This is a genomic window from Rhizobium sp. R693 (genome assembly GCF_002211315.1).
Taxonomy (GTDB): Bacteria; Pseudomonadota; Alphaproteobacteria; order Rhizobiales; family Rhizobiaceae; genus Rhizobium.
In genome coordinates this window covers 110,468-167,039 of sequence record NZ_LOKY01000003.1, presented here as the reverse complement: position 1 = coordinate 167,039, position 56,572 = coordinate 110,468, and the positions used below count along the sequence as shown (strand labels likewise).

At 59.0% G+C, this 56,572-nt stretch carries 57 protein-coding genes and 1 tRNA gene (2 of these 58 cut by a window edge); 17 read left to right on the top strand and 41 right to left on the bottom strand.

Annotated elements, in window-relative coordinates; genetic code table 11:
* From lpdA to eno, 8 genes are all read right to left on the bottom strand, one after another.
* Window positions 1-227: the 5' portion of a dihydrolipoyl dehydrogenase gene (gene lpdA / locus ATY79_RS04940; RefSeq protein WP_088703147.1), read on the bottom strand. The gene continues 1,219 nt to the left of window position 1, outside the view; 227 of the gene's 1,446 nt are visible here — the first part of the coding sequence; the start codon lies at window positions 225-227; the stop codon falls past the left edge of the window.
* Window positions 228-242: 15 nt separating this feature from the next.
* On the bottom strand, window positions 243-824 hold the full coding sequence (locus ATY79_RS04935; RefSeq protein ID WP_088703146.1) for a GNAT family N-acetyltransferase: 582 nt from the start codon (window positions 822-824) through the stop codon (window positions 243-245).
* A 2-nt stretch (window positions 825-826) separates the two neighbouring features.
* Complete coding sequence (locus tag ATY79_RS04930) at window positions 827-1,468, bottom strand: SGNH/GDSL hydrolase family protein (protein ID WP_088694912.1); 642 nt, start codon at window positions 1,466-1,468, stop codon at window positions 827-829.
* Window positions 1,469-1,487: 19 nt separating this feature from the next.
* Complete coding sequence (locus tag ATY79_RS04925; RefSeq protein WP_088703145.1) at window positions 1,488-2,834, bottom strand: pyruvate dehydrogenase complex dihydrolipoamide acetyltransferase; 1,347 nt, start codon at window positions 2,832-2,834, stop codon at window positions 1,488-1,490.
* Window positions 2,835-2,852: 18 nt separating this feature from the next.
* Window positions 2,853-4,226 carry a pyruvate dehydrogenase complex E1 component subunit beta gene (locus tag ATY79_RS04920; protein WP_088694910.1) on the bottom strand — a complete coding sequence of 458 codons (1,374 nt, stop codon included), beginning with the start codon at window positions 4,224-4,226 and terminating at the stop codon, window positions 2,853-2,855.
* Window positions 4,227-4,243: 17 nt separating this feature from the next.
* Window positions 4,244-5,290 (bottom strand): pyruvate dehydrogenase (acetyl-transferring) E1 component subunit alpha, encoded by a 1,047-nt coding sequence (gene pdhA / locus ATY79_RS04915; RefSeq protein ID WP_088694909.1) that lies wholly within the window; start codon window positions 5,288-5,290, stop codon window positions 4,244-4,246.
* 146 nt (window positions 5,291-5,436) lie between these two features.
* Window positions 5,437-5,757 carry a septum formation initiator family protein gene (locus ATY79_RS04910; RefSeq protein WP_037127727.1) on the bottom strand — a complete coding sequence of 107 codons (321 nt, stop codon included), beginning with the start codon at window positions 5,755-5,757 and terminating at the stop codon, window positions 5,437-5,439.
* A gap of 141 nt (window positions 5,758-5,898) precedes the next feature.
* Window positions 5,899-7,173 carry a phosphopyruvate hydratase gene (gene eno, locus ATY79_RS04905; protein ID WP_028748139.1) on the bottom strand — a complete coding sequence of 425 codons (1,275 nt, stop codon included), beginning with the start codon at window positions 7,171-7,173 and terminating at the stop codon, window positions 5,899-5,901.
* 443 nt (window positions 7,174-7,616) lie between these two features.
* Between eno and ATY79_RS04900 the strand changes: the two genes are divergently transcribed.
* Window positions 7,617-9,461 (top strand): methyl-accepting chemotaxis protein, encoded by a 1,845-nt coding sequence (locus ATY79_RS04900; RefSeq protein ID WP_088694908.1) that lies wholly within the window; start codon window positions 7,617-7,619, stop codon window positions 9,459-9,461.
* Window positions 9,462-9,485: 24 nt separating this feature from the next.
* On the opposite strand, the gene kdsA is transcribed toward ATY79_RS04900, so the two are convergent.
* Entirely contained in the window at window positions 9,486-10,331 is an 846-nt protein-coding gene (gene kdsA / locus ATY79_RS04895) for a 3-deoxy-8-phosphooctulonate synthase (RefSeq protein ID WP_088694907.1), read from the bottom strand.
* Complete coding sequence (locus ATY79_RS04890) at window positions 10,328-11,212, bottom strand: VOC family protein (protein ID WP_088694906.1); 885 nt, start codon at window positions 11,210-11,212, stop codon at window positions 10,328-10,330. Before ATY79_RS04890 ends, kdsA begins: the two co-directional genes overlap by 4 nt.
* A 199-nt stretch (window positions 11,213-11,411) precedes the next feature.
* On the opposite strand from ATY79_RS04890, the gene lexA reads away from it, so the two are divergent.
* Window positions 11,412-12,128 (top strand): transcriptional repressor LexA, encoded by a 717-nt coding sequence (gene lexA / locus ATY79_RS04885; protein ID WP_088694905.1) that lies wholly within the window; start codon window positions 11,412-11,414, stop codon window positions 12,126-12,128.
* Here the strand turns inward: lexA and ATY79_RS31275 are convergent.
* Complete coding sequence (locus ATY79_RS31275) at window positions 12,109-12,402, bottom strand: hypothetical protein (protein WP_245306926.1); 294 nt, start codon at window positions 12,400-12,402, stop codon at window positions 12,109-12,111. The two genes, lexA and ATY79_RS31275, sit on opposite strands and share 20 nt — an antisense overlap.
* Before the next feature lie 190 nt (window positions 12,403-12,592).
* Entirely contained in the window at window positions 12,593-13,261 is a 669-nt protein-coding gene (locus ATY79_RS31270; RefSeq protein WP_245312313.1) for a ComEC/Rec2 family competence protein, read from the bottom strand.
* 1,066 nt (window positions 13,262-14,327) lie between these two features.
* Between ATY79_RS31270 and gltA the strand changes: the two genes are divergently transcribed.
* Window positions 14,328-15,617 carry a citrate synthase gene (gene gltA, locus ATY79_RS04875; RefSeq protein WP_088694904.1) on the top strand — a complete coding sequence of 430 codons (1,290 nt, stop codon included), beginning with the start codon at window positions 14,328-14,330 and terminating at the stop codon, window positions 15,615-15,617.
* Window positions 15,618-15,645: 28 nt separating this feature from the next.
* Here gltA and lpxB read toward each other — a convergent pair whose 3' ends face one another.
* From lpxB to ATY79_RS04800, 15 genes are all read right to left on the bottom strand, one after another.
* Complete coding sequence (gene lpxB / locus ATY79_RS04870; protein ID WP_088694969.1) at window positions 15,646-16,827, bottom strand: lipid-A-disaccharide synthase; 1,182 nt, start codon at window positions 16,825-16,827, stop codon at window positions 15,646-15,648.
* Window positions 16,824-17,705 (bottom strand): LpxI family protein, encoded by an 882-nt coding sequence (locus ATY79_RS04865; RefSeq protein ID WP_189637258.1) that lies wholly within the window; start codon window positions 17,703-17,705, stop codon window positions 16,824-16,826. Before ATY79_RS04865 ends, lpxB begins: the two co-directional genes overlap by 4 nt.
* A gap of 3 nt (window positions 17,706-17,708) precedes the next feature.
* A complete protein-coding gene (gene lpxA / locus ATY79_RS04860; RefSeq protein ID WP_088694902.1) occupies window positions 17,709-18,527 on the bottom strand; it encodes an acyl-ACP--UDP-N-acetylglucosamine O-acyltransferase in 819 nt (272 codons plus the stop codon).
* Entirely contained in the window at window positions 18,524-18,991 is a 468-nt protein-coding gene (fabZ, locus tag ATY79_RS04855; protein WP_088694901.1) for a 3-hydroxyacyl-ACP dehydratase FabZ, read from the bottom strand. The genes lpxA and fabZ overlap by 4 nt, the downstream gene beginning before the upstream one ends.
* Window positions 18,984-20,045 (bottom strand): UDP-3-O-(3-hydroxymyristoyl)glucosamine N-acyltransferase, encoded by a 1,062-nt coding sequence (gene lpxD / locus ATY79_RS04850; protein WP_088694900.1) that lies wholly within the window; start codon window positions 20,043-20,045, stop codon window positions 18,984-18,986. Before lpxD ends, fabZ begins: the two co-directional genes overlap by 8 nt.
* Window positions 20,046-20,095: 50 nt before the next feature.
* A complete protein-coding gene (bamA, locus tag ATY79_RS04845; RefSeq protein ID WP_088694968.1) occupies window positions 20,096-22,432 on the bottom strand; it encodes an outer membrane protein assembly factor BamA in 2,337 nt (778 codons plus the stop codon).
* A 195-nt stretch (window positions 22,433-22,627) separates the two neighbouring features.
* The gene (rseP, locus tag ATY79_RS04840; RefSeq protein ID WP_088694899.1) at window positions 22,628-23,761 is read right to left on the bottom strand and encodes an RIP metalloprotease RseP; all 1,134 of its coding nucleotides are present in this window, start codon (window positions 23,759-23,761) and stop codon (window positions 22,628-22,630) included.
* A gap of 28 nt (window positions 23,762-23,789) precedes the next feature.
* A complete protein-coding gene (locus ATY79_RS04835; RefSeq protein WP_088694898.1) occupies window positions 23,790-24,623 on the bottom strand; it encodes a phosphatidate cytidylyltransferase in 834 nt (277 codons plus the stop codon).
* Window positions 24,623-25,369: an isoprenyl transferase gene (locus ATY79_RS04830; protein WP_088694897.1), complete on the bottom strand. Its 747-nt coding sequence runs from the start codon at window positions 25,367-25,369 to the stop codon at window positions 24,623-24,625. Before ATY79_RS04830 ends, ATY79_RS04835 begins: the two co-directional genes overlap by 1 nt.
* A gap of 43 nt (window positions 25,370-25,412) precedes the next feature.
* The gene (gene frr, locus ATY79_RS04825; RefSeq protein ID WP_007790369.1) at window positions 25,413-25,973 is read right to left on the bottom strand and encodes a ribosome recycling factor; all 561 of its coding nucleotides are present in this window, start codon (window positions 25,971-25,973) and stop codon (window positions 25,413-25,415) included.
* Between the two features lie 51 nt (window positions 25,974-26,024).
* Entirely contained in the window at window positions 26,025-26,747 is a 723-nt protein-coding gene (pyrH, locus tag ATY79_RS04820) for a UMP kinase (RefSeq protein ID WP_088694896.1), read from the bottom strand.
* A 93-nt stretch (window positions 26,748-26,840) separates the two neighbouring features.
* A complete protein-coding gene (tsf, locus tag ATY79_RS04815; protein ID WP_088694895.1) occupies window positions 26,841-27,767 on the bottom strand; it encodes a translation elongation factor Ts in 927 nt (308 codons plus the stop codon).
* A 244-nt stretch (window positions 27,768-28,011) separates the two neighbouring features.
* A complete protein-coding gene (gene rpsB, locus ATY79_RS04810; protein ID WP_088694894.1) occupies window positions 28,012-28,779 on the bottom strand; it encodes a 30S ribosomal protein S2 in 768 nt (255 codons plus the stop codon).
* A gap of 228 nt (window positions 28,780-29,007) precedes the next feature.
* Window positions 29,008-29,724 (bottom strand): pentapeptide repeat-containing protein, encoded by a 717-nt coding sequence (locus ATY79_RS04805; protein WP_189637257.1) that lies wholly within the window; start codon window positions 29,722-29,724, stop codon window positions 29,008-29,010.
* Window positions 29,725-29,843: 119 nt separating this feature from the next.
* Window positions 29,844-30,680: a cell envelope integrity EipB family protein gene (locus ATY79_RS04800; RefSeq protein WP_088694893.1), complete on the bottom strand. Its 837-nt coding sequence runs from the start codon at window positions 30,678-30,680 to the stop codon at window positions 29,844-29,846.
* 137 nt (window positions 30,681-30,817) lie between these two features.
* Here ATY79_RS04800 and ATY79_RS04795 point away from each other — a divergent pair, with 137 nt between their 5' ends.
* The 4 genes from ATY79_RS04795 (at window position 30,818) to ATY79_RS04780 (ending at window position 33,746) form a co-directional block, all read left to right on the top strand.
* The gene (locus ATY79_RS04795) at window positions 30,818-31,279 is read left to right on the top strand and encodes a RidA family protein (protein WP_088694892.1); all 462 of its coding nucleotides are present in this window, start codon (window positions 30,818-30,820) and stop codon (window positions 31,277-31,279) included.
* Window positions 31,279-31,998, top strand: coding sequence for a glycerophosphodiester phosphodiesterase (locus tag ATY79_RS04790; RefSeq protein WP_088694891.1), 720 nt, complete (start codon window positions 31,279-31,281; stop codon window positions 31,996-31,998). The genes ATY79_RS04795 and ATY79_RS04790 overlap by 1 nt, the downstream gene beginning before the upstream one ends.
* 78 nt (window positions 31,999-32,076) lie before the next feature.
* Window positions 32,077-33,267 (top strand): GNAT family N-acetyltransferase, encoded by a 1,191-nt coding sequence (locus ATY79_RS04785; protein WP_088694890.1) that lies wholly within the window; start codon window positions 32,077-32,079, stop codon window positions 33,265-33,267.
* Window positions 33,268-33,320: 53 nt separating this feature from the next.
* A complete protein-coding gene (locus ATY79_RS04780; RefSeq protein ID WP_088694889.1) occupies window positions 33,321-33,746 on the top strand; it encodes an HIT family protein in 426 nt (141 codons plus the stop codon).
* On the opposite strand, the gene ATY79_RS04775 is transcribed toward ATY79_RS04780, so the two are convergent.
* The 8 genes from ATY79_RS04775 to ATY79_RS04740 form a co-directional block, all read right to left on the bottom strand.
* Entirely contained in the window at window positions 33,747-34,691 is a 945-nt protein-coding gene (locus ATY79_RS04775) for a phosphatase PAP2 family protein (RefSeq protein WP_088694888.1), read from the bottom strand. It abuts the gene before it with no gap.
* 110 nt (window positions 34,692-34,801) lie between these two features.
* Window positions 34,802-37,303, bottom strand: a complete 2,502-nt coding sequence (gene clpA / locus ATY79_RS04770; protein ID WP_088694887.1) for an ATP-dependent Clp protease ATP-binding subunit ClpA — start codon at window positions 37,301-37,303, stop codon at window positions 34,802-34,804.
* Between the two features lie 10 nt (window positions 37,304-37,313).
* Complete coding sequence (gene clpS / locus ATY79_RS04765) at window positions 37,314-37,667, bottom strand: ATP-dependent Clp protease adapter ClpS (protein WP_008526939.1); 354 nt, start codon at window positions 37,665-37,667, stop codon at window positions 37,314-37,316.
* A 260-nt stretch (window positions 37,668-37,927) separates the two neighbouring features.
* Window positions 37,928-38,299 carry a phasin family protein gene (locus tag ATY79_RS04760; RefSeq protein WP_088694966.1) on the bottom strand — a complete coding sequence of 124 codons (372 nt, stop codon included), beginning with the start codon at window positions 38,297-38,299 and terminating at the stop codon, window positions 37,928-37,930.
* A 231-nt stretch (window positions 38,300-38,530) separates the two neighbouring features.
* Window positions 38,531-38,935 (bottom strand): DUF3597 domain-containing protein, encoded by a 405-nt coding sequence (locus tag ATY79_RS04755; protein ID WP_088694886.1) that lies wholly within the window; start codon window positions 38,933-38,935, stop codon window positions 38,531-38,533.
* Window positions 38,936-39,188: 253 nt separating this feature from the next.
* Entirely contained in the window at window positions 39,189-39,392 is a 204-nt protein-coding gene (locus ATY79_RS04750) for a DUF3126 family protein (RefSeq protein WP_007532353.1), read from the bottom strand.
* A 127-nt stretch (window positions 39,393-39,519) separates the two neighbouring features.
* Window positions 39,520-40,353 (bottom strand): serine O-acetyltransferase, encoded by an 834-nt coding sequence (gene cysE, locus ATY79_RS04745; protein ID WP_088694885.1) that lies wholly within the window; start codon window positions 40,351-40,353, stop codon window positions 39,520-39,522.
* Between the two features lie 116 nt (window positions 40,354-40,469).
* A complete protein-coding gene (locus ATY79_RS04740) occupies window positions 40,470-41,255 on the bottom strand; it encodes an alpha/beta hydrolase (protein ID WP_088694884.1) in 786 nt (261 codons plus the stop codon).
* Between the two features lie 155 nt (window positions 41,256-41,410).
* Here ATY79_RS04740 and ATY79_RS04735 point away from each other — a divergent pair, with 155 nt between their 5' ends.
* Both ATY79_RS04735 and ATY79_RS04730 read left to right on the top strand, forming a co-directional pair.
* Entirely contained in the window at window positions 41,411-41,656 is a 246-nt protein-coding gene (locus ATY79_RS04735; RefSeq protein ID WP_007790335.1) for a zinc-finger domain-containing protein, read from the top strand.
* 25 nt (window positions 41,657-41,681) lie between these two features.
* Window positions 41,682-42,833, top strand: a complete 1,152-nt coding sequence (locus tag ATY79_RS04730) for an FAD-dependent monooxygenase (RefSeq protein ID WP_088694883.1) — start codon at window positions 41,682-41,684, stop codon at window positions 42,831-42,833.
* On the opposite strand, the gene ATY79_RS04725 is transcribed toward ATY79_RS04730, so the two are convergent.
* Complete coding sequence (locus tag ATY79_RS04725) at window positions 42,834-44,024, bottom strand: cystathionine beta-lyase (RefSeq protein WP_088694882.1); 1,191 nt, start codon at window positions 44,022-44,024, stop codon at window positions 42,834-42,836.
* A gap of 368 nt (window positions 44,025-44,392) precedes the next feature.
* Between ATY79_RS04725 and ATY79_RS04715 the strand changes: the two genes are divergently transcribed.
* The 4 genes from ATY79_RS04715 (at window position 44,393) to ATY79_RS04700 (ending at window position 48,663) form a co-directional block, all read left to right on the top strand.
* Complete coding sequence (locus tag ATY79_RS04715) at window positions 44,393-45,418, top strand: amino acid ABC transporter substrate-binding protein (protein WP_088694880.1); 1,026 nt, start codon at window positions 44,393-44,395, stop codon at window positions 45,416-45,418.
* Window positions 45,419-45,513: 95 nt separating this feature from the next.
* Window positions 45,514-46,716: an amino acid ABC transporter permease gene (locus tag ATY79_RS04710; protein ID WP_088694879.1), complete on the top strand. Its 1,203-nt coding sequence runs from the start codon at window positions 45,514-45,516 to the stop codon at window positions 46,714-46,716.
* A gap of 1 nt (window position 46,717) precedes the next feature.
* On the top strand, window positions 46,718-47,872 hold the full coding sequence (locus ATY79_RS04705; RefSeq protein ID WP_088694878.1) for an amino acid ABC transporter permease: 1,155 nt from the start codon (window positions 46,718-46,720) through the stop codon (window positions 47,870-47,872).
* Window positions 47,873-47,892: 20 nt separating this feature from the next.
* Window positions 47,893-48,663 carry an amino acid ABC transporter ATP-binding protein gene (locus ATY79_RS04700; protein WP_088694877.1) on the top strand — a complete coding sequence of 257 codons (771 nt, stop codon included), beginning with the start codon at window positions 47,893-47,895 and terminating at the stop codon, window positions 48,661-48,663.
* Between the two features lie 155 nt (window positions 48,664-48,818).
* Here ATY79_RS04700 and ATY79_RS04695 read toward each other — a convergent pair whose 3' ends face one another.
* Entirely contained in the window at window positions 48,819-49,253 is a 435-nt protein-coding gene (locus ATY79_RS04695; protein WP_088694876.1) for a hypothetical protein, read from the bottom strand.
* Between the two features lie 229 nt (window positions 49,254-49,482).
* On the opposite strand from ATY79_RS04695, the gene ATY79_RS04690 reads away from it, so the two are divergent.
* From ATY79_RS04690 to ATY79_RS04680, 3 genes are all read left to right on the top strand, one after another.
* Window positions 49,483-50,544: a class I SAM-dependent methyltransferase gene (locus ATY79_RS04690; protein ID WP_088703144.1), complete on the top strand. Its 1,062-nt coding sequence runs from the start codon at window positions 49,483-49,485 to the stop codon at window positions 50,542-50,544.
* A gap of 238 nt (window positions 50,545-50,782) precedes the next feature.
* Window positions 50,783-50,857, top strand: a tRNA-Glu gene (locus ATY79_RS04685).
* A gap of 257 nt (window positions 50,858-51,114) precedes the next feature.
* Window positions 51,115-51,615 (top strand): hypothetical protein, encoded by a 501-nt coding sequence (locus ATY79_RS04680; protein ID WP_141105693.1) that lies wholly within the window; start codon window positions 51,115-51,117, stop codon window positions 51,613-51,615.
* Between the two features lie 74 nt (window positions 51,616-51,689).
* Here ATY79_RS04680 and recJ read toward each other — a convergent pair whose 3' ends face one another.
* From recJ to ATY79_RS04665, 3 genes are all read right to left on the bottom strand, one after another.
* The gene (gene recJ / locus ATY79_RS04675) at window positions 51,690-53,492 is read right to left on the bottom strand and encodes a single-stranded-DNA-specific exonuclease RecJ (RefSeq protein WP_088703142.1); all 1,803 of its coding nucleotides are present in this window, start codon (window positions 53,490-53,492) and stop codon (window positions 51,690-51,692) included.
* 184 nt (window positions 53,493-53,676) lie between these two features.
* Window positions 53,677-54,999, bottom strand: a complete 1,323-nt coding sequence (locus ATY79_RS04670) for a homoserine dehydrogenase (RefSeq protein WP_088694871.1) — start codon at window positions 54,997-54,999, stop codon at window positions 53,677-53,679.
* 64 nt (window positions 55,000-55,063) lie between these two features.
* Window positions 55,064-56,281 (bottom strand): LL-diaminopimelate aminotransferase, encoded by a 1,218-nt coding sequence (locus ATY79_RS04665; protein ID WP_007532313.1) that lies wholly within the window; start codon window positions 56,279-56,281, stop codon window positions 55,064-55,066.
* 27 nt (window positions 56,282-56,308) lie between these two features.
* Between ATY79_RS04665 and ATY79_RS30380 the strand changes: the two genes are divergently transcribed.
* Window positions 56,309-56,509 (top strand): hypothetical protein, encoded by a 201-nt coding sequence (locus ATY79_RS30380; protein WP_141105589.1) that lies wholly within the window; start codon window positions 56,309-56,311, stop codon window positions 56,507-56,509.
* On the opposite strand, the gene ATY79_RS04660 is transcribed toward ATY79_RS30380, so the two are convergent.
* Window positions 56,506-56,572: the end of a hypothetical protein gene (locus tag ATY79_RS04660; RefSeq protein ID WP_088694870.1), read on the bottom strand. The gene runs 350 nt beyond the window's last position; only the last 67 of its 417 coding nucleotides appear in the window; the start codon falls outside the window, past its right edge; the stop codon is at window positions 56,506-56,508. The two genes, ATY79_RS30380 and ATY79_RS04660, sit on opposite strands and share 4 nt — an antisense overlap.

Sequence of the window (56,572 nt, the reverse complement as noted above, 5' to 3'; positions counted from 1 at the left end):
TTGCCCTCGAGCACGAGGCCGTAGTCCTTGGCGTGATTGGCGTGGTCGAGAATTTCGGCAGAGCGAAGCAGAGCCTTGGTGGGGATGCAGCCCCAGTTCAGGCAGATGCCACCCAGATGCTCGCGCTCGACGATCGCGGTCTTGAGGCCCAGCTGGCTGGCGCGCACGGCGGCGACATAGCCTCCGGGGCCGGAGCCAATGATGATGACGTCGTAGTTCTCAGCCATGTTTTCCTGCCTTTGCTATCGGGCGTCGCGGGTAAGAAGCACCCACTCGTGTTTCCTGCCGTTTTCGAAGAAGGCCACGGCATCCGCGCGCGCCGACTCCGAAAATCCATTCTTCTTGTAAAGCGACAGCGCCGCTTCGTTGTAACCTGCTGTAATCAGACTGACCGCCGCGTTCCCCGCCCGCTCAATCTGATCCTTAAGAAGCCGTTGACCGATCCCGATGCCACGCAGATGGCTGTAGACACCGAGCGTTCCGATAAACCAGCTTCCCACCACCATTTTCTGCAGATCGATGACCGGCTTCAGCGCCGGCCGATCCGCCTCGATATTCCGTATGCCTTCACCAAGACCGTAGCCAATCGCAGCGCCCGCGATCTCGCCGTAGGCTTCGGCAATAACCGCATCGTTCCAGTTGCCCTGCCCCTGGTCACCGCGCAGCTTCTGCCGTCCTCGCTCCATCGGCGTATCGCCGCTGCCGTTTCCGAGCTCCGAGAGCCACAGCCAGGAAGCGAAACCATGCGACGCGATATCCGTGAGTAAAGCCAGCTCCGTCGCATCCTCCCGCGTCGGGGAACGAAGCGAAACGAAGGATCCCATGCTCAAAGCCCCAGCATCATCCGCACAGTCGATTCCATGCCGCGCCCGAGAGCGCGGGTATTCTCCGCATCGAGGTGAATGCCATCAACCGGTGTCGTCTTCGCTACCGAATTGCCGTCAAAGAAGCCGCAGCCAAGTTCGTCCGCGAGATCGCGATAGAGGGTCGGAAGCTTCGCAGACTCCTCGATGCCGCCGACGAAAGATGCCGCAAACGGCACGTTCGCCGTCTCGCGAATCTTCGGCGGCGCGACGATCAAAATGTCCGGCCCGTCGAATTCGAAAGGCCAGGCATGGTTGCGGATCAACCGCACCAGCCGGGCGATGCCCTGGCAGGCGGCAAAGGCCGACCCTGCCACGACAGGCTTCATGTCGTTGGTGCCAAGCAACAGAATGACGAGATCAAGCGGCGCATGGCTCTGCAGGATCGTTGGCAGGATGCGTGCACCGTTCCGGTCGCAGTCGGCGAGATGGTCGTCGAAGGCGGTGGTCCGCCCGTTCAATCCTTCAGCGATGATCCGCACCTCGTTGCCGAGCGCCGCCTGAAGCGTGCTTGGCCAACGATCCTTGTAGGCATGACGCCCGATCGTGTCGGCGTCATAGCCCCAGGTCAGCGAGTCACCATAGCAAAGAACGGTCTTCGTCATTTCCGCCTCCGCTCCGGTCTCAGACGAGCATACCCATCGGATTTTCGATGTAGCCCTTGAACGCCTGCAGCAGCTCGGCGCCAAGCGCGCCGTCGACGCAGCGATGGTCGGTCGAAAGCGTGACGGTCATCACGGTCGCGACGGCCAGCTGGCCGTTCTTGACAACCGGGCGCTGCTCGCCTGCGCCGACCGCGAGGATCGTTGCATGCGGCGGGTTGATGACGGCTGCGAAGTTCTTCACACCCATCATGCCCATGTTGGAGACCGACGAGGTGCCGCCCTGGTATTCCTCGGGCTTCAGCTTGCGATCCTTGGCCCGCTTACCGAGATCGCGCATCTCGTTGGAGATGACCGACAGGGTCTTCTCCTCCGCCTTGCGGATGATCGGGGTGATCAGACCGCCAGGGATCGAGACGGCAACGCCGACGTCGGCGTGCTTGTGCTTGACCATGTTGCTTTCGGTCCACGACACGTTTGCATCCGGAACATCCCGCAGCGCCAGCGCCATGGCCTTGATGACCATGTCATTGACGGAGAGTTTGTAGGCCGGCGCGCCGTCCTTGCGGGGTGCCGCGTCATTGAGCTGGGCGCGCAGCGCCAGCAGCGCATCGAGCTCGCAATCCACGCTGACGTAGAAGTGCGGCACAGTCTGCTTGGACTCGACGAGGCGCTTGGCGATGACCTTGCGCATGCCGTCATGCGGCACGAGCTCGTAGGAGCCCGGCTCGAAGAGCTTTAGAACGGCATCGTCCGAAGCAGGCTTCGGCGCGACCGGAGCTTGCGCTGCGGCCTGTGGCGCGACTGCGGCAGCGGGAGCCGCCTTGGCGCCACCGACTGCGACGGCGGCTTCGACGTCACTCTTGACGACGCGGCCATGCGGGCCGGAGCCAGCAATGGCGGACAGATCGATACCGGCTTCCTTCGCCAGACGGCGTGCGAGCGGCGAGGAGAACGTGCGATTGCCACCAGCCGAAGCAGCGGCAGGCGCCGCGGCGGGAGCCGGTGCGGCAGCAGCCGGGGCCTGTGCGGTCGGTGCGGGCGCAGCTTCCCCTTTCGGGGCTTCCGCAGCCTTCGGCGCCGGTGCGGCGGAGCCTGCACCGCTGGCAGCGGCAGCTACATCCTCACCATCGGCGGCAAGCACGGCGATCAAGGCATTGACTTTTACGCCTTCAGTGCCAGCAGGAACGACGATCTTGGCGACCGTACCCTCATCGACGGCTTCGACTTCCATCGTTGCCTTATCGGTCTCGATTTCCGCAATGATGTCGCCCGACTTGACGGTGTCGCCTTCCTTGACGAGCCACTTGGCCAAATTGCCTTCTTCCATCGTCGGAGAGAGGGCAGGCATCGTGATGTTGATAGGCATCGAAATACCCTCCCCTTGTTACTTGTAGCAAACAGCCTTCACGGCATCGACGACTTCGGCAACGCTCGGAAGCGCGAGCTTTTCGAGGTTTGCGGCGTAAGGCATCGGAACGTCCTTGCCGGCGATCGTGAGAACCGGCGCATCGAGATAATCGAAGGCCTGTTGCATGACGCGGGTGGCGATTTCGGTACCGACGGAGTTCTGCGGATAACCTTCTTCGACGGTGACCAGGCGACCCGTCTTCTTGACCGATTCGATCACGGTCGGAAGATCCATCGGACGCAGCGTACGCAGGTCGATCAGTTCGGCGTCGATGCCGATCTTTTCGAGTTCCGCGACAGCCTTGGTGGCATAGGTCATGCCGATACCGAAGGAGACGATCGTCACGTCCTTGCCCGGACGGTGGATGCGAGCCTTGCCGATCGGGAGAACGAAGTTATCGAGCTTCGGCACATCGAAGTGCTGACCGTAGAGGATTTCGTTTTCAAGGAAGACGACCGGGTTCGGATCGCGGATGGCGGCCTTGAGCAGACCCTTGGCGTCGGATGCCGTGTAGGGCATGACGACCTTGAGGCCCGGGATCTGGCTATACCAGGCCGAGTAATCCTGGCTATGTTGAGCGCCGACGCGGGCAGCAGCACCGTTCGGGCCGCGGAACACGATCGGAGCGCCCATCTGACCGCCAGACATGTAAAGCGTCTTGGCGGCGGAGTTGATGATCTGGTCGATCGCCTGCATCGCGAAGTTGAAAGTCATGAATTCGACGATCGGCTTCAGACCAGACATGGCAGCGCCGACGCCGACGCCGGCAAAGCCGTGTTCGGTGATCGGCGTGTCGATGACGCGGCGGGCGCCGAATTCCTGCAGAAGCCCCTGGGTCACCTTGTAGGCGCCCTGGTACTCGGCAACTTCTTCGCCCATGACGAAGACGCCGTCGTCGGCGCGCATTTCTTCGGCCATGGCGTCGCGAAGTGCTTCGCGAACGGTCATGGAAACCATTTCGGTGCCGGCCGGAATTTCCGGATCGTTCGGCACAGCTGCCTTTGGCTCAGCAGGAACCGGAGCAGCGGCAGGCTTCTCTTCAGCCTGCGGAGCGGCGGCAGGCGCGGGCTGCGCGGCAGGTGCGGTCGAGATATCGGACGCCGATTCGCCGTCCTGCAGCAGGACCGCGATCTTGGCATTGACCTTTACGTTTTCGGTGCCGGCCGGGACCAGCAGCTTGCCGATGACGCCTTCATCGACAGCTTCGACTTCCATCGTTGCCTTGTCGGTTTCGATTTCGGCAATCACGTCACCAGACTTGACGGTGTCGCCTTCCTGCTTGAGCCACTTGGAAAGCGTGCCTTCTTCCATCGTCGGAGAGAGGGCGGGCATGAGAATATCGATTGGCATGGGTCGTCCCTCCCCGATTAGAGCAGAATGTCAGTGTAGAGCTCGGACGCATCCGGCTCCGGATCGGCCTGGGCAAAGTCGGCGCTGTCTGCAACGATATCGCGGACGTCCTTGTCGATCGCCTTGAGATCGTCTTCAGAGGCCCAGCCTTTTTCGAGCAGGCGCGCGCGCACCTGCTCGATCGGATCCTGCTCCGAGCGCATCTTCTGCACTTCTTCCTTCGTGCGGTACTTCGCAGGGTCGGACATAGAGTGACCGCGGTAACGGTAGGTCAGCATCTCGAGGATGATCGGACCCTTGCCGGAGCGGCAATGCTCAAGCGCTTCGTCGGCAGCAGCCTTGACGGCGCGGACATCCATGCCGTCGACCTGAATGCCGGGGATGCCGAAGCCGGAACCGCGGAGCGAATAGTTCGACTGCGCGGTTGCGCGGGCGGTCGAAGTACCCATGGCGTAACGGTTGTTTTCGACGATGTAGATGATCGGAAGCTTCCAGAGAGCGGCCATGTTGAAGCTCTCGTAGACCTGGCCCTGGTTCGCAGCGCCATCACCGAAGTAGGCGACGGAGACGCTGTCATTACCACGATACTTGTTCGCGAAGGCAAGGCCCGTTCCGAGCGAAACCTGAGCGCCGACGATGCCGTGGCCGCCGTAGAAATGCTTCTCCTTGGAGAACATGTGCATCGAGCCGCCTTTGCCGCGCGAATAACCGCTGCGGCGGCCGGTCAGTTCGGCCATGACGCCACGCGCGCTCATGCCGGTCGCCAGCATATGGCCGTGGTCGCGATAGGCAGTGATAACCTGATCGCCTTCCTTCTGGGCCATCTGCATACCGACAACGACAGCTTCCTGACCGATGTAGAGGTGACAGAAACCGCCAATGAAGCCCATGCCGTAAAGCTGGCCGGCCTTCTCCTCGAAGCGGCGGATCAGCAGCATCTCGCGATAGGCGCTGAGCTCTTCGTCACGCGTGAAATCGGCAACAGGACCACCATTGGATGCCTTGTTTGCCGGCTTTGCGCTAGTTTTACGGCTGGAAACGGTCGCGTTTTTTCGCGGCGCCATTCAACCCTCCCTATGGGTTTGTCGGTTCTCTGGTGGCGCGTACCATAGGGAAGAAATTTCGCCACAGCAATGCCATAAATGCATGGCTCGTATTCACCAGCAAGCCACTGATAAATAACGATTTAATTCGATTAACTGGATTTGGGTTAATTGGAATAATGGTTGAATATGACGATCTCGTCGGCACGAGAAACATTAAGCTGAAGACGCGCTTTTTCGTCCAGCATATCCTTGTCCATAGAACCGTCGCTCAGCAGCGCGACCTGCTTTTCAAGATGCTCGCGCTTGCTTTTCAGAACCGCCAGCTCCCTTTCGCGCGCGATCCGTTGGCGCTCAAACCCTTCGGTTGCCCGCAGACCGTAGTCCCCATGGATGCAATGATAGCCGAAGTAGGAAAGAAAGGCGACCGTCATGGCCGGAACCACGAAACGACCGATCTTTTTCTTCTTGTGATGCTTTGTCCACATAAACACACGCTCGAACGCATTACCTCGATACGTGCGAGACTACCGGGCAGAGATTAACTGTCCGTTGACTATGAAAAATCAGGCAAGAAAAAACCCGCGCCTTTCGAAGGCGCGGGTCTAACTTGCTGAAATCAGACGCGATTAGCCGCGGATGATCGAGCGGCCAGCGTAGCGAGCCTGCGGGCCGAGGCCCTCTTCGATGCGGATCAGCTGGTTGTACTTGGCCAGACGATCGGAGCGCGACAGCGAGCCCGTCTTGATCTGACCACAGTTGGTGGCGACCGCCAGATCGGCAATCGTCGAATCTTCGGTTTCGCCGGAACGGTGCGACATGACGGCTGTGTAGGCAGCCTTGTGCGCGGTGTTGACGGCATCGAGCGTTTCCGTCAGCGAGCCGATCTGGTTGACCTTGATGAGGATCGAATTTGCGACACCCATGCGAATACCGTCGCGCAGGCGAGCCGAGTTGGTGACGAAGAGGTCGTCGCCGACCAGCTGAACCTTCTTGCCAGCGAGATCGGTCAGAGCCTTCCAGCCGTCCCAGTCATCCTCAGCCATGCCATCTTCGATCGAGATGATCGGATACTTGGCTGCAAGCTGAGCAAGGTATTCGGCCATGGCGCCCGGCTCCAGCGTCCGGCCCTCGCCCTCGAGGACATACTTGCCATCCTTGAAGAATTCTGTCGAAGCGCAGTCAAGACCAAGGCTGATGTCGTCGCCCGGCTTGTAGCCGGCTTTCTCGATCGACTTCATAATGAAGTCGAGGGCCTCAGGCGCACTCTTCAGGCCCGGCGCGAAGCCGCCTTCGTCACCGACGTTGGTGTTGTGACCCTGGGCCGACAATTCCTTCTTGAGGACGTGGAATACTTCCGAGCCCATGCGAACAGCTTCGCGAATGGAATCGGCGCCAACAGGCATGATCATGAATTCCTGGAAGTCGATCGGATTGTCGGCATGCGCGCCGCCGTTGATGATGTTCATCATCGGAACCGGCAGCAGGTGAGCGCTGGCGCCACCAACGTAACGGTAGAGCGGCAGACCGGCGGCCTGCGCAGCGGCCTTGGCCACGGCGAGCGAAACGCCGAGGATGGCGTTGGCACCGAGACGCGACTTATTCGGCGTGCCATCCAATTCGATCATGATGTTGTCGATCTGGATCTGATTTTCGGCATCGATACCGCCGATCGCGTCGAAGATTTCGGTGTTGGCGGCCTCGACGGCCTTCTCAACGCCCTTGCCGAGATAGCGCTTGCCGCCATCGCGCACTTCGACGGCCTCGTGAGCACCGGTCGAAGCGCCCGACGGCACCGCCGCACGGCCCATGCTGCCGTCTTCGAGATAGACATCGACTTCGACGGTCGGATTGCCACGGCTGTCGAGAATCTCGCGGGCGATAATGTCGGTAATTGCAGTCATCGGTTCTTCCTGCTCGGTGGGTGATAACGTTCGAAGCCTGTTTAATCGAAGGTACGCAAATTACAATGCCGCACTGACGACACACGGCATGTCACGGCCCTATAGCGCGAATATGTCAAGCTTTTGAAGCGGCGCGCCGTTCCGCCAATCCGTGAGGAACGAAATGTTTCCAGTATTTCAAAACCTCAAGTTTTGAAAACAGAGATTATTACTCTCAAGTTGGTTGAAATTTATCGGTCAGTAACCAATCAAACCTATAGTTAACGCTTGATGAGGAAATACTGCCCGCTCTTCGACGGACAGTATTGCATGATGCGCCTCCTCATGCGGTCCAACCCCGCCTACCAATGTAACCAGACCGTCGCCGTTACGGTTCGCTCGGAAATTCCAAGAATAGGTTTTAGCAACGACATTTTTCGCCATTAAAATTCACGGGGCATAGGATGAAACTCAACATTGCACGTAGCCTTGCCATCTTCGCGGCAGTCGTCACCGCGGGGCTTGTCGCTTCAATCGGCATACAGAATTATGCCTTCAACAAGTTGCGCGTGAACGGCGAGATGTACAAGCAGATCGTCTATGGGAAGGATCTCGTAGCCGATATTTTGCCGCCGCCCCTCTACGTCGTTGAGTCCTACATGCTCGCGCTCGAAGCGGTACAGCGCCCGGAGGTTGCTCGGAAGAACATCGACCGCATCCAAAGTGTCCTGATTCCCGCTTATGAGGACCGCCGTAAATATTGGCAGGCGACGGCGCTCAGCGCCGACCTCAAGGAAAAACTGCTGAACGATGTCCTCGTCAAAGGCGATTTGTTCTGGAAGGTGATGCAGGACGAACTTGCCCCTGCCATTCTCAACAACGACACCGCCGTTATCCGGACTGCTTTCGAGAAACTCGCGACTAATTTCCATGTCCACGAAAAGGCAGTCAACGAACTGGTCGATATGGCGAACGCCTTCTCGGCCCAGGCCGAAAAGGACGCTGCCGAGCAGACACACCTCCTCTCGACGATCACGTTTGCATCTGCTGCCGTCTCGCTTTGCCTGCTTCTTGGCGGCCTTTATGTCTTCCGCCGGCGCGCCATCGTGCCGCTGTCGGCGATGCGTGATTACATGACGGTCCTTGCCGGCGGTGACTATTCGAAGGATGTACCCTTCAGCGGCCGCGCCGACGAGATCGGCGAGATGGCACGCGCCGTCACCGTCTTCCGCGAATCTGCTCAAGAGCGAAACAACATCCGCCAGCGCCAGGACGCCGAGCGCCAAGCTCAAACGCTGCGCGATGCGGCGCATGCCGCCGTCAAGGCAGACGAGGAGGCCGCGCGCGAGCGCGTGATCGTGGACCTCGGCCGTGGCTTGGAACGCCTCTCCGGTGGCGATCTCACCGTACAGCTCAGCGAGCCCTTCGAGTCAGCCTACGAGAAGCTTCGCGAACAGTTCAACTCGAGCGTCCGCACGCTTTCCGGCGCGATGAAGGACATTGCAATCGCGACGAATGCGGTAAAGATCGGCTCCGGCGAAATTTCATCAAGCACTGAAGATCTGGCGCGGCGAACGGAACATCAAGCAGCCTCGCTCGAACAGGCCGCTTCCGCGCTCGACCAAATCACCGTGACCGTCAAGAACTCGTCGGAACGCGCGAATGAAGCGAATGCGATGATGACGGCGACCAAGGAAAGCGCCAGCTATTCGGCAACCGTCGTACACGAGGCGGTGGCTGCGATGGAGAAGATCGAAACGTCGTCCGCGCAGATTGGCGCGATCATCAATGTCATCGATGAAATCGCCTTCCAGACCAACCTGCTTGCGCTCAATGCCGGGGTGGAAGCCGCCCGTGCAGGTGAGGCCGGCAAGGGCTTTGCCGTCGTGGCACAGGAGGTGCGCGATCTGGCGGGCCGCTCTGCCAATCTGGCGAAGGAAATCAAACAGTTGATCGAGACCTCTTCCGGTCAGGTTTCGACCGGCGTTGCCTTGGTCAACCGCACCGGCGAAGCCCTAAACCATATCGATCAGCAGGTCCTGAAGGTGACGGCGCTGATAGAGGCGATCGTGCGTTCCTCTTCCGAACAGACGACCGCCCTCGTCGAAGTCAACGCCGCGGTCAACACCATGGACAGCGTCACGCAACAGAACGCAGCGATGGCCGAGGAAACGAGTGCGGCCTGCCGCGAGCTTGGCGACGAGACAGCACACCTCAATCACCTGCTCTCCCGCTTCGTCCTCGAGAATGCAACGAGGGCCGCGGCATCGGGATACTCTTCAAACCAAAGGATCGCGCTCGCCAGCTGATGGCGAGCATCCTCCGCTCGCCCTTCAAGCCAGTTTGGCAATCGCGTCGAAGGCGAGGAGTTTTTCCAGCAGCCGCGGCATATCCTTGAGGTATACCATGTTCGGGCCATCAGACGGCGCGTTGTCCGGATCTTCGTGTGTCTCGACGAATACACCTGCGACGCCGACTGCAACGGCAGCGCGCGCGAGAGTTTCGACAAACTCGCGCTGACCACCGCTGGAACCGCCTTGCCCGCCCGGTTGCTGGACTGAATGCGTCGCATCGAAAACAACCGGAGCGCCCATCGCCGCCATGATTGGCAGCGAACGCATGTCCGATACGAGCGTGTTGTAGCCGAAGGAGGCCCCGCGCTCGCACAGGAGAATATTCGGGTTGCCTGTCGAGTTCAGCTTGTTGAGGACATTCTTCATGTCCCAAGGCGCCAGGAACTGCCCCTTCTTGACGTTGATGGCTCGGCCGGTTTTGGCGGCAGCCACGAGCAGGTCCGTCTGGCGGCTGAGGAAGGCAGGAATCTGCAGGATGTCGACGACGGTTGCCACCTCGGCGCACTGCTCTTCCGTATGGATGTCAGTCAGAACAGGAAAACCGTATTCCTTCTTAAGATCGGAAAAGACCTCCAGAGCCTTTTCAAGGCCGATGCCTCGCTGGGCCGAGAGCGACGTCCGGTTGGCTTTGTCGAAGGACGACTTATAAACGAGACCAAGACCAAGCTTGTCGCAGAGTTCCTTAAGCACGCCCGCGACCATGAATGCATGGTCACGGCTCTCCATTTGACACGGGCCGGCAATCAGCGACAGCCTGCCGATATTCGAAAAGGTGACACGGTCGGCGCCTTGGCCAACCACGACTTCGGAATTTGTCTGGCTCATCGTTTCTCCTCGAAGGCGAAGAGCGCACCCTGCCCGGGCGCCGCCTTCACCAGAATTCGATTGTTCTTGCGCGTGTAGGTCATCCCGTTAGCAGCCAAATGCGCTTCTGTCACGGCGAGATCACTGACCGTGAAAACAATGGCGACGCCACGCAGGCCGCGATCGTTTGAGGGTGCGGGAATGTCGAAGTAGGCATCCAATCCATCTGGAGAGAGAACGCTCACTTTGGCGTTCGGAGTTGTAACACTCGCGCCAAAGGCCTCGTTAGTCACCGTGAGGCTGTGCGCCGCGGCGCGCACAAATGGTGCAAAAGCCTTTGGGTCCCGCGCGCCAAGAATGATCTCCGCGATTCCTTTGACGCCGTTCACATGGGTTTGCAGCGTCCTTCGATCAGACGGCAGCGGATTGACGCGTTGGCATGTGAAAAAGAAAAAGTCCGGAGCTCGCAGATCGACCGCGAACGCGAGCTTGAACGCGGCGGTTGCCTGAGAACCGTCGGGCAGTCTCATCGGTCGCTCGAACTGCAGCATCTCGCCACCGTTGATCTTTTCGGCAAGGAATCTGGCATGGTCGCGGTCGGCATCGGCGGTCGCGAAGACCGCCGCGGAGAACCCATCATCCCCGCATCGAAACCGAAAAGCGCGGTCACGCGCGGTAAAGACATTGCCTTTCTTCGCTGACGCCTCATACGGTTCTGCGCTGGCGACCGCGAGCGGCTCCAGGTAAGTTTCGTCGGCGAAGAATATGCAGGCGTTCTCGGTTCCAAAAGGATGCCGGGCATCGGGCGCGACGGTGAATCCGAGTTTTCCGAGACGCTCGCGGGCAAGTACAATATTGGAGACCGGCAGCACGATGTGGTCCAGCGGATGTGCTTCGCTCATGGCAAACTCCCGGGAATTTGCGAAGATGTGCGCCGGGCAAGGGAACAATGCAACCCCCTTCTGCGCTTTCGCTCAAAAGCAACGCAAAAACTGAACAAGTTGCAGGCAAGTTTTACGAAAATTTAGGTACTTGCGGAACACATATGGAACATATAGTGTCTGTTCTGGCTTTGTTTCACGACTCTGGGGTTCAACTTCGATGCTGACGCGCAAGCAACAGGAGCTTCTTCTCTTCATTCACGAACGAATGAAGGAGTCCGGTGTCCCCCCGTCTTTTGACGAAATGAAAGACGCCTTGGACCTCGCGTCGAAGTCCGGCATCCACCGGCTAATTACTGCTCTGGAAGAACGTGGTTTCATTCGTCGACTGCCGAATCGAGCCCGCGCCCTGGAGGTCATCAAGCTTCCTGAAGCCTACAATCCGAGCTTGCAGCCCCGCCGCGGCTTTTCGCCGAGCGTCATCGAAGGCAGCCTCGGAAAGCCACAGCCGGTCGCGCCGCCGAAGCCGGCTGCACAAGCCGACAACGGCAATTCCGCCTCCGTGCCAGTCATGGGACGGATCGCCGCGGGCGTGCCGATTTCGGCAATCCAGAACATTACCCACGACATCACTGTTCCAGCCGACATGCTTGGCCCGGGCGAACACTATGCGCTTGAGGTCAAGGGCGACTCGATGATCGAAGCCGGCATCTTTGATGGCGACACGGTGATCATCCGCAACGCCAGCACTGCAAATGCCGGCGACATCGTTGTCGCACTTGTCGATGACGAGGAAGCAACCCTTAAGCGCTTCCGCCGCAAAGGCGCTTCCATTGCGCTTGAGGCCGCGAACCCGGCTTATGAAACGCGTATTTTCGGGCCTGACCGTGTCAAGGTTCAGGGCAAGCTCGTCGGCCTCATTCGCCGTTATCATTGAAGACAGGCGGCTCACCGTCGAAGGTGCCGCTCCGCCAGTTGTATGCCCGATGCCGCATCCAAGGGCGGTCAAGTGTGGTGTAGGCCGTCGTTACCACGGGTACACCCTGGTCATCTATCCTTATCTCAGCAGCGCCCGAATGACGCAGGGTTTCGCCGGTGAACAGAAGCGCGCCCGACCGGCATGCCGTCGCCCGCAGGCGAGCGGGCGTTACGACGATATCAGCTGTATCACAGGCAGTGCCGAAATAAGCGAGATTTTCGACGATTGTCACGATGTAGCCGCATGCGGGGCAGTGCACCAGGCGCCTTTCAGGCAGACGAAGCGGTTCCCAGCGCCCGTCGCAGCCTGACGTAGCGCGTTGCGAGCGTTACGCAATTCCGTTGCTGAGAGCCGTGGAGCTTCCCCTTTACTTCTCCGCTGACGAACAGGGCCGACGCCTTCCAATAGTTGCGGTGGCTGGCTTAACTCCGCCGCGAGCGCCCTTCGCCATTGATCGAAGACGAAGTCAGGCGGATGGGGTCGATTGGATTGCAAGGACCTGCCCTTTGACAATCGCGACAAATGCTGCCGTCCTCGGCCATGACAATTTCGCGGGGGCGGTCTGGACGGCGCCAATGCCACAATGGCGCCAACGCGATCACGGCAGCGCCGAGATAGCGGAGCTTGGTTCGCAGAGGGGCAAGCGAGAGGAAGCCCGCGACCGCCACAGGAAAGTACCAACCCGGCAATCGTCCCATATCGACGTTGCCACCCCAGCCCGAGACCGTCTTGGCAATGGCGATCACGATGTCGAGCCCGAAGCCCGCGATTTTCCAGGGAATAACATCGAGGCCAAACGGCGTCAGCAACATCGCGAACATCCCCATTGGCATTACCACAAAAGAGATCACCGGCATGGCCATGAGATTTGCGGGTAGTCCGTAAGCGCTGAGCCGGTGGAAGTGCTCGACGGCAAAGAGCGCCGTCGAGAAGCCGCCGATCATCGAGGTCAGCAAGATGCCCCCAAAGAAGCGAGCGACAAAAACGATGGGCTTCACTGCGGCGACCTGCAGCAGAGGGTGTTCGCGCGCGCTTCTCTTCGACCAGATCGCGTAACCGGCGACAAGGGCGAGCGTCGCTGCAAATGACATCTGGAAGCTCGGTCCCAGCGCCTCGGACGGAGACAGGAGCAAATCCGTTCGCGCCGATCCCGTCGAAATAGGCGCTGAAAGCAAAATCGTTGATCTCGGGGGGCGCGGGTCCGGCAGGCGGCGTCAGCCGCGCGCGACCCGTCAACCACGCACCGATGCCGATTGGTTCCGCCTGCCCGCGCGACGACGGAAACCCGCTCAGGTGGCCGCCTTATCTCGGGTGACTGCGTCGATGAGACGGCGAGGATGTAGCGCCACCGGCCACGGCCGTCCCCCTCGCGGCGCTCGACGCGCCCCGTAGTTGTGGTCGTCACGGCTGTGTCCAGTATAACGGTCGCTCCAAGTTTCGAACTGGCCCGCGAACATCCCGCGACGCAGAGCAAGCCCCCCAATGGGGCATTTCGGACAAGTCGGCGTCCTCGCCCTGCCGCCAGCACGACAAGGGCGAATGCCGCAAACCAGGCCACCATCCGTAGCTCCGGCAGGTCGCTTTCAAGTTCGAACCAGAGCACCGCGCCTGCCCCCAGGAAGACCGGCGAAAACAGGAAGAACCGCCCATGTTCCATTTCCGTTGCTGCGGCGTGTCGAAGCCACGCGGAGCAACAGTCCGTCGCAGTCATAATCCGAGTTGGCCACGGCAAGAACGATTGAGTGCGGAAAATGAGCGGCATTCCGGAGTAGCTTGCGGAACAAGAAAAGAAGGTTCTTCCGCGCGCTCAAACGCATCCGCGCCGGGTGCGACCTCCCTCACCTTGAATGGCTTCAACCCCGGCATGCATTGCGCCCAAAAACAGCCGCCCCTACAACCAGAATGCAAGCTCGATGGCTTCTAAGCAAGGATAATCGATTGAAATCTGAAGGAAAATCGGAAGTGAGAAAAGCCAAGGATAATCATCAGCTTCTGCTATGCGCGGCGCTCATCGCAGCAGTGCCCAAAAGTTGATACTGCGATGCACAAAATGGCGCCGCGGTAACTTGGCATTAGGCGCGCGATCATATAGCTATCGTCGACGACGCTTAACCTATGGCGCTTTTATGGCGCCAACCGCCAGTTTGGAGGATCAGAATGACGGAACAAAGCGCAACACTGAAAATCGGTGACAAATCAGTCGATCTCGCTGTCAAGAGCGGCACGATCGGTCCTGACGTCATCGATATCGGCGCCCTGTACAAGAACACGGCTTCCTTCACGTACGATCCTGGTTTCACCTCGACCGCATCCTGTGAATCGAAAATCACCTACATCGACGGCGACGCCGGTGTGCTTCTGCATCGCGGCTATCCGATCGAGCAACTCGCCGAGCACGGCGACTTCCTCGAAGTCTGCTATCTGCTTCTCTACGGCGAACTGCCGACCGCAGCCCAGAAGAAGGATTTCGACTATCGCGTCACGCATCATACGATGGTGCATGAGCAGATGAGCCGGTTCTTCACGGGCTTCCGCCGCGATGCGCATCCGATGGCTGTCATGTGCGGCTGTGTCGGCGCGCTGTCGGCCTTCTACCATGACTCCACCGACATCACGGATCCGCATCAGCGTATGGTCGCAAGCCTGCGTATGATCGCCAAGATGCCGACGCTGGCCGCCATGGCCTACAAGTACCACATTGGCCAGCCCTTCGTTTACCCGAAGAACGACCTCGACTACGCCTCGAACTTCCTGCGCATGTGCTTTGCAGTTCCCTGCGAGGAGTATGTGGTCAATCCGGTGCTGTCGCGCGCGATGGACCGCATCTTCATCCTGCACGCCGACCACGAGCAGAACGCGTCGACCTCGACCGTCCGCCTCGCAGGCTCTTCGGGTGCAAACCCGTTTGCCTGCATCGCTGCCGGCATTGCATGCCTCTGGGGCCCAGCTCACGGCGGCGCCAATGAAGCAGCGCTCAACATGTTGACCGAGATCGGCACTGTCGACCGCATTCCGGAATACATCGCGCGCGCCAAGGACAAGAGCGATCCGTTCCGTCTGATGGGCTTCGGTCATCGTGTCTACAAGCACTACGATCCGCGCGCCAAGATCATGCAGAAGACGACGCATGAGGTTCTCGGCGAGCTCGGTGTCAAGGACGATCCTCTGCTCGAGGTCGCGATGGAACTCGAACGCATCGCACTGACCGATGAATACTTCATCGAGAAGAAGCTCTATCCGAACATCGACTTCTATTCCGGCATCACGCTGAAGGCCCTGGGCTTCCCCACGACCATGTTCACCGTGCTGTTTGCTCTCGCCCGTACGGTCGGCTGGATTGCCCAGTGGAACGAAATGATCGAAGATCCGGAACAGCGTATCGGCCGCCCGCGCCAGCTCTATATCGGCGAGCCGCAGCGCGACTACGTGCCGGTTTCCAAGCGCTAATCAGCGACAGCAAAAAGCAAAAGCCCGGTCAGAAATGACCGGGCTTTTTCTTTTGAAGGATGTCGAGAACAATCTCGGCCGCGTGTTCTCCCGGCGGCTTTTCCGTCTGCATCCTCTGCCAGAGGACGTCATACCCCTCCATCATTGCCTGCCGAGGCAAGGTGTCTACCGAGAGCTTCTCCATCCAGCGCGCAAAGCTGCCGCCTCGGACAACGTCGTTGATATATTCGGGCACAACAGCGTAATCCGCGATCAGGTTCGGAAGAGCCGCGCTCCACGTTTTGATCTTGCTGGTCATAAGCTTGATGATCCAGTCGGTCTTGTACGCAGAGATGCAGGGAACCCCGGTCAGCGCCAGCTCGAGCACAACGGTCCCCGACGCCGCCATGGCCGCATCCGCTTCCGTGAAAGCCCGCCACTTCGCCTCCGCTCCCGTCACGATCTCCGGCTTGGTGGTCCAATCCTTCACGAGATCCCGGATCATGGATTCGCGGCGCGGCATCGTCGGCAAAATGAAGCGCATCTCGCCGTTACGTGCCACCAGCTCGTGCACGGCATCGCCAAAGTGCGGCAGCAGCTTGGTGATCTCGGACGAGCGCGAACCGGGCAGCAACATCACTGTCTTCCGGTCAGCCGGGCCTCGCGGTTTCGTCTGGGCGCGCTGGCCGCGGGCGTATAGCAGGTTCTGATCAGCAGTCAGGCGGTGGCCAACGTAGGTTGTCGGCGGGCCGCCCAGCCTGTGCATGACTTCCGGCTCGAATGGCAAGACAGCCAGCACATGGTCGACATAGGCGAGCATGCGCTGTGCGCGGTATTCCTTCCACGCCCAAACGCTCGGGCAAACATAATTGACAACAGGCAGGTCGGGCAGCGCCGTGCGCACACGCTTGGCGACCCTATGGGTGAAGTCCGGACTATCAACGATAATAAGCACATCGGGCTTGGCGGCGATGATTGCCGACGCCGTCTCGCCAATCCGCCGAACCAGCCGAGGCAGCTTCGAAAGCACCTGCGTGATGCCCATGACCTGCAGCTCGGAGAAATCGAAAAGCGAGCACAGACCCTGCGCCTCCAGTCCCTCGCCGCCGACCCCTCTCAGGTCCACGTCGCCCGGAAATTGCCGCTTCAGGGCTGCAATCAGGTCCGCGCCCAGAAGGTCGCCCGAAACCTCTCCAACGACGATAGCAACTTTCAGTGCCGCCTCGCTCACGCCAGCCCCCAGGATGGCAATCCCCTGTCCAATCCACACACGAAGATACCGGCTTCATCCGCAGCCTTTATGACAGCGTTTCGCTCCAGGACGAGTGAGCGGCCCGCTTCAACAGCCACGCCGGCCAGCCCCGCCTTCTGTAGGTTCTCGATCGTCGAAATACCGATCGATGGCAGGTCCGCGCGGATATCCTGCTGCGGCTTGCAGAGTTTCACGAGCACGCCACGGCGGCGCGCGGAAATTCGCCCAGCCGAGCGCAGATTAGCGACGCGATCCAACATGCTGTCCGTGCCCTCCACTCCTTCGAGCGCGACAATGCGGCCACCAACCGCAACAGCCCCCTGACCGACGTCCAGCCTACCGAGCGCATCCGCCGCTTCTGCGGCTCGCGCGATGTCCTTTATATCATCCGCGCTTGGGCGAATGGCACTCAGCGGACCGACGGACGCAAGCAGATCGGGTGCGATCTCGTGCGCACCAACGACCCGACGTCCATTCTCCTCGATCAAGGTAATGACCATCCGCAACACCGTATCGTCGCCGCCAGCAAGCAGCGTGCGAATTGTCGACGGCAGTTTCACGAGCGTTTTCAACGTCGGCCTGACTTCGCGCCACTCCGGACGCCGGCGTACGCCGCCTGACATTACGACGCGGTCTATGCCGTTGTTTTCAAAGATCCGATGGAGAGCAGCGAAATCGCCGACGCCGATGACCGCGTGGTCGAAGCCGTCCCAGGACCGGTCGGCCTCGTCTTTCAGAGCGATAATGAAGGGGTTCTCGCCTGCGTCTCGCGCCGCGGTGGCGACATGAGACGGTAGAAGACCGCTGCCCGCGATAATTGCCAAGCGGCCTTTTGCCATGTCACCCGCGAGAGCCAAGCATCACCCTTTCTGTCCCCTGGTCGGAGAGGAAAGAGCACGATCGCTTTCAGCGGCGATGAAGTCGAGAATCTGAATGACCTGCTCGCAATCGGCATATTCGTCCCGGATCGCGGCGGCGTTGTCACGGATCGAACCGTCGCCCTCGAAGATCGCCTTGTAGGCGCGCCGCACGGTATGGATCGTCGCCCGATCAACGCCAGCGCGGGTCATGCCAACGACGTTCAGGCCACTCAGAAGACCGGGATTGCCATTCAGCATGCCATAGGGAATGACGTCGTAGCTGACGGCAGAAAGGCCGCCGACAAAGGCCTGCCGGCCGACACGCGTGAACTGATGCACGGCACAGCCGCCACCGAGAATGACGCGATCCTCGATCGTCACGTGGCCGGCGAGCATCACATTGTTGGACATGATGACGTTGTTTCCGACCCGGCAATCATGGGCGATATGCGAATTCGCCAGGAAGAGGTTGTTATTGCCGACAATCGTCTGGCCACCAAAGTCGGCGGTACCCGTATTGACCGTCACGCCTTCGCGGAACGTGCAGTTATCGCCGACCCTCAAGGTCGTCTCTTCGCCGCCATGATGAACACTCTGCGGATCGCCGCCGATCACGGCCATCGGGAAAACGCGGCATCCCTTACCTAGCGTCGTCCTGCCGGAGACAACCGAATGCGCAAGCAGTTCCACGTTATCACCCAGCACGACCTTCGGCCCAACGTGGCAGAAAGGGCCGATCTTGACGTTCTCGCCGATCACGGCGCCGTCTTCGACAACCGCCATCGCGTGAATGCTGGCGCTGGCTGCAATGGTGCTCATGCCTGATCCTTGCGAACGATCATCGCGCCGATGTCAGCTTCGGCGACAAGCGCTCCATCAACCTTGGCATCGCAATGGAACTTCCAGATATTACCGCGCTGCTTCTGTTTCTTCACGTGATATTCGACACGGTCGCCGGGAACGACTGGCTTGCGGAAGCGCGCGTTGTCGATCGTCATGAAGTAGACCAGATTCCCAGTCTCGCCTTGCTTTTTGGCGCAGATCGCGCCGGCCGTCTGCGCCATGCCCTCGATGAGCAACACACCCGGCATGATCGGCGACTCCGGAAAATGACCGGTGAAATGCGGTTCGTTTGCCGTCACGTTCTTGATACCGATCGCGGATTCGTCGCCGTCGATATCGATGATCCGGTCCACAAGCAGGAACGGATAACGATGTGGCAGCAGCTTCATAATCTCAATGATATCTGCCGAAGAGAGCGAAGTCTTGGCTTCCTCAGTCATTCTTTTCTCCCGTTTTCTTGCCGCCCGTTGATCGCGCCAAAATCGCTGCGGTCTCTCGCAGAAAATCGTTGATGGGGCGCGCGGGCACACCACCGTAGCGTTCGCCGGCGGGTATGTCTCCGATCACGCCGCTCTTCGCGGCGATCTGCACTCCGTCACCGATCTTGATATGTCCGTTCAGTCCAGCCTGCCCGCCGATCTGCACGCCATCGCCAAGCACGGTGCTGCCGGCAATGCCGACCTGCGAAACGATGGCGCAATGGCGCCCAATGCGGCAATTATGGCCGATCTGGACCTGGTTATCGATCTTCGTGCCTTCGCCGATGACCGTATCGTCCATCGCACCACGGTCAATCGTCGTATTGGCGCCGATCTCGACGTGATCCTGGATGATAACCCGACCGATCTGAACGATCTTGATCATTCCGCGCGGACCCGGAGCATAGCCAAAACCATCCTGGCCGATGCGCGCGCCGTTATGGATGATAACGCCGTTGCCGACGAGTGCGCACAGCACGCTCGCGCCAGCCGCGATCGTACAATTGCGGCCGATCTTCACATTTGGACCGACGATGGCGCCGGCTCCGATGTGCGTGCCCTCGCCGATCTCCGCATGCGCGCCGATGATCGCGAATGGCTCGACCGAAACCCTGGCTTCCAGACGCGCCGTCTTATCGACGACCGCGCGATCCGAGACGCCAGCCCCTTCGGACAGCAGCGCCTCCGGCCGAAGTGCCTTCGGATGGAGATAACCGCCCGCCATTGCAAAGGCCGCATGAGCATTCTTCGAAATCAGCACAGGCAGATGCTCGGGCACCAGCGATCGCAGTCCGGCAGTGCAAAGCACAGCAGATGCCGCACAGGTCGCGAGCTCGTCCTTGCTCTTTTTCGACATGATGTAACAGAGATCGCCCGCTTTCGCCCGATTTACGGGCGAAACGGAGCGGATCACAACATCTGCATCTTTGGGGTCAGCAAGCTCTGCCCCAAGATACTGCGCCAACTCCGAGAGTTTCACGCCATCATGGGGCAGAAAAAAGCCATTTTGCTCCATCGGCAAATCTCCAGAACGGAATTCGGTTTTACGGTTCCGGACTGCCGATATCAGAATTGGTTGTTTATGCCAAACTTGAAGTTCTGAGTTTTGTCAAAGTCTTCCTTGACGACCGGGATCGCGTAGTCGACGCGCAGGGTACCAAACGGCGATGCCCACATAAGACCAACACCGACGGACGCGCGAAGCGATGCGTCCTCACCGTTCACACTGTCGCCAAGCGGATCGACGTCATTGCCAAACAGCGTGCCAGCATCGGCAAACAAGGCGCCGCGCAGGCCGAAGTCGCGCGGGAATGCCGGAAGCGGGAAGGTCGCTTCAGCCGACACCGTAAAGTAGGTCGTGCCACCGAGCGGGTCGTCGTTAGAGCCGGCAATGCGCGGGCCAATCCCCTTGTTCTCAAAGCCTCTGATATCGCCGTTGGTCAGCGTGAACTGGTCAAAGACATTCAGATGCTTGTCGAAGCCGACGACGTAACCTGCCGAACCCGCAAGCGAACCGATGATATCAGCATCATCTGCCAGCAGGTGATAATAGCGTGCCTTGCCGTAGATCTTATAGAACTGCGAGTCACCGCCGAGGCCGGCAATTTCCTGCGTCACGCTCGCATAGATGCCTTCGCGAGGCAGCGTCATATCGTCAAGCGTGTTGTAGGTCAGCGTCTGCGAAATGGACGACTTTACCCACGGGCTGTCTTCGACAAGATGCTGGTAAGGCGCAGACAGATCACTCAGCGATCCCGAAGGATCGTATTTCATCTGCTTATAGTTGTAACGGAACGTCGTTGCCAGATCTTCCGTGATCGGCGCCGTCGCACGCAGCACACCACTGTTTTCTTCGTAGTCGTAGTTGTCGTTGCTCGACGTCTCGCTGTGGTTCAGATCGAAACCGACGGCCAGACGATAGCCCAAGAAGTAGGGCTCGGTGAAGTTCAAGCCGTAGGTTCTGGAGCCCTCTTGGCCGCCACCAGCACTGACCTTGATGTACTGACCGCGACCCAGGAAGTTCTTTTCTTCAACCGAGGCTTCGAGGATCAGACCATCGCCGCCCGCAGCATAGCCCGCGCCAATACCGAACGAGCCGGTGGCCTGATCCTGCACATCAACAACGACGACGACGCGATCCGGCGAACTGCCAGGCTGCGTCGAGATGTTGACCGACGAGAAATAGCCGAGAGCTTCGAGGCGGCGCTTTGCGCGCGTGATCATCTGCTGATTGAACGCGTCGCCTTCGCTCATGTCGAACTCGCGACGGATAACGAAGTCGCGCGTACGGCTGTTCCCACGGATTTCAATACGCTCGACGTAGGCGCGCTCACCCTGATCGACCAGGTATTCGACGCCAATCGTGTTGTTGCCCAGATCGCGATTGCCGCGCGGCGTTACGCGCGCAAATGGATAGCCAGCGGAAGCCACCTGATCGGAGATCGCCTCCATGGACTTCTGGACTTCCTTGGCGCTGTAGACCTGGCCTTCGCGCGTGCGAACCAGCCCCTGCAGCTGCGTCGAATCGATGCCGGGAACGGTCGACTGCACAGTTATGGCACCAAAATCATAGCGCGGGCCTTCTTCGATGTTGAAGGTCAGCGTGTATTTGTTCGTTGCCTCGTCGAACGCCGCATCCGACGAAATGATACGGAAGTCGGCATATCCGCGATTGTAATAGAACTGACGCAGCGCCTCTTCGTCGGCGCGCAGCTTATCTTCGTTGTAGACGTCCTTGCGGGTCAGGAACGACAGAAAGTTGGAGCGCTTCGTGTTGATGACCGAAGAGAGACGGCCCGAGCTGTAGGCGTTGTTGCCCACGAAATTAATAGCGGCAATCTTGGTGCGATCACCTTCGTCGATGACGAAAGCCAGATTCACACGTCCCTCGCCGAGGGGCACGACCTGCGTGGTTACCTGGACCTCACTGCGACCGGTCGCGGCGTACGCATCCTTGATCGCTTGAATGTCCGACTGGATCTGCGCGTCGTTGAAAGGTCCGGCCGCATGCGTCTTCACGACAGCAGCAAGCTTGTCGTCCTTGATCTTGCGGTTGCCGTTGAAGACGACCTGGTTGATGAGCTGCGCTTCCTGGACGGAAACAACCAGCGTGCCGCCAGAGACGGAAATCTTCACGTCAGAGAAATAGCCAGTGTCGTAAAGCTGCTTCACCGAGTCATCGATATCGGTATTGGAGAAGCTCTTGCCAGGCTGGATTGTAAGGTTTGAGCGGACGGCCTCAGCGCCGACACGGCTGGCACCACGCACATCAATACGCTGAATAACTGCAGCTTCTGCCGTCGTTGCCGAGACGAAAACCGTTGCACCTGCCCCCGAAGCAACAATACCTGCAGACAGCGCAACCGCCGATACTGCGTTCAAAAATCTTGAACCAGCCTTCATTTCACCCATTACCTTTTTTCTCGTCCCCGGCTTCAGGCGTCCCCCGATTCCGGCCACGTGTGTCGTTTTACCCGCTTTTGACATACAAGCAAGGGAGCAAGTTAATTTCTGTTTACTTCATTTCAAAGCGTGACGCATTCGCCACTACAGCTTTGAAACATCGTAAATAAACGGTAATTTTCCCTCGTCCGGCAATCAGCCAATTAAAGCACTTATATCGTTCCAGGTGGCAAAAACCATCAAGCTCAAAACCATCGCCAAGCCAATGCGGAACGCAATGTCCTGGGCAGAAGAACCCAACGGTTTTCCCCTAACCGCTTCAATCGCATAGAACATCAAATGACCGCCATCAAGTACCGGTACCGGCATCAAGTTCAGTAATCCGATAGAAACCGACAAGACAGCAGCAAGCTGCAGCAAAGCTGCAACGCCCAACGTCGCCATCTGGCCGGAAGCCTGTGCGACGCGGATCGGTCCGCCAAGCTGGTCGGGCTTCATGTAACCGGAGACCAGATTGCCGATATACTTGAAAGTCCCGGTTACGATGTGCCAGGTCTGGATCGCGCCTTCCTTGACCGCCTCCAGCGGCGAATAGGTCTGCACCCGGAAGTGCCCGACCTCCTGGTTCGTAACGATACCGATAAGACCGATTTCGATCTTGTTGCCGAACTGATCGGTCATGTCAGTCCGGGCCGGCACCATGGGCACATCCAGCTTCTCGCCGTTGCGCTCAATCGTCACAATGATCCGCTGCTCGGGCCGAATGCTGACGTAGCGCCGCACGTCATCGAAGGTCTCTACCTTCGTGCCATCAATGGCGATCAGCAGATCGCCCGGCGCGATGCCGGCCTCAGCCGCGACGCTGCCCGGCTTGACTTCCGCGACAACAGGATCGGCGATCGATCGGCCGTAGATCGAGAAAAGAACTGCAAAAATCGCAATCGCAAGGATGAAGTTCGCAATCGGGCCGGCAGCTACGGTTGCGGCGCGCTTCCACAGCTTCGCGCCAGCGAACGAACGCGCGCGGTCTTCTTCCGACATCGCGGCGATCTTGTCGTCATCGGGCTTGCTCGATACGTCCTCGTCGCCGAAAAAGCGGACGTAGCCGCCAAGCGGTATCAATGAAAGCTTCCAGCGGGTTCCCTGCTTGTCCGTGAAGCCGATGAGTTCCGGACCAAAGCCGATCGAGAACGCCAATATCCGGATGCCGCTCCAGCGCCCGACAAGATAGTGCCCCATCTCGTGCACGAAGACGAGCAACGACAAGACGAGGACGAAGGGCACGATATAGCCCGTCAGGAACGCCAATATACCGGTCAAGCCAAGCATCTGATCTTTCCGCCAGCCTTTGCAGACATTATACGCCGAACAGGGCTGCACCGAGCGACGTTATTTCGCCGCCCTTTATCAGCGAAAAAAGCACAGCTAGCAAGAACGCCGCAAAGCAGGCGAAAATGAGCCCGTCGACACGGTCCATGACGCCGCCGTGCCCGGGGATCAGATGGCTCGAATCCTTGACGCCGAAGCGGCGCTTGATGAAGGATTCGAAGAGATCGCCGCTCTGGCTACAGACTGACAGTATGAACGCGACCGGCGCCACCAGCACGACGCTTTCCGGAAAGGCAAAATAGGCAACCAGGCTGCCGGCGATCACCGCGGATACGGCGCCACCGATGGCGCCGGACCATGTCTTTCCGGGAGATATCTTCGGCGCCAGCTTCGGGCCGCCAATCGCGCGCCCGACAAAATAGGCAAGAATGTCGGTCGACCACACGACCGCGAATACGAAGAGCATCGCAACGAGCCCGACACTGTCGGCGCCGCGGATGGTCGATAGCGCTATTCCTGTAAGGCCGGCGTACACGGCCCCCGTGGGAAACCAGCGCGACACGCCCAACGTAAACACGAAGCCGACGGCAATCAGAAAGAAAAGCACGAGGAGAAGAAGAGAATAGCCCAAGGTACCAGCAACGACGGCCACTGCGATCGCCGCCTGCCCTATCCAACCAACGGCGTTGGCGACCGGCTGTTCCGTGGCGAGCTTCGTGATGGTCGACCACTCATAGTAGATCAACAGCCCGATCAATGCCGATAGCAGGCTGAAGGCCACTCCGCCGTACCAAGTGGCGAGCAGAACAATGGCGGCGAGAATTACGCCGGAGACAATGCGTAGCTTCAGCTCCTGCTGCATCAGGTGCCCACTGCCGCAGCCGTCTGTGCCACCAGTCCGCCAAAGCGACGGTCGCGCGACGCGAAAGTCTCCAGCGCCGAGTAGAAAATTTCCCGGCTGAAGTCGGGCCAATACTCGGGAACGAAAATGAACTCGGAGTAAGCCGCCTGCCAAAGCAGGAAGTTGGAGAGACGTTCTTCGCCACTCGTGCGGATGATCAGATCGGGATCCGGGATCCCAGCGGTATCCAACCGGGCGTTGATCAGCGAAGGAGAAATGTCCTGCGCCCTCAGCCGGCCTGCCTCGACGTCACGTGCAAGGCCTGCCACGGCACGAGCGATCTCGTCGCGCGAACCATAGTTGAAGGCGATAACGAGCGTCAGCGCGGTATTCGCCTTTGTGGTCTCTTCCGCGTCCACGAGAAGATTGAGGATGTCACTCTTGAGGCTGTGTCGGTCACCAATGACTTTCACGCGCACGTTCTGGCGATGGAGTTCCGCCAAGTCACGACGAATGAAAGCTTTCAGCAATCCAAGGAGATCAGAGACCTCCGTTTCCGGACGACGCCAGTTTTCCGACGAGAAAGCAAAAAGCGTGAGATATTTGATCCCCACGTCGCCGGCCACACGCACGGCTTCGCGCACGGCGTCGACTCCTTTGCGATGTCCCATCGTGCGCGGAAGTCCGCGCTGCTTCGCCCATCGGCCGTTGCCATCCATGATGATGGCAACGTGTTCTGGCACAGTCAAAAATGTTCGTTCCGACATTTCCCGTCCGGTTCTTGCAGGCAAGGCGCAGCCGCAGCGCGCCTTAAACCTGCATGATTTCCTTTTCCTTGTCGCCAAGCAAGCGGTCGACCTCAGAAATCGTCTCGTCGGTCATCTTCTGCACACGATCTGATTGCGCCCGGCTTTCGTCCTGCCCAATCACACCGTCCTTTTCGGCTTTCTTAAGGCCGTCCATGCCGTCGCGGCGCACATGGCGAATCGCAACCTTGCTTTTCTCGGCATAGTCGTGGGCAACCTTCACCAGCGACTTACGGCGCTCCTCGTTGAGCTCCGGCAGCGGAATGCGCAGGTTCTGGCCGTCGATGATCGGATTGAGGCCGAGGTTGGATTCGCGGATGGCGCGATCGGTCGCGTTGACCATCGACTTGTCCCAGACCGAAACCGACAGCATGCGCGGCTCCGGCACGGTGATGTTGGCAACCTGGTTCAGCGGCACGCGCGAACCGTAGGCCTCGACCATCACCGGATCGAGAATGTTGGCCGAGGCGCGGCCGGTGCGCAGCGATGCGATATCGTGCTTGAACGCGGAAATTGCGCCATCCATGCGGCGCTTGAGTTCCTTGATGTCGATGCCTTCACTCATTTCATTGCTCCCGTCTTGGTAGAAGCTGCGGCAAATCGGCCGCCCACTCAATCAGTTATCAGAGACGACGGTCTTGAGGCCACCGCCCTTGAGGATTTCAGCGAAACCACCCTTCTCGTGGATCGAGAAGACGATGATCGGAATGGAATTCTCCCGTGCCAGGGCCACTGCCGCAACGTCCATGACGGCCAAGCCCTTATCCAGGACTTCCTTGTGGGTCAGATGGTCAAAGCGGGTCGCTTCAGGGTCCTTTTTCGGATCAGCCGAATAAATACCATCGACCTGCGTTCCCTTAAAGATCGCCTCTGCTCCCATTTCGGCTGCGCGCAATGCGGCTGCCGAGTCGGTCGTGAAGAACGGGTTGCCGGTACCGCCTGCGAAGATCACGACACGGCCGAGCGACAGGTGGTAGAGCGTGGCGCGCTGCGAAAAGCTCTCGCAGATCTCCGGCATCGCAATGGCCGACAACACGACAGTATCGATGTTTAGCTTGCGAAGCGACGTTGCCAGCGCCAGCGCGTTGATGACAGTCGCGAGCATACCCATGTGGTCGCCCGTGACGCGATCGCCGCCCTTGGAGGCAACCGCGACGCCACGGAAGATGTTGCCACCGCCGACGACGACGCCGACTTCCACACCCATCTGCCGCGCTCCGGCTATGTCAGCCGCAATGCGGTCTGCGACCGCTACATCAATTCCAAATCCCTGGCTGCCCATGAGGGCTTCGCCGGAAGCTTTGAGTAGAACGCGTTTGTAGACAGGCTCTGACGACATCGTGGCTCCTCGTATATTACCGCTGTGTGCCGGATACACGAAGGGCACCGCGTTGTCACGCGATGCCCTTCTGTTTTCACATGTATAGGTCGATCAGCCCTTGGCGACAGCGGCAACTTCAGCAGCGAAGTCGCTTTCTTCCTTCTCGACGCCTTCACCGAGGAGGAGGCGTGCCATGCCGACGACTTCGATCTTCGCGCCAGCTTCCTTTTCAGCTTCCTTGACAGCAGCGCCGACCGTCAGGTCGGGGTTGATCACGAAAGCCTGCGAGAGAAGAGCAACTTCCTCGAAGAACTTGCGCATACGACCTTCGACCATCTTTTCGATGATGGCGTCCGGCTTGCCGGATTCGCGGGCCTGTTCGATGAAGACGTTCCGCTCACGCTCGGCAACGGCAGCGTCGACTTCCTCGGCGCGGATGGCCAGCGGGTTCGTCGCAGCGATGTGCATTGCAACCTGGCGGCCGATCGAGGTCAGGACGGCCTTGTCGCCTTCCGACTTCAGAGCGACGAGAACGCCGAGCTTGCCGATGCCGTCGCCGGCAGCGTTGTGGATGTAGGTTGCAACAACGCCGTGCTCGACTTCGAGCTTGGCAGCGCGACGGAGCGTCATGTTTTCGCCGATGGTTGCGATCGCGTCCTTGATGGTGTCGGCGACCGGCTTGCCGGATGCCGGGTAGGTTGCAGCAGCAATTGCTTCAACCGTGCCGTCGGTGGACAGGGCAACGTTGGCGATGCCGCGAACCAGATCCTGGAAGGCATCGTTTCGGGCAACGAAGTCGGTTTCCGAGTTCAGCTCGACGACAACAGCCTTGTGGCCGGCGCCGGCGATGGCGATCAGGCCTTCAGCGGCAGCACGACCAGCCTTCTTGTCGGCCTTCGAGATACCCTTGGCGCGGAGCCAGTCGATCGATGCTTCGATGTCGCCGTTGTTTTCGAGCAGCGCCTTCTTGCAGTCCATCATGCCTGCGCCGGACTTCTCGCGCAGTTCCTTCACCAGTGCAGCCGTAATCTCGGTCATAAGCTTCCTCTTGTCGGTTCAAACGGTGGCCCGCTAAAGGCGGTGCGGCACCGGATTGAGGCACGAAATGTACCTGTATGTATGACAGCGTGATGAAAGACGCGTCATAACGAAACTCAAATGGCGAGAGACTGAATTCCCTCGCCTGAAACGGTCAAGGCCGCCGAACTTTATAAAGTCGCGAGCGGCCTTTTCCCAATCTCTGGAAAGCATGGCGGACCGCTGGGTCCGCCTGCTTCTTTTATCAGGCTTCGGCTTCGCCTTCGAGCGCCGGCTCAGCCGGAGCTTCGATCGATGCACCGAGGTCACGACCCGACGAGCTCTGCTGACGGGCGATACCGTCGATGGCAGCGCGCGAGATCAGGTCGCAGTAAAGGGCGATTGCGCGCGAGGCGTCGTCGTTGCCGGGGATCGGATAGTCGATCAGGTCCGGGTCGCAGTTCGAGTCGATGATTGCGACAACCGGGATGCCGAGGCGCTTGGCTTCGTCGATCGCGATCTTTTCCTTGTTGGTGTCGATGATGAACATCAGGTCCGGCGTGCCGCCCATGTCCTTGATACCACCGAGAGCCTTGTCGAGCTTTTCGCGCTCGCGCTCGAGGTTCAGGCGCTCTTTCTTGTTGTAGCCGGACTGTTCCGAAGACAGGATCTCGTCGAGCTTGCGCAGGCGCTGGATCGAGTTGGAGATCGTCTTCCAGTTGGTCATCATGCCGCCGAGCCAACGCGAGTTGACGTAGTACTGAGCGGAACGCTTGGCCGAGTCAGCGATCAGCTCGGAAGCCTGACGCTTGGTGCCAACGAAGAGAACGCGGCCGCCACGAGCAACGGTGTCGGAGACAACCTGCAGGGCGCGCGACAGCATCGGAACCGTCTGTGCGAGGTCGATGATGTGGATGTTGTTGCGATCGCCGAAAATGTACGGCTTCATCTTCGGGTTCCAGCGGTGCGTCTGGTGGCCGAAGTGGACGCCTGCTTCGAGGAGCTGGCGCATAGAAAAATCGGGCAATGCCATGCCTTGTTATCCTTTTCCGGTTGAACCTCCGCAAGGCTAACAGCATCCTCTTCGAGGAATGCCACCGGGCGGAACCATCCGGATTTCTCCCGGACAATCCCATGCCTTACGTGTGGAATGCGGGTGCCCTTACCCCCCCTTCCGAGGAAAATCAAGGCTTCCCGCAAAAAAAGCGACAAAGAAAGTCGCGGGAGACCGGCCGTATCGGCGCGACGCTGCAACGCTCCGTCAATCGGAGGCACATGGCCAGCTTGCCGGCGCGGAAAGGCCTGTCGGCAATTTTGTCTTAGCGTCGCCACAGGCGAGATCGACCTGCTCTTGTTCAAGGCCGGTTGCGGCGGACAAATCAAGCCCTTCGATTCGCGTCAAAAACATGAAGGCACGATCCAGGGCGATCGGCCCGTCAAAGGTGGCGCCACTGAGGTCGGCACGCGAAAGATTGGCGAGGGAGAAGCTAGCGCCGGTCAGCACCGCCTTATTAAAACTTGCGCGACCGAGCTCGGCCTTCTCGAAATTCGCGCCGCTGAGCTTTGCGCCGTTGAAATTGGCGCGCTGCAGTTCAGCTCCGGCGAAGGATGCGCCCTCAGCGGAAACATTCTCGAATCCGGCCCGAAACGCCTCGATCTTCGAGAAATTCGCCTTGCCTGCCTGCGCCCCCGTGAACCAGGCGCGCACCAGCGTTGCCTTTTCCAGATTCGCGGAGGTCAGGTTCGTGCCGCTCAGATTGGTCAGGGTGAGATCGGCATCCGCCAGGTTCGCGCCCTGAAAATCGCTCCCCTGCAGCATGAGGTTCTTCTTGCTGCACTCACTCCAATCGATGCCTGCCACCGGCGTGCTGCTGCAATTCGACGCCAACGCAGGAGCGCTCGAGAACAACGTCAGCGCGACCAGTCCGGTTGAGATGCCGACGAGTCCACCACCCAATACACCATGCTGTATCGCCAAGTTCCTCACTCCAATCCGACTGTACTGTTACGCCCAAATCAGCGCCCTTCCGGATTCCTAACATAGAGAGGGTTTGCTTAGACATACCGACAATCGTCGCGGTGAGCGTGCCACGACGATTATTTGCAGGCCGCCGATTTGCTGTCGAGCAGTTCGAGCTTCGCAAGCCGGCCGCTTAGAACAAAGTCGCCATAGTCCATCGTCAAATCACGCGTAATGCCGTTTTCGTAGAGCTTGAACGACATGCGGTAGACAGGCAAAGCGTCCGTCTTTGTGTTCTCATTGAAATACGAGATCGTGACCGGCCAGAAGGCGGCCTTCGCGAAGGCTCCCGCATTACCCGCATCGGCCTCATCGGTCGCAGGCGCCACCTGTTTGCCGACGACGGTCGTCGTTACCAGCGCCTTGTCCCCATCATCCGAGCCGTCGAAGACGCGCGCCTCGAACAGCCGCTTGCCAGCCTTGGCATTCTCGATCACGTCCAGCATATGTTCGGTCGGGAACCGGCTCGCGGCGAGCTGCAGTTCCTTGCTGGTCGGCTGCGTCAGAGCAACCTTTACCCCTTCAGCCTGATCCTGCGCAGCACCGTTGACCTCTTTGTCGAGCTGGTCATCGGTAAAGGACTTGGTGTCGAAAGTGAATCGGCGATCCTTGAGGTTCTCGAAGGTCTTCGTCTGCTGGTCGCTGACGCGGACAGCATCGCCCGTATCGATCTGCGTCACGAAGCGGAAGTTGGTGGTAAAGCCGGTGCAGTAGTTACCCTCGAACTCGTAGACCATTCGGCCGGACATGCCGGAGATCCCGGAGCGCTCGGAGGCATCCTTCAATTCCAGATCGTAGACCGCCCGATGAGCGACGAGGCCAGTCGCAATCGCGGCGCTGGTCGCTGGCGCAGCCGCAAAGGCGGACGTCGAAACGCTCGCCAGAAGAACTGCGGCAAGACTCGATCGGAACATTGACAATCTCCTGTTGAACTCGCCTGCAATGTTATAAGAACGCTTTCGGCCAAATCGAGGCTCGAAAATGTCACAATCTAGATTCCAAGCCTTGATGCATAATTTTAGAACTATTGACAACAAAAGCGGAGAGGAAAATGTCCGATCAAATCGCTGCGCGCCTGAAAGAAATGGGGATATCCCTGCCTGAAGCTGCCGCACCGGCCGCAAACTACGTCCCCTATGTCATCAGTGGCAACCTTCTCTACATCTCCGGGCAGCTACCGCTCGAGAACGGCAAAATAATTACGGGTCATTTGGGCAAGGCTGTCGACGTCGCAACCGGCCAGCGTGCCGCAGAGCTCTGTGCCATCAATATTCTTGCCCAGGCAAAGTCTGCTCTCGGCGATCTCAGCCGCATCAAGCGCGTCATCAAACTCAATGGCTTCGTGGCCTCGACGCCCGATTTCGTTGAACAGCACCTCGTCATCAATGGCGCCTCCAACTTGATCGCAGGCGTCCTCGGTGAGGCCGGAAAGCATGCGCGCGCCGCCGTCGGCATGGCCGCGTTGCCGATGAACGCCGCTGTCGAAATCGACGCAATCGTGGAAATTGCCTGATGACCGCGGCTGCATGGCTCAAGGAACAGCCCGTCGCCCACCGCGGCTACCATGACCTCAACAAGGCGGTGTGGGAAAACACGCTCTCCGCCTTTTCCCGCGCGGTCGAAGCAGGCTTCGCGATCGAATGCGACCTGCATTATGCGTCCGATGGCGTACCTGTTGTCTTCCACGACGAGGATCTGGAACGCCTCTGCAATCTCAAGGGTGACGTGCGCGAGCGGACGTCACAAGAACTCGGCCTCATCTCCGTCGGCGGAACGGCCGACAAGATCCCCACGTTGCGGCAGCTGCTGGATCTGGTAAAAGGCCGGGTTCCGCTGGTTATCGAGCTGAAAGGCCGCGAGGCCGACGACGAGGGATTTGCGGAAGCAGTTCTCGAAGTGCTTGAAGGCTATGAAGGCAAGGTTGCCCTGATGAGCTTCGACCACTGGCTGCTTCGCGATCTGAAGGCGCTTAATGCCCCCTATCCGCTTGGGCTGACGGCGGGCGGCAACAAGCCGCAAGAGTTCGAAGTCCACGAAAAGGCCATGGAACTCGGCCTCGACTTCATCTCCTATTTCTTTGCCGATCTGCCTAACCCCTTCATCACAGCGCAGCGCGAAAAGGGTGTCGTCGTCATCACCTGGACCGTGCGCGATGAAAAGGCGCGAAAGCACACCTTCGAGAATGCCGACCAGATGACATTCGAGGGATTCGATCCGCGCGTTTCGGCTTGACGCTCGCTTTTTGGACAAGATCATGCGCAGACTGTCGGTGAGCCCTATTCTCCTCCCAAACGGTCTCGCATTCGCTCCATGACAGACGAACTTTCAATCCGCATCGAGCGGTCCTTTACCGCGATTTCCCCGGAGAGCTGGTCGCTGCTTTCCGGGACCTCCCCAAAAGGCGGCGCGCTCGCCTATAATCCGTTCGTGTCGCATGCTTTCCTGTCCTCGCTGGAAGAATCGGGATCGGCGACGGCGCAATCCGGCTGGATGGGCCACCATCTTCTGTTGGAAACGGACAAAGGCGAGCTCATCGGCGCCCTGCCCGGTTATCTCAAGAACCATAGCCAGGGCGAATATGTTTTCGACCACGGCTGGGCCGATGCCTTCGAGCGAGCCGGCGGACGCTACTATCCGAAGCTCCAATGCTCCATTCCCTTTACGCCCGCGACCGGCCCGCGTCTGCTTGTCGCCGAAGGTTTGCAGCGCCTCCCGATCCAGCACGCCATAGCCGAGAGTCTCAAGGAAGTCGTGCGCCGGCTTGGCGTCTCTTCCGCTCATATTACGTTCGTACCCGAGGACGAAATCGGCATCTTTGAAGGCGAGGACTACCTTCATAGGACGGATCAGCAGTTCCACTTCGTCAACGAAGGTTACGCCAATCACGAGGAATTTCTGGAAACGCTCGCGTCGCGCAAGCGCAAGGCGCTTCGCAAGGAACGCCGCACCGCCCTCGAACATGGCATCAGCGTCGATTGGCTGACCGGTCGCGATCTGACTGAACGGGTATGGGACCAGTTCTTCGAGTTCTACATGGACACGGGCGGCAGAAAATGGGGCCGACCCTACCTGACGCGCAAGTTCTACTCGCTGATCGGCGAGCGCATGCCCGACGACATCCTGCTCATCATGGCAAAGCGTGACGGGCGCTATATTGCCGGTGCGATCAACTTCATCGGTGGTGATGCGCTCTACGGCCGCCATTGGGGCTGCATCGAGGACCACCCATACCTGCATTTCGAAGTCTGCTACCATCAGGCGATCGACTTTGCCCTTGAAAGAGGCCTCAAGCGAGTGGAAGCCGGCGCGCAGGGTGAACACAAGCTGGCACGAGGTTACCTGCCGGTGACAACCCACTCAGCGCACTATGTTGCACATGCCGGTCTGCGCCGGGCGATTGCCGACTATCTCGAGCGGGAGCGCGACGACGTCGAGCACATGAACGAGATCTTGACGGAGCACAGCCCGTTTCGAAAGGGCGAGCGCCAGCAGGAGGATTGACGCTCTCGCCCCTGCCGCGCTACGCGGTCACAAGAGCAACGAGGAGATTTTGTATGACCAGCGCCGCCTACGACAACAACAACATTTTCGCCAAGATCCTGCGCGGCGAAATCCCCTCGCACCGCATTTACGAAGACAACGACACTGTCGCCTTCATGGACGTGATGCCTCAAGCACCTGGTCACGTGCTTGTTGTTCCCAAGGCGGCGTCGCGCAACCTACTCGATGCGGACCCGACAGCTCTCGCCAAGACGATTCCCGTCGTCCAGAAGATCGCCAAAGCGGTCAAGGAAGCCTTCGAGGCCGATGGCGTCTTCGTCTGCCAGTTCAACGAGCCTGCCGCTGGCCAGACCGTTTTTCACCTGCACTTCCATGTCATTCCGCGTTACGAAGGCATGGCGCTGCGCCCGCATTCGGGCCAGATGGAAAACAATGCAGTGCTTGCTGCGAACGCAGAGAAGATCAGAGCCGAGCTTTGATCAGGCGTTGCCAGCGGTCAACGTGCGATCGTCGGGCTGACGCTGTTGCACCTTTTCAAATTGGCGGAGTGCGGCATTGGCGAGCATGTACGCAAGGGCGAAGGCCAGCAAACCTCCGAACACGTCAATAAAATGGTGCCCACCCTGTATCAGGACGGCGGGCACCATTAGTGTATTCAAAACGAGGAACGGTGCGGCGAGCGCCCCGCGACGGATCATGAAGCATGCGGACATGGCTGCCATGACCGTGTGGAATGACGGAAATCCAATCAGACCGAGAACATTTCTGGGCGTCAAATAGGTCACGCCGTTGCGTCCCAGTTCGACAACCTTAGCATTATAGTCAGGCCCCACGGCAAGTGGAACGGCCTCGGTCACCTCGGGTGGCAACTGGTAGATCGCGGAGGCGCCAAACGACGGCAAGAAGGACCAGAAAATGATTGCCAACAGCGCTCCCACAACGCCAGTCATCAGAAAGTGATGAAGCAGCCTCATGTGCCCGCTAAAGCCCAGGATCAGCAGAATGGCAAGCAACTGCGGCAGTGACGATGCATAAACCACCCTCAGCAGCATTCCCGTGCGTGGATATTGGGAAGCCCACGTCACGAAGGCAGGCCAATGAAAACCCAGCGCTTCATCAAACCGGCCAAGAGCGGGATCGATAAACTGGAACCGCAGCGGCAGGAGCAGATAGTTGAATACCGAGCCGGCAATCGTGAACAGCACGAAGAGACCGGCGGCAGTGGCCGTCACGGCAATCCGTTCGTTGCGGCGGACCTGGCGATAGAATTGGCCAAGTGCAAGCAGGAACGCCCCGCAAGCGACGAGGCTCGCATATCCGGCAACGTCGATGCCAACGCCCTTCAATAACAACAGGCCGACATCAAGCAGCGCCAACGTCGCGATGATCAAAATGATGAAACGTTCAGCCGGCAGAAACGCCATCGTGAGGCTCCTTGCTGGAGCCGATATAAAGCCGGTTCATTTAAGAATTGTCTAAGCGATCTCCAGTGGGACAAAGAAAAAGGCGGCTGTCGCAGCCGCCTTTTCTCAGTTTACTTCTTCGGAACTCTCGGAACCGCACTGCCCTTCTTGGGCGGGCTCTTCGCCTGATGTTCGACTACTGCCTTTGCCTTCCTGGCCGTCGTCTTCTTCGTGCGGGTCTTCGTCTTCAGCTCGCCGTCATCCTCGTCATCGGCCTCCGGATGGACGACTTCTGCTTCCGGCTTCGGCTTGATCGGAGCGCTATCCGGCACCGCTTCCAAAATGATATCCGGCTTTCCGTCTTCCTTCGGCCCGACAGTGACGTGGACCACGCCACCTTTCCGTAGCTTCCCGAAAAGGATTTCGTTTGCGAGTGGCTTCTTGATGACGTCCTGGATGACGCGGGCAAGCGGGCGGGCGCCCATCTTGTCGTCGTAGCCCTTTTCAGCCAGCCATGCGATCGCATCCTCGTGCAGGTCGAAGGTGACGTTCCGTTCCGAAAGCTGTGCTTCGAGCTGCATGATGAACTTCTGCACAACCTTATAGATGACTTCCGTCGGAAGCGCCGCGAACGGGATGATCGCGTCGAGGCGGTTGCGGAACTCGGGCGTGAACAGGCGGGTTAGCGCCTCTTCGTCTTCGCCTGTCCGCTTGGACGAGCCGAAGCCAATCGCGGCCTTGGCCATCTCCGATGCGCCCGCGTTGGTCGTCATGATCAGGATGACGTTACGGAAGTCGATCTTCTTGCCGTTGTGGTCCGTCAGCGCGCCGTGGTCCATCACCTGCAACAAGATGTTATAGATGTCAGGATGCGCCTTCTCGATCTCATCGAGCAGCACAACGCAATGCGGATGCTGGTCGACGCCGTCGGTCAGGAGGCCGCCCTGGTCGAAGCCGACATAGCCGGGAGGTGCACCGAGCAGACGCGATACCGTATGCCGCTCCATGTATTCGGACATGTCGAAGCGCAGGAGTTCGACCCCCAGCGACGATGCCAACTGCTTGGCAACCTCGGTCTTGCCGACGCCAGTCGGGCCGGAGAAGACATAGGAGCCGATCGGCTTGTTCGGTTCGCGCAAGCCCGCGCGAGCGAGCTTGATCGAGGTCGACAGCGCTTCGATCGCCTTGTCCTGGCCGTAGACGACCGAGCGCAGTTCCTGCTCGAGATTGGCAAGAACGGCTTCGTCGTCCTTCGACACGGTCTTCGGCGGGATGCGGGCCATCGTCGCGACAGTTGCCTCGATCTCCTTTTCGGTGATCAGCTTGCGGCGCTTGGACGGCGGCAGCAACATCTGGGCAGCACCAGTCTCATCGATCACATCGATTGCCTTGTCAGGCAGCTTGCGGTCCGAAATGTAACGGGCTGACAGCTCGACGGCGGTCTTGATCGCTTCGTTCGAGTAACGCAGGTGATGATATTCCTCGAAGTAAGGCTTCAGGCCCTTCATGATTTCGATCGCATCATCGATCGACGGTTCATTGACGTCGATCTTCTGGAAGCGGCGAACCAGAGCACGGTCCTTCTCGAAGAACTGGCGGTATTCCTTATAGGTGGTCGAACCGATGCAGCGGATCGCGCCCGAGGACAGAGCCGGCTTCAACAGATTCGAGGCATCCATCGCGCCGCCCGACGTCGCACCCGCACCGATGACGGTGTGGATCTCGTCGATGAACAGTACGGCGCCCGGATATTCTTCCAGCTCCTTGACGACCTGCTTCAGACGCTCTTCGAAATCGCCGCGATAGCGTGTGCCAGCCAACAGCGTGCCCATATCCAGCGAGAAGATGGTGGCATCGGCCAAGGCTTCCGGCACCTTGCCTTCGACGATGCGCTTGGCAAGGCCTTCGGCAATCGCCGTCTTGCCGACGCCGGGATCGCCCACGTAGAGCGGATTGTTCTTTGACCGACGGCACAGGACCTGGATGGTCCGATTGACCTCTGCCTGACGGCCGATCAACGGATCGATCTTGCCGCCCTTTGCCTTCTCGTTGAGGTTCACGCAGTAGGCCTTCAGAGCATCCTGCTGCTTCTTCGGACCGCCCTCTTCCTGCTCGCCGCTGCCACGTGACGTTGGCTTGCTCTCAGATTCGCCATCGTCGGCACCACGTGGCGGACGCGATTCTGACGAGCCCGGTCGCTTACCGATCCCGTGCGAGATGTAGTTGACCGCATCGTAACGGGTCATTTCCTGCTCCTGCAGGAAGTAGGCCGCATGGCTCTCTCGCTCGGCGAAGATCGCAACCAGGACGTTAGCACCTGTCACCTCTTCGCGGCCAGACGACTGCACATGGATCACCGCTCGCTGGATAACGCGCTGGAAGCCGGAGGTCGGCTTGGAGTCCTCGTCATAGCCGGTGACCAAATTGGAGAGTTCGTTATCGACATATTCAACAAGCGTTTTGCGTAGCGCGTCGAGGTCGACGTTGCAGGCCCCCATAACGGCGGCGGCATCGGCATCGTCGATCAGGGCGAGCAGCAGATGCTCGAGCGTGGCATATTCATGATGCCGCTCGTTAGCAAAGGTCAGTGCCTGATGGAGCGCCTTCTCAAGACTAGGCGAAAATGTTGGCACGTTCAGATCCTCACTTCTTTTCCATGACGCATTGCAGCGGATGCTGGTGCTGTCGGGCGAAGTCCATCACCTGACTCACCTTCGTCTCCGCCACCTCGTATGTAAATATTCCGCATTCACCGACGCCGTGGTTGTGGACGTGGAGCATAATGCGGGTGGCACTTTCACGATCCTTCTGAAAAAAACGCTCGAGGATATGAATGACAAATTCCATGGGAGTGTAGTCGTCATTCAAGAGTAGCACGCGGTAGAGATTAGGCTTCTTGGTCTTCGGTTTGGTGCGTGTGATGACCGAGGTTCCGCGATTTCCGTTGTCCCCGTTCCTTTCGCTATCGTTTTGCATCCGGATCGGCTTTGCGATCATTTTCCTTCATTCCTCGATCGGTCCGGCGGGGCATGGGAGGGCTGCTTTTCCGCCGAATATTCGAAATACTAACTTAGTTCATCCTGGAGCGATTTTAAGCCCCTCGTTTCACACTGCAATCACAATTCGGCCAGTCTCAACGCAAAGACACAAAAACTGGTGACGGCAGCCGATGGGCACCGTGAAAAAAGAAAAGACCGGCCGCAGATGCGTAGCCGGTCTTCGTTTTTCAAGAGCTATGCGGGCTGTGCCGCGTATCTTTACGCCGCGGCGGGCGGGACAACTGCAGCGGCTTTCGTTGCCTTTGCGGTCGCTGCCACGACAGGCGCTTCGTATGGTTTGTAGGCGTTCTTGGCGAGATCGGAATACATTTCGCCGAGCTTGGTGGCTTCGCTCACGAAGCTTTCGTATGCGCTTTTCACATAGTTGGTCTGCAACTCGAACGCCGCTTCGAGGCTACGAGCGCCGGACAGGCTTTCAAAATGCGTCACCGCGTCCTGAAAAGACTTCTTCGAGTACTCGACCCCTTCAACAGCGATTGCCTGAAAGCCTTTGGCGGTATCGGAATAGCTCTTCAGCATCGTATCCATGGCTTCCTTGCTCTTCCGGCTCGCTTCATCGAAGTTCAACATGACCATCATCCTCCTTGGCCTTTGCAGCAGGATGAAGCGTAGCTGCGGCGCACAAATAGTCAAGCAGTATTGTGCATTGCAAAACAATCCGTGATTGCATCCTTGATGCTTTTACTTTTGGCCGCGCAGGATGGTCATATTTGAATAATTGATTTTGCTAAAATATATCAGAAGCGCCGCAACCAGAAGCTTTATCAAAAATGTCGCCACGGCGCCGATGGCATAGAGCCCTCAATCGAGAAGCTCCGCAGGAACCTTTCCGCCGTTCTCGGCAAGTCGCTTCATCAACGCCTTGTGCAGGAACATGTTCATGGTGGCGGTGTCGTGCGGATCGCCTTTGAAGCCAAGTTCCGTCGCAAGCTCTCTGCGCTCCGCAAGGCTCGCGTCCATGCCGACAGCCTTCATGAGATCGACGATCGAGTGGCGCCAGTCCAGTTTCTGTCCGCTTTTCTTCACCGCCGCGTCCAATAGCGGCACGATATCGATCGCCGCCGCGGCTGCCGACACCTGCTGGGATGCTGGCGTGTCGCTTGGCGCTGCTGCAGTCGGCGGTGGCGCAGGTGTGGCGGACGGAGTGGCCGGAGCAGCTACGGCCTCACCAAAAATCGCATGCTTGATCTTGTCGAAAATACCCATCCTCGGCATTCCTCCATTGACACTAGAGCACATGCTCAAGGGGGAGATGGAGCATCCGGCGGGGTGGTCCAGAGAAGGAGGCTTGTTTTTCCGCTAAAGATTGCCCTGCGAAAAGAAACAATCGGAGGTTTGCGAGATCAAGGCTTGAGCCGCGCTGCAGGTCGATCGATCGGCCCGCCTTAAGAAGCCAGCCGCTCGCGGTTGCGGTCTGGGCAGACGGGCGGCGAAAGACGAGCCGCCCATCAATCACGGATCAAAGATCGACGTCGAGGATCGCCATCGAGAAATTGTAGGAGCGGTCGCCGTCCTCGTCATCGATATAGACGACACCCAGAAATTCTTCGCCGAGATAGACTTCCGCGGAATCATTCTTTCGCGGGCGTGCCTTGACGATCACCTGCGGGTTGAACGTGCGCTTGAAATAGGCGTCGAGTTTCTTGATTTCTTCGGGCTTCACACTGCATCTCCTGAGCGGTCTCGGTTGGCCGCTTCTTGCATGGGAAAGACGGCGCTGTAAAGGCACGGGGGACGGACGCATGAACGCTATCCCCGCCGATATGCCACGCTGTTAAGTGACGCGCGGCTCAGATATCCGCGCCGATCACCTGATCCATTATTCGCGACGGCTCCGAACACCCTGCTTCTCCGACCACCTTGGCCGGCACGCCCGCCACGGTCGTCTTAGGCGGCACCGCCTTCAGCACGACAGAGCCTGCGGCAATGCGCGAGCAATAGCCGATCTCGATGTTACCGAGAATCTTGGCACCAGCGCCGATCAGGACACCGCTGCCGATCTTCGGATGCCGGTCCGAGCCTTCCTTGCCGGTACCACCGAGCGTGACACCATGAAGGATCGACACGTTGTCGCCGATCACAGCGGTTTCGCCGACGACCAGCCCGGTGGCATGATCGAGGAAGATGCCCCTGCCGATACGCGCCGCGGGATTGATGTCGGTCTGGAAAACACTCGACGATCTGCTTTGCAGATAGAGCGCCAGATCGCGCCGACCGCGGTTCAGCAGCCAATGCGCCAGGCGGTGCGTCTGCAGCGCGTGGAATCCCTTGAAATAGAGTACGGCTTCCATGAAGCGCAGGCACGCGGGGTCGCGATCATAGATCGCCTGGATGTCGACGCGCAGAATGGCACTCCACTCCGGCCAATCGTCCAGCATCTGATCGAAGGTCTGGCGCAGCAGGATCGCCTGCATGTCCGGGTGATCGAGACGTTCGCAGATGCGGTAGATCACGCACTCCTCGAGCGACCGATAATTCAGCACGGTCGAGTAGAGAAATGCGGCCAGCACCGGATCATTTTCTGCGGCAGCGCGCGCTTCGTCGCGCAGGCTGTCCCAGATCGGATCCATCACCTTGAGAGGATTGCCTGTCTCAAGAGAGCGAATGTCTGTCTTTGCGACCATGAAAGGTCTCCTCGTATGCGTAGGATCGGCTCTATATAGGGCAAAAACCTGTTAACATAAATGGGTGCGTCGGGAATCGTTCCCGCGGTCCTCGAACCGCCACGACAAATCCCATATCACCGCCCGGAGACTTCGGCGTAAAACTCCAGCACTGCCTTCTTGAAAACCCGGTCTCCCACGGCCAGCATGTGATCGCGGCCAGGAATATCAAGGGCCTGGGCATGGGGCATCAATGCCGCAAGCTCCTGAGCTGAACCCGCGATATCGTCCTTAGTTCCAACGCCAATCAGTGTCGGAGCGTCGATTTTCGTCATGTCGGACCGTGCGACAAGATCGCGAGATCCCTTGATACAGGCGGCGAGCGCTTCACGGTCACTCTTCGTCTGATCGGCGAAAGCCCGGAACATGCGTCCGCGATCGTGGACGACATCATCAAGCGACTGGGCCAACAAGGCATCCGCAATCGGATCCCAATCGCCGACCCCATCCGTCATGCCGATCCCCAGGCCGCCGAGAACCAGAGAGCGGACCCGGTCTGGATGGGCAAGTGCCGCGAAGACGGAAATGCGGGCTCCCATCGAGTAACCGATGAGGTTGGCTTCAGAAATCCCGAGGTGATCGAGGAGCGCAATTGCATCGCTCGCCATATGCCAGGGACGATAGGCCTCGGCGTCGCGTGGCTTGTCACTTGCGCCGTGTCCGCGGTTGTCGATGGCAATGACCCGATAACCCGCATCACCCAAGGTCTTCAGCCAACCCGGATGAACCCAGTTCACGTTGGCGCTGGAGGCAAAACCGTGGATCAGCAGAACCGGCGCCCCGGACGGATCGCCTTCATCAAAGAAGGCAAGCTTCAGACCATCATGTGTGAAGCTGGAAAAAGCGGGCGTATTCAAGTTCATCGGACTGTCCTTTTTTGCCGGACCATATTTTATAGGTCACCGAACTGAAACCCTCGCAGTTGCAAAAACTGTGCGCCGGGACACTCTTTGGCTCTACACATTTGCAGTGAAGGACTATAAGGTCCGCGCACATTACAAAGCATTCGGAGACGAACATGGCCGGCCACAATATTCCCCACTTCCAGAACGACGGCGGACACCGCGTTATCGAAGTCGGTGTGAAAGAGTTCATGTGCACCGGCGCCTCCGTTCCGTTCGATCATCCGCACATCTTCATCGACATGGGCGATGAGAACGAGAAGGTCTGCTCCTACTGCTCGACCCTCTACCGTTTCAATGGTGCGCTGAAGGCAAACCAGACCAATCCGGCTGGCTGCGTTTTCCACGTCAAGGCTGCCTGAGACGCAATCTAAGATCGGACAACCTATGCCGGCAGAACATGCCGCCATCGTCGGCGCGGGCGTAGCGGGGCTTACGACTGCACTGGCGCTGGCGCGGCACGGCATCAGTTCCGAGATTTTCGAGCAGGCACCTAAACTGACCGAAGTCGGGGCAGGTCTGCAGATTTCGTCGAATGCTTCTCGCATTCTGGCGGAACTGGGCGTCCTCGAGCACCTGACCGACACCTGGCTCGAGCCAGACTCCATTCGGCTTATGTCCGGAACCACGCTGCGTCAGCTCGCAGCCGTTCCTGCTGGTGGATTTGCACGCGCCCGGTGGGGCGCGCCCTATGGTGTCCTCCATCGCTCCACCTTGCAGCGGGCGCTGCTTGACGCGGTCTCCAAGGAGCCACTTTGCAAGCTGCATCTGGGAGCGCGGATCAAGAGCCGGGTATTGTCGGACCTATCCCGCCCGGCGGATCTTCTGATTGGTGCCGACGGCGTCTGGTCGCAGGTTCGGGAAGACATCGAAGGCAGCCCCTCGCCTCGCTTCTCCGGCAACATCGCCTACCGCTTCACGATAGACGCGGCAAACGCGCCCACCTTTCTTGAACGCACGAGCGTCTCGGCATTCCTTGGTCCGGCGGCACACCTCGTCTGCTATCCGCTCCGTGAAACCAGCAGTTTCAATATGGTGGCGATCACTGCCGGCAACGCCACATCGCATGACTGGACCAGCCAGCCGACGGAAGCGCAGCGTCAACAACTGCTTTCGCGGTTTTCCCGGTGGCACCCTGCCGTGGCCGAACTTTTCGCGAGGACGGGCGACATCACCTTCTGGCCTCTCTATGAAACGAAAAATGGGCGTTGGCAAAACGGCCGCGATTGCGTCCTTATTGGCGACGCCGCGCATGCAATGATGCCCTTTGCGGCACAGGGCGCTGCAATGGCGATCGAGGACGCCTATGAGCTTGCGATGTTCGTGGCAACACGGCCGGTTGCCGAAGCGCTGCGGTTGTTCGAAGCACATCGCACACCGCGGATAGCGCGGCTGCGCCAGCGCGGTGCATTCAACCAGTTTGCCTATCACGCCCGCGGGCCGGTGCGCATCGGGCGCGATATCGTTCTGGCATTAAGACCGCCGCAAAGCCTCGCGGCGGATCTCGACTGGATCTACGGCTACCAAGCCGGCGCCTGATCAGACGGCCTTTGCCGCGGCGAAACCGCGCTCGATATCGGCCTTGATATCAACGACGTCCTCAAGCCCGATCTGCAGGCGGATGACCGGTCCTTCGGTTGGCGCCGTTCGAATGCGGCGATCGCTCAGGTTGACGTGAATGGCGAGGCTTTCGAAGCCGCCCCACGACCAACCGAGGCCGAAGATCTGCAGCGCATCGAGGAAAGCATGGGCCTTGGCCCTGAACTTTTCCGGTGCGTCGACGGCAAGCACGAAAGAGAAGATGCCGCTCGCGCCCTTGAAGTCGCGCTTCCACAATTCGTGCGACGGGAAGCTCGATAGCGCCGGATGCAGCACCTTGGCAACGTCCTCCCTGCCCTCCAGCCATTTGGCAATCGTGAGCGCACTTTCGTAATGGCGCTCCAGGCGCACGCCCATGGTGCGCAAACCGCGCAGGATCTGGTAGGCGTCGTCGGGCGCACCGCAAATGCCGAGCGTGATGTTCGCTTCGTGGAGCTGCGACCAGTATTTGGCGTTTGCGGAGACCGTACCCATCAGGATATCGGAATGCCCGGACGGGTATTTGGTGGCTGCGTGAATGGAGACATCGACACCGAAGTCCAGCGGCTTGAAGTAGACAGGCGTCGCCCAGGTGTTGTCCATCGTCACGACCGCACCGTGCTTGTGCGCGATTGCTGCGATCGTCGGAATGTCCTGCATCTCGAAGGTATTCGAGCCGGGCGCCTCCGTGTGGACGAGCTTGGTGTTCGGCTTGATCAGCGCCTCGATGCCCGCACCAACCATTGGATCGTAATAGTCTACCTCGACACCGAGACGCTTCAGCATCGTGTCACAGAAATGCCGGGTCGGCCCATAGACCGAGTCGACGATCAATGCGTGGTCACCAGAAGATAGCAACGCCAGGAACGGGACGGTCACAGCCGCCAGTCCCGACGGTACGAGAATCGTTCCGGCCGACCCTTCCAGCGCATCGATCGCCTCACAAAGGGCATCGGTTGTCGGAGTCCCGCGCGTTCCGTAGGTGTATTTCTGTCCACGGGTTTCCATTGCTCGCGCATTTGGAAAGAGGACTGTCGAGGCGTGAACAACCGGCGGATTGACGAAACCGTGGTATTCGGCCGGGTCGTTGCCGAGGTGGGAAAGGCGCGTGTTGATGCCAGCGTTCTGAAGCGGGCCTTCTTTATCTTTCATATTGGGAATGCCTTTGGCGATAAGATGCGGTCGGCAAACTCTTGAACCGCACGAAACGATCGGTCAACCCCGAAGCCGGACCACGTACAGCATCCCTGCCATGCAGATTCTTCAGATATATCAGTGATTTTTCGCGATTTTTTTCGGCAACGGCCGCCATTTCGATAGTCATCTGCTTATTTTGCGCGCCTCAATTAGAGAATTGCCGAAATATCACGCAATCTTTCACTGCGACACTTGACCATGGTGACATTTGCGACTGTGATAGAACCACTCGCGCCGGGAGGGTGTCGGGTCATATGGGAGGTTCCGCGTGCTTCGGCGAACGCTCCCACAAAAAGATAAGACAAAGGAAAAGGTTGGGAAAAATGAAGATTAAGCTTCTGTCCGCCGCCATCGGCGCAGCAGTTTTCGGACTTGGCGCTTCGGCAGCTTCTGCCACCACGCTCGAAGACGTAAAGGCAAAGGGTTTTGTTCAGTGCGGCGTCAACACCGGCCTTCTTGGTTTCGCGCAGCCTGACGCTTCCGGCAATTGGGCCGGCTTCGACGTCGACTTCTGCAAGGCAGTTGCCTCCGCCGTCTTCGGCGACCCGACTAAAGTGAAGTACACGCCACTGTCGGCCAAGGACCGCTTCCCGGCTCTGAAGTCGGGCGAAGTCGATGTTCTATCGCGCAACACGACGTGGACCATCAACCGCGATACCGCGCAAGGCTTCAACTTCCGTCCAGTCACCTATTATGACGGTCAGGGCTTCATGGTTCGCAAGAGCCTTAACGTGAAGTCGGCGCTCGAACTTTCAGGTGCCGCCGTTTGCGTCCAGGCCGGCACAACGACGGAACTGAACCTCGCCGATTACTTCAAGTCGAACAACCTCCAGTACAATCCGGTCGTCTTCGAGAAGCTTGAAGAAGTCAACGCCGCCTACGACGCTGGTCGTTGCGATGTCTACACGACCGACCAGTCCGGCCTCTACTCACTGCGCCTGACGCTGAAGAATCCCGACGAACATGTGGTTCTTCCGGAAATCATCTCGAAGGAGCCGCTCGGACCGGCCGTTCGCCAGGGCGACGATCAGTGGTTCGATATCGTATCGTGGACGGCCTATGCCCTCGTCAATGCTGAAGAGTTCGGGATTACCCAGGCAAACGTCGATGAGATGAAGAACTCTGCAAATCCCGATATCAAGCGCTTCCTCGGTACGGAAACCGATACAAAGATCGGTACCGACATGGGGCTTACCAACGAGTGGGCCTATAACATCATCAAGGGCGTCGGAAACTACGGTGAAGTCTTCGACCGCAACGTCGGTAAAGGCAGCCCGCTCAAGATCGAGCGCGGCCTGAACGCGCTGTGGAACAAGGGTGGCATCCAATACGCTCCGCCGGTCCGTTGATCGGATAGACCTTCAAGACTTGGAGAGGCGGTTTGCCGCCTCCCCATCATAAAGAGAAAAGCCCGAAAACGGGCTCATAGGGGATTAGGCTCGGCATGACGCAAGAGGCTGTGCACACGTCGCATGTGCAAAGCACTGGCTGGAGTTTCCAATCAGTGATCTACGACCCGAGGTTTCGGGGCATTTTCTTTCAAGTTCTCACCATCGTGATCCTCGTCGGATTCGTGTGGTGGGTCACCCATAACACGGCCCAGAATTTGGCCCGCACCGGCACTGCGTCTGGCTTCGGGTTCTTGAACGGTCGGTCGGGCTTCGACATCGGTCAGTCGCTGATCGACTATTCCAGCGATGCCACTTATCGGCGCGCATTGTTGGTCGGCCTTCTCAATACCATGCTGGTCGCCGTAACCGGGATTATTACCGCAACGATCATCGGTTTCGTCGTCGGTATCGGCCGCTTGTCACATAATTGGCTGATCTCGAAGCTGTGCACGGTCTACGTCGAGGTCTTCCGAAACATTCCGCCGCTGCTCGTCATCTTCTTTTGGTACCAAGGCGTCCTTGCCGTCCTGCCTGGACCGAGAGATTCCCTCCACCTGCCCTTCAGCATGTTCCTCAACAACCGCGGCCTTGCTTTTCCGAAGCCGATTTTCGGTGAAGGCATATGGGTGGTCGGTATAGCGATCATCGTCGGGATCATCGCTTCCACGGTTGTTGCGCGCTGGGCGCACAAACGCCAGGCTACCACCGGCAAACAGTTCCACACGATCTGGACGTCCATCGCTCTGATTGTGGGCCTGCCGATATTGACCTTCTTTCTGGCCGGCATGCCTCTGTCGTTTGACGTTCCCATTGCAGGCAAATTCAATCTCACCGGCGGCTCCGTCGTCGGGCCGGAATTCATGTCGCTGTTCCTGGCTCTATCCTTCTACACTGCGGCCTTCATTGCCGAAATCGTCCGCGCTGGCATTCGCGGCGTTCCCAAGGGCCAGTCGGAGGCTGCCGGTGCGCTTGGCCTCCATCCGTCAAGCATCACGCGCCTCGTTGTCGTCCCCCAGGCGCTGCGTATCATCATTCCTCCGCTGACCAGCCAGTACCTGAACCTGACGAAGAACTCATCGCTGGCGATCGCCATCGGTTTCGCGGATCTCGTCGCGGTTGGCGGCACCATCCTCAACCAGACCGGACAGGCGATCGAAATCGTGTTCATCTGGGCGGTTGTCTATCTCACGCTCAGCATCCTCACTTCGCTGTTCATGAACTGGTTCAATGCCAAAATGGCGTTGGTGGAGAGATAAGATGTCGGTATCCAACCAATCTTTCGTCAGGACCGCTTTTATCGACCCGGCACCAGCACCGCGCAGCGAGAGCGGCGCATGGGCCTGGGCTCGCAAGAACCTGCTAGCAACGCCGAAGGACATTGTCCTGACCGTCATTGCCGTTACCTTCCTCGCCTGGGCGTTGCCGCACGTCATCAACTGGTTGTTCATTCAGGCCGTCTGGACCGGAACGGACCGCACCTTCTGCGCGACGACTGTTCAAGGTGGCACCCAGCCTGATGGCTGGAGCGGCGCTTGCTGGGCATTCGTCAACGCGAAGATCTCTCAGTTCGCGTTCGGCACTTACCCGCTCGACGAACGTTGGCGCCCGACGATCGTCGGTGTCCTGTTCGTGCTGCTGCTCGCGCCTATGCTGGTCCCCAAGGCGCCGTTCAAGCGCATCAACGCCATTCTGCTGTTCGCCGTCCTGCCGCTTCTTGCCTTCTGGCTGCTTTACGGCGGTTTCGGGCTCGAAATCGTCGATACGCCTCTATGGGGCGGCCTGATGGTGACGCTGGTGCTTTCCTTCGTCGGCATTGCCGTGTCGCTGCCGTTTGGCATCATTCTGGCGCTGGGGCGCCGATCGAAGATGCCTGTGATCAAAATTGTCTGCGTCGCCTTTATCGAAATCATTCGCGGCATACCGTTGATCACCGTGCTGTTTATGGCGAGCGTATTGCTGCCGCTTTTCCTGCCGACCGGGTTCACCATCGACAAGCTGCTGCGCGCATTGATCGGTGTGGCAATCTTTGCTTCCGCATACATGGCGGAGGTCATTCGCGGTGGCCTACAGGCGATCCCTAAAGGCCAGTCCGAAGGCGCCGACTCGCTCGGGCTCGGTTACTGGCAGAAGATGCGACTGATCATACTTCCGCAGGCGATCAAGCTGGTCATCCCCGGCATCGTCAATACCTTCATCGGCATGTTCAAGGATACGTCACTGGTGTCGATCATCGGCATGTTCGACCTGCTCGGTATCGTCCGGTTTAACTTTACCGACGCCAACTGGGCGAGCGCGGTCACGCCCTTGACAGGCCTGATTTTCGCTGGCTTCGTTTTCTGGCTGTTCTGCTTCGGCATGTCGCGCTATTCAGGCTTCATGGAACGCTATCTCGATACCGGCCACAAACGATAAAAGATCAAGGGAACGAACATATGGCTGAGGCTCAAAAGAAGATGACTGTTTCGGCGACAGACGTTGCCGTCGACATCATTGGCATGAACAAGTGGTACGGCGATTTTCACGTACTGCGTGACATCAATCTCAAGGTAATGCGCGGCGAGCGCATCGTCATTGCCGGCCCCTCGGGCTCGGGAAAATCGACGATGATCCGCTGCATCAACCGTCTGGAAGAGCACCAGAAGGGCCAGATCATCGTCGATGGGGTCGAACTCACCAACGACCTGAAGAAGATCGACGAAGTGCGCCGCGAAGTCGGCATGGTCTTCCAGCACTTCAATCTCTTCCCGCATCTGACCATTCTGGAAAACTGCACGCTGGCGCCGATCTGGGTGCGCAAGATGCCGAAGAAGCAGGCCGAAGAAATCGCCATGCACTTCCTGAAGCGCGTCAAAATCCCGGAGCAGGCCAACAAGTATCCGGGTCAGCTCTCGGGCGGTCAGCAGCAGCGCGTGGCGATCGCCCGCTCACTCTGCATGAACCCGAAGATCATGCTTTTCGACGAGCCGACCTCGGCGCTCGACCCTGAGATGATCAAGGAAGTTCTGGAGACCATGGTCGGACTGGCAGAGGAAGGCATGACCATGCTTTGCGTGACCCACGAAATGGGCTTTGCGCGTCAGGTCGCCAACCGCGTCATCTTCATGGACCAGGGACAGATCGTCGAACAGAACTCGCCTGCCGAGTTCTTCGACAATCCGCAGCACGAGCGCACCAAGCTCTTCCTCAGCCAAATCCTGCACTAAGTCGATTGGCGAACAACGAATTCAAGGGCCGTCGGATTTTTCCGGCGGCCTTTTCGTTTTGGCGTATTTTCGACGGTCGGTTTGAGAGCGAGCGCCGCATGACGACAAACAAAAGGCCCCGATGACGGGGCCTTCCGAGTTGAGCCAAACCCCTATCAGCTCTTCAGCTTGGCATTGCACAGGCTGTAAAAACCACCGCCCTTCTGGATCCACTTCAGACCATTGAGCGTATTGGCGTCCTTATTCTGGTGATAGGCGTCGACGCAGGTATGCATCCGTCCCTTGCCGGGTGTTTCCTTCGCATATTTCGGTGAAATGGCTGTTGGGAACGAAACGCCCTTGGGCGCCGTCATCGTGGGCTTTTCTGGTTCTTCACCACTATTGAGTGTCACATCCGGCTCAGCCGTCGCATCCGGACCGCACTGCGCCTTGCGGAAATCATTCCACTTCATGTCCTTCGCGGAGCCGTCAGCCTGGGCCGCCTTATACTTCGCGCTGCACTCCTTCATGGTCAGCGCCGAGGACGGCGTCGCAAACGCGAGCGCCCCGAGCAGGGAAACGGATGCAAGAATAGTCAAACGCTTGATCATTGATCTTCCTCCAAGCCTCTAGGGGCTAGCGAACTATCAATCTGACGTTTTTTCTTGTCAACGCGACAATTGGCGCAACCAACACGTTAATTTTGTTCAAGGATCGCGCTTCGTCTTCGTAAGCGGAACAGTTTGCCACTAATGCCGCAGTGTTGTTTTAGCGGCAAACACCGGCAGTGATATAGTGCCCGACGGGCTGGTTTTTCCTGCATCTCCGAGGGAGGAAGACATGCGCGAACCCGACATGCAGAAAGTGGATGCACTCGTCGGTCGGTTGATCGGCGACGTAGGCGCGGCCGTATCCGGAGCGCTGGTGGTGCTGGGTGATGACCTTGGCCTGTTCAAGGCCATGGCCGACGGCAAGCCACGCAACTCATCCGAGGTATCGAAGGAAACCGGCATAAAGGAACGTTACCTCAGAGAGTGGCTCTCCGCCCTCGCGGCCGCCGACTATCTCACCTATGACGAGAAGACCGATCGCTTTCACCTGACGCCGGAGCAGGCAATGGTCTTTGCCGAGGAGGATAGCCCTGCCTTCTTCGCCGGCGCTTTTCAGGTCGTGCAAGCCATGTGGATGGACGAACCCAAGGTAGCCGACGCCTTCCGCACCGGCACGGGCGTCGGGTGGCACGAGCACAGCGCTTGCCTGTTTCGCGGTACCGAGCGCTTCTTCCGAACCGGCTACAACAACAATCTGGTTGCCGACTGGATTCCTGCCTTGCAGGGCGTCGAGGCCCGTTTGAAGGCCGGCGCACGAGTCGCCGACGTCGGCTGCGGCCACGGCGCTTCGACGATCCTGATGGCTCAAGCCTATCCCGCTTCAAAGTTCTTTGGCTTCGATTATCACGCGCCGTCGATCGAGCGGGCGAAGGCTGCGGCCAAGGAGGCTGGCGTTGCCGATCGTGTCACGTTCCAGCAGGCGCCCGCTGCTGGATTTCCGGAAGGAAACTACGATCTCATCGCCATGTTCGATTGCCTGCACGACATGGGGGACCCGGTCGGCGCCGGCAAGCACGTCAAGGAATCGCTCTCCGCTGACGGCACCTGGCTGGTCGTCGAGCCCTTTGCGCATGATTGCCTGAAGGACAATCTCAACCCAGTCGGTCGGGTCTATTACGGCGCGTCGACGATGATCTGTACCCCGGCATCGCTCTCGCAGGAGGTTGGACTCGGGCTCGGCGCGCAGGCCGGCGAAACCAAGCTGAGGAAAGTCGCCCTCGATGCCGGTTTCAAGCATTTCCGCCGCGCCACGGAAACACCCTTCAACATGGTCTTCGAGGTGCGCGCCTGAGGAAGTTGCATTACTCGCGACGCGGCTGCCCCGGTCGGCCGCGTCCATCGAAACTTTCCACATGTCCATCAATAGCCTGTGGAACTAGAAATAACGTAGCGATATCAAAATGATAATCACCAATTACAGAGCACCACGGGCGAGAAGCCAAGAAAAATTCGCGCCATTGTGATTTTTTCTTGTTTTGCCGCTTGCGGGATTCAAAGTGCCTGACTATAAGGGCGCCACCACGAAGGAAGCGCCCTTCGTCTATCGGTTAGGACACCAGATTTTCATTCTGGGAAGAGGGGTTCGACTCCCCTAGGGCGTGCCAACTTCTTTTTCTCCCTTCAATATTTTCAATACGTTGCGGGTAGCATCTGCTAACACCGTTTCCCTTATCGACGAGCGCCTTTCCAGATTGGAGAGCCGCAAGCAAACGAGTTCGCTGATCATCACGCGGGGGGGGTGAAAGAGCGCGTTTAGCCTTCGGTTGAAGAAGACGAAGAGGCGATTTACTTTCCGCTAGACGGAACTGACGTTCCCCCCACGTGGCCTCCCGCCTGATTGTAACAAATGCAGGAGGGGAAAATGAGGATTATTGCTTATTTAGCAATGCCTTCAGCCTTGCTCTGCGTCGCTCCATCGGCACAAGCCGATTGGCAATATACCAAATGGGGCATGACGCCCGATCAAGTCATTGCTGCTGCGCCTCCTGAAAGCGGACTGCGATGGGTCGCCAAATCCGCCACCAACGGGCCTTATCTAAAAGGCCACTATGGTGCCGGAGAATATAGGTTCGAAAGCAGATTTTGGTTCAGCGACAAGGGCCTTTACGAAGTCGAACTAGAGCTTGATACCCGTACGGCTTACTGTATCAAACTTAAAGCATCCATGCTTGTGACCTACCCCGACATCGAGCCCAATCGGAAGGCCGCGCTGCACGGGCATTTCCTTCAGACTTACGATAACGCCATAGAATGGATTGACCACGCCAAATCCAATGTCGTGTATATGAACGAGGATCTGTCTTCCTGTTCCCTCGTTTATCACCCGATGCCACCAAAAATCGAAAAGGAAGATGGCCTGTAGCGCCGCCACGAGAAGATGCTGCCCAGGCGCGTTTCCGATCGCCTCCTCCATAGTCTCGCCCATGCCTGCCGGCCTCACCGCGCTGGAGCGGCGTCCTGAACACGTAGCTGGATGCGTCGGGAGCCCTGATAGTGGTCCGCGCCGAGCGAGCCCGCGACGTGCAGACTGGAGCCCCTTGAATTCAGCAGCAGGTTGCCCAGTTGCGTATCGGCTGCCCGAAAGGCGATTCCGTCGAGACGGGCGCCGTCCATGGCTTCGAGCGTCACCTTCACATGCTTCTCGCCAACCAGGCGGGAATCGCGAAGGCGATGAGCGGGAACCGCAAAGAGCGGCTGGGAATGACCCGATCCGTAAGGCCCGGCCGTCTCCAGGCGATCGATCAGTTCGATCGTTGCACCGCTGGCGGCAATCGCACCGTCTATCTTCAGCGTCTCGTTAGCCACGAGCGCGGCTATTGTCTTTTCCGCGCGTTCGTCAAAAAAGCTGCGCAGCAGACCCAGCTTGTCGCGCTCGACGGTCAGGCCAGCGGCCATGGCATGGCCACCGCCCTTGACCAGCAAACCTTCGTCCACGGCCGCGCGCACCATCTTGCCCATGTCGAAGCCGTTGATGGAGCGGCCAGAGCCGGTGCCTTTGCCGGATGGGTCGAAGGCGATCGCAAAGGCTGGGCGCTTGAATCGCTCCTTGAGGCGGGCGGCAATCAGGCCGACAATGCCGGGGTGCCATTTTTCGTGCGCGGTGACGATGACCGACGCCCCCTCACCGTCCCCGTATTCCGCCATCGCCTCGGCCTCAGCCTCTTGAAGCATCGCGGCTTCCATCGCTTGCCGGTCGCGATTGAGGTCATCGAGTTGCTGCGCAATAACCTCGGCCCGGCCTGTATCATCGAGGGTGAGCAGGCGGCTGCCAAGTGCGGCGTCGCCGATGCGCCCGCCCGCATTGATGCGCGGGCCGATCAGGAAGCCGAAGTGATAGGGTGTTACAGGCCCGGCAAGGCCCGCCCTACGGAACAGCGCGGACAAGCCTGCATTGCCCTGATGCCGCGCGGCAATCAATCCCTTGACCACGTAGGCACGGTTCAGGCCCTTCAGGGGGACGACATCGCAGACAGTCGCGAGCGCGACAATATCAAGCCACTGCAGCAGGTCGATCGACCGCGCGCGTGGGTCCCCGGCTTCCCGCAACAAGCGCAGCGTCGCGACGAGCACAAGGAATACGACGCCGGCGGCACAGAGATGTCCTTGCCCTGAAAGATCGTCCTCGCGATTCGGATTGACCAGCGCGTGGCAGGGCGGCAAATCATGTGTCACCTGATGGTGATCAATCACCACGACATCGATGTTGCGTCTCGCAGCTTCGGTCAGCGCTTCATGGCTCGTAGATCCGCAGTCAACGGTGACGATCAGCCGTGCCCCATTGTCGATCAGGTTGCCGATCGCCACAGCGTTGGGACCGTAACCCTCAAAAATGCGGTCGGGAATATAAATCTCGGCCTTGACGCCAAAGTGTTTGAGAAAGCGAAACATGAGCGCCGATGAGGAGGCGCCGTCGACATCGTAATCTCCGAAAATCGCGACCTGTTGCTGGCCGCTGATCGCTTCGGCAAGCCGCTTGGCTGCCTTTTCGCAATCCGTCAGGGTATAGGGATCAGGCATCAGGCCACGAAGGGTCGGGTCAAGAAACTCCAGGGCCTCATCGACGGTGACACCGCGTCCGGCAAGAACGCGCGCAATGAGCTCCGGCAGTCCATGCATCTGAGACATCGCGAGCGCCCGGTTCTGGCCGGCTTGATCCAGGCGCGAGATCCAACGGTTGTCCAAGACGGACTTCTCTACGCCCAGAAACGCGCGCTGTACCGGATCGGCCGGAATCTCCATCTCGTCTGCTGCCCTCATCGCTTGTCACCACCCCGAGACCGGAGGGATATCGGCAGCTTTAAGCGGCTTGGCACGGCCACACAACGATTTTGGCGAAGACATACGACGTTAGCTGTGGATGCACGCAGCAGATCTGCCGCGGCACCCCAAGCAACGCCAATATGCCTGAAAACGAGGAGACTTCTCAGTCTTCCTTTGGCCGCTCGATGCGGATCACCTGCGGTTCGCCGACATGGTAGCCCTCGCCCTTGATCGCGGCGACCGCCTTGCGGACGGAATCCTCCGTCGTCGCGTGAGTCACCATGATGATCGTCTGATGATGCGAGGGCGCCAGATGCTGCTTCGAACGCTGAACAATCGATTCCAGCGAAATGTGGTTTTCCGCCATGTGGGTGGCGACGCTTGCGAACACGCCGGTACGGTCGAGCACGGTCAGGCGAATGAAATATCCGCCTTCGTGGCTTCGCATCTGTGCCTTGCGGTAGGGCTCCAGCGATTTGGCGGGATGGCCGAGAACGGGCACGCGCTGTGCACCGGGTCGGCTTTTTGCGATGTCCGCGATGTCACCGAGAACGGACGAAGCCGTCGCATTGCCGCCGGCGCCGGGGCCGACCATCAGCAACTCACCGAGAACGTCGGACTCGATCGCAACCGCGTTTGTCACGCCGTCGACCTGTGCAATCACGGAATCAACGGGCACCATCGTCGGATGGACGCGCTGTTCGATGCCGGTATCGGTCCGCTGTGCAACGCCGAGCAGCTTGATGCGGTAGCCGAGATCGGCTGCGGCGTGGATGTCTTCGATCGAGATGTTGGTGATGCCTTCGAGGTAGATGTCGTCGGCTGCGATCTGGTTTCCGAAGGCGAGCGTCGTCAGAATGGAGAGCTTGTGCGCCGTGTCATTGCCTTCGATATCGAAGGCGGGATCAGCTTCGGCATAACCGAGCCGCTGTGCTTCCTGCAGGCAATCGGCAAAGGAAAGGCCTTCCTTTTCCATCTTCGTCAGGATGTAATTGCAGGTGCCGTTCATGATCCCGTAGATGCGGGAGATCGTATTGCCCGTCAGCGATTCGCGCAGCGCCTTGATGACCGGAATACCGCCGGCAACCGCCGCCTCAAAGTTCAGCAAGGCGCCCTTCTCTTCCGCGATCGTAGCCAGCTCGACGCCATGATAGGCAAGCAGCGCCTTGTTCGCTGTCACCACGTGGAGACCACGCTGCAGAGCCGCACGCACAGAGCTGTTGGCCGATCCATCGACGCCGCCCATGAGTTCGACGAAAACATCGATGTCGCCCTTCTCCGCCAGATCTTCCGGCCGGTCGAACCACTCGATGCCGCCGACGTCGATGCCGCGGTCCTTGGTCTTGTCTCGGGCGGAAACGCCCGTAATCAGGATCGGGCGCCCGCATGTTGCGGCAAGCTCGTTGCTGCGCTGCTGAATGATACGGACAAGCGAAGCACCAACGGTACCCAAGCCCGCAATGCCGATTTTGAGGGCATCTGCCATGGATCGATCCTGAAATGTGTCATGAAGGGCAGCCGCCGAAGCGGCTGCCGTTGAGGAGATTATATCAGCGATGTGCGTTGAGCGAGATGACGTTGTGCATCGTCTCGTCGGCCGTCGACATGAACTTCTTGATGTTGCGGGCTGCCTGACGAATGCGGTGTTCGTTCTCGACGAGCGCCAGACGCACATAGTCATCGCCCATTTCACCGAAACCGATGCCTGGCGCGACAGCCACGTCGGCTTTCTCGACGAGCAGCTTGGAGAATTCCAGCGAACCGAGGTGGCGGAACTTCTCCGGAATCTTGGCCCATGCAAACATGGTCGCCGCCGGTGGCGGCACTTCGAAGCCAGCCTTGCCGAAGGTATCCACCATGACGTCACGGCGGCGCTTATAGACGTTGCGGACTTCCGCGATGTCGGAGCCGTCACCATTCAGCGCATGCGTTGCCGCCACCTGGATCGGCGTGAACGCGCCGTAATCGAGGTAGGACTTGACGCGCGTCAGCGCCGCGATCAGGCGCTCGTTGCCGACGGCAAAGCCCATGCGCCAGCCCGGCATCGAGAAGGTCTTCGACATCGAGGTGAACTCGACCGTCACATCCATCGCGCCCGGAACTTCCAGAACCGACGGAGGCGGCTCGCCTTCGAAGTAGATCTCAGAGTAGGCCAGGTCGGAAAGCACGATGATGTCATGCTTTTTCGCGAAAGCGATGACGTCCTTGTAGAAGTCGAGCGTCGCAACAAAAGCCGTCGGGTTGGACGGATAGTTGAGAATCAGCGCCAGCGGCTTCGGGATCGAATGACGGACCGCGCGCTCCAGTGGCGGGAAGAAGCTCTCGTCCGGCTCGACCGACATCGACCGGATGACACCGCCTGCCATCAGGAAGCCGAAGGCGTGAATCGGATAGGTCGGGTTCGGGCAAAGGATCACGTCGCCGGGCGCTGTGATCGCCTGCGCCATGTTGGCGAAGCCTTCCTTGGAGCCCAATGTCGCAACGACCTGGGTATCCGGATTGAGCTTCACGCCGAAGCGGCGGGCGTAGTAGGCGGCCTGGGCCCGGCGGAGACCCGGAATACCCTTGGACGAGGAATAGCGATGCGTGCGCGGATCCTGGACGACTTCGCAGAGCTTGTCGACGATCGCCTTCGGGGTCGGAAGATCAGGGTTTCCCATGCCGAGATCGATGATATCGGCCCCGCCCGCTCGCGCGCTTGCTTTCAAACGGTTGACCTGTTCGAAAACGTAAGGCGGCAAACGCCGGACTTTGTGAAACTCTTCCATTTCTTTCCCCACGGAAATGCGGCCACCATGACCGCGCTCGAAGTTCGTCCTAATTCCCGGCTGTTCGCGATACGAACTTCAGAATCGCCAACGCCGTATTCATCAGACTTGTGTCACACGGCATTTCTTTGGCGGAAAACCGTGCAGGCCTTGCATTATTGGGAAAAATTCATCTTCCGCCACTACTGGAAGGCTTTGCTTCCAAATCGCAGCGAAGGCAAGGCCTAATTGGCGATTTCGGAGAGCGTTTCGGCGCCATGCTCGGCCGCAAGCTTGCGAAATTCCGCTACG

Bases quoted from the DNA above. Each gene is read 5' to 3' on its own strand.
- ATY79_RS04935 (WP_088703146.1), bottom strand. From the start codon at position 824: ATGGGATCCTTCGTTTCGCTTCGTTCCCCGACGCGGGAGGATGCGACG.
- ATY79_RS04930 (WP_088694912.1), bottom strand. From the start codon at position 1,468: ATGACGAAGACCGTTCTTTGCTATGGTGACTCGCTGACCTGGGGCTAT.
- ATY79_RS04925 (WP_088703145.1), bottom strand. From the start codon at position 2,834: ATGCCTATCAACATCACGATGCCTGCCCTCTCTCCGACGATGGAAGAA.
- ATY79_RS04920 (WP_088694910.1), bottom strand. From the start codon at position 4,226: ATGCCAATCGATATTCTCATGCCCGCCCTCTCTCCGACGATGGAAGAA.
- pdhA (WP_088694909.1), bottom strand. From the start codon at position 5,290: ATGGCGCCGCGAAAAAACGCGACCGTTTCCAGCCGTAAAACTAGCGCA.
- ATY79_RS04910 (WP_037127727.1), bottom strand. From the start codon at position 5,757: ATGTGGACAAAGCATCACAAGAAGAAAAAGATCGGTCGTTTCGTGGTT.
- eno (WP_028748139.1), bottom strand. From the start codon at position 7,173: ATGACTGCAATTACCGACATTATCGCCCGCGAGATTCTCGACAGCCGT.
- ATY79_RS04900 (WP_088694908.1), top strand. From the start codon at position 7,617: ATGAAACTCAACATTGCACGTAGCCTTGCCATCTTCGCGGCAGTCGTC.
- kdsA (WP_088694907.1), bottom strand. From the start codon at position 10,331: ATGAGCCAGACAAATTCCGAAGTCGTGGTTGGCCAAGGCGCCGACCGT.
- ATY79_RS04890 (WP_088694906.1), bottom strand. From the start codon at position 11,212: ATGAGCGAAGCACATCCGCTGGACCACATCGTGCTGCCGGTCTCCAAT.
- lexA (WP_088694905.1), top strand. From the start codon at position 11,412: ATGCTGACGCGCAAGCAACAGGAGCTTCTTCTCTTCATTCACGAACGA.
- ATY79_RS31270 (WP_245312313.1), bottom strand. From the start codon at position 13,261: ATGTCATTTGCAGCGACGCTCGCCCTTGTCGCCGGTTACGCGATCTGG.
- gltA (WP_088694904.1), top strand. From the start codon at position 14,328: ATGACGGAACAAAGCGCAACACTGAAAATCGGTGACAAATCAGTCGAT.
- lpxA (WP_088694902.1), bottom strand. From the start codon at position 18,527: ATGAGCACCATTGCAGCCAGCGCCAGCATTCACGCGATGGCGGTTGTC.
- fabZ (WP_088694901.1), bottom strand. From the start codon at position 18,991: ATGACTGAGGAAGCCAAGACTTCGCTCTCTTCGGCAGATATCATTGAG.
- lpxD (WP_088694900.1), bottom strand. From the start codon at position 20,045: ATGGAGCAAAATGGCTTTTTTCTGCCCCATGATGGCGTGAAACTCTCG.
- bamA (WP_088694968.1), bottom strand. From the start codon at position 22,432: ATGAAGGCTGGTTCAAGATTTTTGAACGCAGTATCGGCGGTTGCGCTG.
- rseP (WP_088694899.1), bottom strand. From the start codon at position 23,761: ATGCTTGGCTTGACCGGTATATTGGCGTTCCTGACGGGCTATATCGTG.
- ATY79_RS04835 (WP_088694898.1), bottom strand. From the start codon at position 24,623: ATGCAGCAGGAGCTGAAGCTACGCATTGTCTCCGGCGTAATTCTCGCC.
- ATY79_RS04830 (WP_088694897.1), bottom strand. From the start codon at position 25,369: ATGTCGGAACGAACATTTTTGACTGTGCCAGAACACGTTGCCATCATC.
- frr (WP_007790369.1), bottom strand. From the start codon at position 25,973: ATGAGTGAAGGCATCGACATCAAGGAACTCAAGCGCCGCATGGATGGC.
- pyrH (WP_088694896.1), bottom strand. From the start codon at position 26,747: ATGTCGTCAGAGCCTGTCTACAAACGCGTTCTACTCAAAGCTTCCGGC.
- tsf (WP_088694895.1), bottom strand. From the start codon at position 27,767: ATGACCGAGATTACGGCTGCACTGGTGAAGGAACTGCGCGAGAAGTCC.
- rpsB (WP_088694894.1), bottom strand. From the start codon at position 28,779: ATGGCATTGCCCGATTTTTCTATGCGCCAGCTCCTCGAAGCAGGCGTC.
- ATY79_RS04800 (WP_088694893.1), bottom strand. From the start codon at position 30,680: ATGTTCCGATCGAGTCTTGCCGCAGTTCTTCTGGCGAGCGTTTCGACG.
- ATY79_RS04795 (WP_088694892.1), top strand. From the start codon at position 30,818: ATGTCCGATCAAATCGCTGCGCGCCTGAAAGAAATGGGGATATCCCTG.
- ATY79_RS04790 (WP_088694891.1), top strand. From the start codon at position 31,279: ATGACCGCGGCTGCATGGCTCAAGGAACAGCCCGTCGCCCACCGCGGC.
- ATY79_RS04785 (WP_088694890.1), top strand. From the start codon at position 32,077: ATGACAGACGAACTTTCAATCCGCATCGAGCGGTCCTTTACCGCGATT.
- ATY79_RS04780 (WP_088694889.1), top strand. From the start codon at position 33,321: ATGACCAGCGCCGCCTACGACAACAACAACATTTTCGCCAAGATCCTG.
- ATY79_RS04775 (WP_088694888.1), bottom strand. From the start codon at position 34,691: ATGGCGTTTCTGCCGGCTGAACGTTTCATCATTTTGATCATCGCGACG.
- clpS (WP_008526939.1), bottom strand. From the start codon at position 37,667: ATGATCGCAAAGCCGATCCGGATGCAAAACGATAGCGAAAGGAACGGG.
- ATY79_RS04760 (WP_088694966.1), bottom strand. From the start codon at position 38,299: ATGTTGAACTTCGATGAAGCGAGCCGGAAGAGCAAGGAAGCCATGGAT.
- ATY79_RS04755 (WP_088694886.1), bottom strand. From the start codon at position 38,935: ATGGGTATTTTCGACAAGATCAAGCATGCGATTTTTGGTGAGGCCGTA.
- cysE (WP_088694885.1), bottom strand. From the start codon at position 40,353: ATGGTCGCAAAGACAGACATTCGCTCTCTTGAGACAGGCAATCCTCTC.
- ATY79_RS04740 (WP_088694884.1), bottom strand. From the start codon at position 41,255: ATGAACTTGAATACGCCCGCTTTTTCCAGCTTCACACATGATGGTCTG.
- ATY79_RS04735 (WP_007790335.1), top strand. From the start codon at position 41,411: ATGGCCGGCCACAATATTCCCCACTTCCAGAACGACGGCGGACACCGC.
- ATY79_RS04730 (WP_088694883.1), top strand. From the start codon at position 41,682: ATGCCGGCAGAACATGCCGCCATCGTCGGCGCGGGCGTAGCGGGGCTT.
- ATY79_RS04725 (WP_088694882.1), bottom strand. From the start codon at position 44,024: ATGAAAGATAAAGAAGGCCCGCTTCAGAACGCTGGCATCAACACGCGC.
- ATY79_RS04715 (WP_088694880.1), top strand. From the start codon at position 44,393: ATGAAGATTAAGCTTCTGTCCGCCGCCATCGGCGCAGCAGTTTTCGGA.
- ATY79_RS04710 (WP_088694879.1), top strand. From the start codon at position 45,514: ATGACGCAAGAGGCTGTGCACACGTCGCATGTGCAAAGCACTGGCTGG.
- ATY79_RS04705 (WP_088694878.1), top strand. From the start codon at position 46,718: ATGTCGGTATCCAACCAATCTTTCGTCAGGACCGCTTTTATCGACCCG.
- ATY79_RS04700 (WP_088694877.1), top strand. From the start codon at position 47,893: ATGGCTGAGGCTCAAAAGAAGATGACTGTTTCGGCGACAGACGTTGCC.
- ATY79_RS04695 (WP_088694876.1), bottom strand. From the start codon at position 49,253: ATGATCAAGCGTTTGACTATTCTTGCATCCGTTTCCCTGCTCGGGGCG.
- ATY79_RS04690 (WP_088703144.1), top strand. From the start codon at position 49,483: ATGCGCGAACCCGACATGCAGAAAGTGGATGCACTCGTCGGTCGGTTG.
- ATY79_RS04680 (WP_141105693.1), top strand. From the start codon at position 51,115: ATGAGGATTATTGCTTATTTAGCAATGCCTTCAGCCTTGCTCTGCGTC.
- recJ (WP_088703142.1), bottom strand. From the start codon at position 53,492: ATGGAGATTCCGGCCGATCCGGTACAGCGCGCGTTTCTGGGCGTAGAG.
- ATY79_RS04670 (WP_088694871.1), bottom strand. From the start codon at position 54,999: ATGGCAGATGCCCTCAAAATCGGCATTGCGGGCTTGGGTACCGTTGGT.
- ATY79_RS04665 (WP_007532313.1), bottom strand. From the start codon at position 56,281: ATGGAAGAGTTTCACAAAGTCCGGCGTTTGCCGCCTTACGTTTTCGAA.
- ATY79_RS30380 (WP_141105589.1), top strand. From the start codon at position 56,309: ATGACCGCGCTCGAAGTTCGTCCTAATTCCCGGCTGTTCGCGATACGA.